The 42,608-nt window shown below is 58.5% G+C and carries 32 protein-coding genes and 4 pseudogenes (1 of these 36 only partly in view); 16 read left to right on the top strand and 20 right to left on the bottom strand.

Translation table 11 applies throughout. From position 1 onward, the window contains the following. Window positions 1-116: 116 nt before the first annotated feature. The 5 genes from F3H26_RS11510 to F3H26_RS11490 form a co-directional block, all read right to left on the bottom strand. Entirely contained in the window at window positions 117-1,217 is a 1,101-nt protein-coding gene (locus F3H26_RS11510; RefSeq protein ID WP_149776198.1) for an AAA family ATPase, read from the bottom strand. Between the two features lie 521 nt (window positions 1,218-1,738). Then, window positions 1,739-3,694 carry a TniQ family protein gene (locus F3H26_RS11505; RefSeq protein WP_149776197.1) on the bottom strand — a complete coding sequence of 652 codons (1,956 nt, stop codon included), beginning with the start codon at window positions 3,692-3,694 and terminating at the stop codon, window positions 1,739-1,741. Further along, window positions 3,582-4,586: a TniB family NTP-binding protein gene (locus tag F3H26_RS11500; protein ID WP_149776196.1), complete on the bottom strand. Its 1,005-nt coding sequence runs from the start codon at window positions 4,584-4,586 to the stop codon at window positions 3,582-3,584. Before F3H26_RS11500 ends, F3H26_RS11505 begins: the two co-directional genes overlap by 113 nt. Then, window positions 4,558-6,930: a DDE-type integrase/transposase/recombinase gene (locus F3H26_RS11495; RefSeq protein WP_149776195.1), complete on the bottom strand. Its 2,373-nt coding sequence runs from the start codon at window positions 6,928-6,930 to the stop codon at window positions 4,558-4,560. Before F3H26_RS11495 ends, F3H26_RS11500 begins: the two co-directional genes overlap by 29 nt. Further along, window positions 6,927-7,625, bottom strand: a complete 699-nt coding sequence (locus F3H26_RS11490) for a hypothetical protein (protein WP_149776194.1) — start codon at window positions 7,623-7,625, stop codon at window positions 6,927-6,929. Before F3H26_RS11490 ends, F3H26_RS11495 begins: the two co-directional genes overlap by 4 nt. Before the next feature lie 80 nt (window positions 7,626-7,705). Here F3H26_RS11490 and F3H26_RS11485 point away from each other — a divergent pair, with 80 nt between their 5' ends. Further along, complete coding sequence (locus F3H26_RS11485; protein ID WP_188127753.1) at window positions 7,706-8,038, top strand: hypothetical protein; 333 nt, start codon at window positions 7,706-7,708, stop codon at window positions 8,036-8,038. A 488-nt stretch (window positions 8,039-8,526) separates the two neighbouring features. Further along, complete coding sequence (locus tag F3H26_RS11480; RefSeq protein ID WP_149776192.1) at window positions 8,527-9,177, top strand: hypothetical protein; 651 nt, start codon at window positions 8,527-8,529, stop codon at window positions 9,175-9,177. Between the two features lie 228 nt (window positions 9,178-9,405). Here F3H26_RS11480 and F3H26_RS20005 read toward each other — a convergent pair whose 3' ends face one another. From F3H26_RS20005 to F3H26_RS11465, 4 genes and pseudogenes are all read right to left on the bottom strand, one after another. Beyond that, the gene (locus F3H26_RS20005) at window positions 9,406-9,600 is read right to left on the bottom strand and encodes an ankyrin repeat domain-containing protein (protein ID WP_188127752.1); all 195 of its coding nucleotides are present in this window, start codon (window positions 9,598-9,600) and stop codon (window positions 9,406-9,408) included. Between the two features lie 13 nt (window positions 9,601-9,613). Continuing rightward, window positions 9,614-9,772: pseudogene (locus tag F3H26_RS19460) on the bottom strand (IS3 family transposase); the annotation flags it as partial. A gap of 253 nt (window positions 9,773-10,025) precedes the next feature. Next, window positions 10,026-11,041, bottom strand: a pseudogene (locus tag F3H26_RS11470) (IS110 family transposase). A gap of 141 nt (window positions 11,042-11,182) precedes the next feature. Next, window positions 11,183-12,061: a hypothetical protein gene (locus F3H26_RS11465; RefSeq protein WP_149776190.1), complete on the bottom strand. Its 879-nt coding sequence runs from the start codon at window positions 12,059-12,061 to the stop codon at window positions 11,183-11,185. A gap of 135 nt (window positions 12,062-12,196) precedes the next feature. Between F3H26_RS11465 and F3H26_RS11460 the strand changes: the two genes are divergently transcribed. Then, complete coding sequence (locus F3H26_RS11460; RefSeq protein ID WP_149776189.1) at window positions 12,197-13,480, top strand: hypothetical protein; 1,284 nt, start codon at window positions 12,197-12,199, stop codon at window positions 13,478-13,480. Then, window positions 13,467-14,435: a DNA-processing protein DprA gene (locus tag F3H26_RS11455; protein ID WP_149776188.1), complete on the top strand. Its 969-nt coding sequence runs from the start codon at window positions 13,467-13,469 to the stop codon at window positions 14,433-14,435. Before F3H26_RS11460 ends, F3H26_RS11455 begins: the two co-directional genes overlap by 14 nt. A 271-nt stretch (window positions 14,436-14,706) precedes the next feature. Here the strand turns inward: F3H26_RS11455 and F3H26_RS11450 are convergent. From F3H26_RS11450 to F3H26_RS11440, 3 genes and pseudogenes are all read right to left on the bottom strand, one after another. After that, window positions 14,707-14,901, bottom strand: a pseudogene (locus F3H26_RS11450) (integrase core domain-containing protein); the annotation flags it as partial. Next, window positions 14,900-15,091 (bottom strand): annotated as a pseudogene (locus F3H26_RS20100) (transposase); the annotation flags it as partial. The pseudogenes F3H26_RS11450 and F3H26_RS20100, both read right to left, overlap by 2 nt. A 153-nt stretch (window positions 15,092-15,244) precedes the next feature. Beyond that, the gene (locus F3H26_RS11440) at window positions 15,245-17,797 is read right to left on the bottom strand and encodes an ankyrin repeat domain-containing protein (RefSeq protein ID WP_149776187.1); all 2,553 of its coding nucleotides are present in this window, start codon (window positions 17,795-17,797) and stop codon (window positions 15,245-15,247) included. A 69-nt stretch (window positions 17,798-17,866) separates the two neighbouring features. Between F3H26_RS11440 and F3H26_RS11435 the strand changes: the two genes are divergently transcribed. Continuing rightward, window positions 17,867-18,910, top strand: a complete 1,044-nt coding sequence (locus F3H26_RS11435) for a viperin family antiviral radical SAM protein (RefSeq protein ID WP_188127750.1) — start codon at window positions 17,867-17,869, stop codon at window positions 18,908-18,910. A gap of 655 nt (window positions 18,911-19,565) precedes the next feature. Here F3H26_RS11435 and F3H26_RS11425 read toward each other — a convergent pair. Continuing rightward, window positions 19,566-20,192: a hypothetical protein gene (locus F3H26_RS11425; protein ID WP_149776184.1), complete on the bottom strand. Its 627-nt coding sequence runs from the start codon at window positions 20,190-20,192 to the stop codon at window positions 19,566-19,568. 256 nt (window positions 20,193-20,448) lie between these two features. Between F3H26_RS11425 and F3H26_RS11420 the strand changes: the two genes are divergently transcribed. From F3H26_RS11420 to F3H26_RS11390, 7 genes are read left to right on the top strand one after another with little or no spacing between them, the layout of a single operon-like run. After that, window positions 20,449-21,039 carry a restriction endonuclease subunit S gene (locus F3H26_RS11420; protein ID WP_149776183.1) on the top strand — a complete coding sequence of 197 codons (591 nt, stop codon included), beginning with the start codon at window positions 20,449-20,451 and terminating at the stop codon, window positions 21,037-21,039. Next, window positions 21,000-22,553: a type I restriction-modification system subunit M gene (locus F3H26_RS11415; RefSeq protein ID WP_316635444.1), complete on the top strand. Its 1,554-nt coding sequence runs from the start codon at window positions 21,000-21,002 to the stop codon at window positions 22,551-22,553. Before F3H26_RS11420 ends, F3H26_RS11415 begins: the two co-directional genes overlap by 40 nt. Then, window positions 22,546-23,793, top strand: coding sequence for a restriction endonuclease subunit S (locus F3H26_RS11410; RefSeq protein WP_149776181.1), 1,248 nt, complete (start codon window positions 22,546-22,548; stop codon window positions 23,791-23,793). The genes F3H26_RS11415 and F3H26_RS11410 overlap by 8 nt, the downstream gene beginning before the upstream one ends. After that, window positions 23,783-24,013: a DUF2188 domain-containing protein gene (locus tag F3H26_RS11405; protein WP_149776180.1), complete on the top strand. Its 231-nt coding sequence runs from the start codon at window positions 23,783-23,785 to the stop codon at window positions 24,011-24,013. Before F3H26_RS11410 ends, F3H26_RS11405 begins: the two co-directional genes overlap by 11 nt. A gap of 52 nt (window positions 24,014-24,065) precedes the next feature. After that, entirely contained in the window at window positions 24,066-24,902 is an 837-nt protein-coding gene (locus F3H26_RS11400) for an HAD family hydrolase (RefSeq protein ID WP_149776179.1), read from the top strand. Continuing rightward, window positions 24,899-28,114, top strand: coding sequence for a type I restriction endonuclease subunit R (locus F3H26_RS11395; RefSeq protein ID WP_149776178.1), 3,216 nt, complete (start codon window positions 24,899-24,901; stop codon window positions 28,112-28,114). Before F3H26_RS11400 ends, F3H26_RS11395 begins: the two co-directional genes overlap by 4 nt. After that, window positions 28,111-28,827, top strand: coding sequence for a M48 family metallopeptidase (locus F3H26_RS11390; RefSeq protein ID WP_149776177.1), 717 nt, complete (start codon window positions 28,111-28,113; stop codon window positions 28,825-28,827). The genes F3H26_RS11395 and F3H26_RS11390 overlap by 4 nt, the downstream gene beginning before the upstream one ends. 87 nt (window positions 28,828-28,914) lie before the next feature. On the opposite strand, the gene F3H26_RS11385 is transcribed toward F3H26_RS11390, so the two are convergent. The 3 genes from F3H26_RS11385 to F3H26_RS11375 form a co-directional block, all read right to left on the bottom strand. Beyond that, window positions 28,915-29,346 carry a hypothetical protein gene (locus F3H26_RS11385; RefSeq protein ID WP_149776176.1) on the bottom strand — a complete coding sequence of 144 codons (432 nt, stop codon included), beginning with the start codon at window positions 29,344-29,346 and terminating at the stop codon, window positions 28,915-28,917. Next, complete coding sequence (locus tag F3H26_RS11380; RefSeq protein WP_149776175.1) at window positions 29,343-29,753, bottom strand: hypothetical protein; 411 nt, start codon at window positions 29,751-29,753, stop codon at window positions 29,343-29,345. Before F3H26_RS11380 ends, F3H26_RS11385 begins: the two co-directional genes overlap by 4 nt. A gap of 714 nt (window positions 29,754-30,467) precedes the next feature. Next, window positions 30,468-32,750: an adenosylcobalamin-dependent ribonucleoside-diphosphate reductase gene (locus tag F3H26_RS11375; RefSeq protein ID WP_149776174.1), complete on the bottom strand. Its 2,283-nt coding sequence runs from the start codon at window positions 32,748-32,750 to the stop codon at window positions 30,468-30,470. Window positions 32,751-33,206: 456 nt separating this feature from the next. Here F3H26_RS11375 and F3H26_RS11370 point away from each other — a divergent pair, with 456 nt between their 5' ends. Next, window positions 33,207-33,638 (top strand): DUF1489 family protein, encoded by a 432-nt coding sequence (locus tag F3H26_RS11370; protein ID WP_149776173.1) that lies wholly within the window; start codon window positions 33,207-33,209, stop codon window positions 33,636-33,638. 2 nt (window positions 33,639-33,640) lie between these two features. Here the strand turns inward: F3H26_RS11370 and hisG are convergent, their stop codons facing one another. Genes hisG through hisS form a run of 3 tightly spaced genes read right to left on the bottom strand, consistent with a single transcriptional unit; the run spans window position 33,641 to window position 36,906 of the window. Further along, complete coding sequence (gene hisG / locus F3H26_RS11365) at window positions 33,641-34,330, bottom strand: ATP phosphoribosyltransferase (protein ID WP_149776172.1); 690 nt, start codon at window positions 34,328-34,330, stop codon at window positions 33,641-33,643. Further along, window positions 34,327-35,415, bottom strand: coding sequence for an ATP phosphoribosyltransferase regulatory subunit (locus F3H26_RS11360; RefSeq protein WP_149776171.1), 1,089 nt, complete (start codon window positions 35,413-35,415; stop codon window positions 34,327-34,329). The genes hisG and F3H26_RS11360 overlap by 4 nt, the downstream gene beginning before the upstream one ends. 3 nt (window positions 35,416-35,418) lie before the next feature. Continuing rightward, complete coding sequence (hisS, locus tag F3H26_RS11355) at window positions 35,419-36,906, bottom strand: histidine--tRNA ligase (protein ID WP_149776170.1); 1,488 nt, start codon at window positions 36,904-36,906, stop codon at window positions 35,419-35,421. Between the two features lie 128 nt (window positions 36,907-37,034). Between hisS and F3H26_RS11350 the strand changes: the two genes are divergently transcribed. Beyond that, window positions 37,035-37,229, top strand: coding sequence for a SlyX family protein (locus F3H26_RS11350; protein ID WP_149776169.1), 195 nt, complete (start codon window positions 37,035-37,037; stop codon window positions 37,227-37,229). Window positions 37,230-37,236: 7 nt separating this feature from the next. On the opposite strand, the gene dnaE is transcribed toward F3H26_RS11350, so the two are convergent. After that, window positions 37,237-40,737: a DNA polymerase III subunit alpha gene (gene dnaE / locus F3H26_RS11345; protein ID WP_149776168.1), complete on the bottom strand. Its 3,501-nt coding sequence runs from the start codon at window positions 40,735-40,737 to the stop codon at window positions 37,237-37,239. 343 nt (window positions 40,738-41,080) lie between these two features. On the opposite strand from dnaE, the gene xdhA reads away from it, so the two are divergent. Next, a complete protein-coding gene (gene xdhA / locus F3H26_RS11340; protein ID WP_149776167.1) occupies window positions 41,081-42,442 on the top strand; it encodes a xanthine dehydrogenase small subunit in 1,362 nt (453 codons plus the stop codon). Then, window positions 42,439-42,608 carry the 5' portion of a xanthine dehydrogenase molybdopterin binding subunit gene (gene xdhB, locus F3H26_RS11335; RefSeq protein WP_149776166.1) on the top strand. 2,173 nt of this gene lie beyond the right edge of the window, so 170 of the gene's 2,343 nt are visible here — the first part of the coding sequence; it begins with the start codon at window positions 42,439-42,441; the stop codon falls past the right edge of the window. The genes xdhA and xdhB overlap by 4 nt, the downstream gene beginning before the upstream one ends.

Below are 42,608 nucleotides of genomic sequence, written 5' to 3'. Positions count from 1 at the left end.
GTTAATTGGAGACTACGCAGCGTCGGGCCTGCTAACCACCAAAGGGGGTCAAAATTGGATGCCGATACAGGGTCAGTTTTGAATGCCGATTGACAAGATGGGTCATGGCGGTCGCCTCAGTGCAGCACGGGGTGCTTCGCCAGCGCCTCGGCACGGTCGAGCATCCGGGCGACGGTGCGCAGGCTCAAGCGGCGGTTGGACAATGCATCGGTCTCGAAGATGGCGGCGAGGGCGTCGGTGGCAGGCTCGGGAAGTCCACGCCGGGCGGCTTCGTTCATGGCGAAGTCCCTTAGCTGCCCCGTGGTCAGATCCGGCAGATCAAGAACCACGCAGCGGCTCTGAAACGGTTCCGGCAAACCCTGCCTGCTGTTCGCCGTCATCACCCAGTTCACCCAGGACATGTCCATCTTGACCTGAAAGAACGGGCATTCCCAGGTCGCCGCCGTCATCCGCTCCAATAGCGGCAGGAGCGCATCCGTCAGCGTGTGCCGCGTGCCTTTGTTGGATTGGACCTCATCAGCCTTTTCGATCTCGTCGATGATGACCAGCGGCCCGCCATGCCGGCTGTTCAGGACCGTGTTGACCAGTTTGCCCGCATGGGCACTGCCCCAACCGCGTTGGGATCCGGTGAGCGCGAACGACGCCGGCTCCCCCGTTGCGTCAATCTTGGTCGCGGGCACCTCCAGATGATGGGCCAGTCGCCGCGCCCAGAAGCTCTTGCCGATGCCGGGCGGGCCGTTCAGGACGAGCGGGGTGAAACGGACACCGGGCAAGTCCTCCCGTGCCGAGGCCCGCAGCCCGTGCCAGACGGCTTCGGTGGCGGGCGCCATCCAGGGCATCTCGGCGTGCAGCGCAGCGGCGATTTCGTCCGCCTCGTGTTCGGAGGTGACGCGGGTGACCGGCAGCCCGCCGCGCAAGGGCGTCAGCTTCGCGCGGTTCTCCTCACTGAGATGAGACATCCCGGTCGAGGAACTGAGACGTTCGACATACCGCATGGCCCGGCGCTTGATCCGGGCGCGGTCGCTGTCCATGATCAGCTCATAGCTACTCACGAGGTCGTCCTCGCTGATCTTCCCAGCCGCGTGGCCTTCGTCCTGCTTCTGGCGTCGGATCGTCCGAAGAAACTTTTGCAGCCGGGCATCGACGTCCCGCAGCTTCGGGATGTCGTCGACGAAGGTCAGATCGTGGAACGGAATGGTCGTTGTCGAACGGGTCATGGTGGAGTCCTTTCATCACGCGGCACGCGGGCCGCACAGCAATCCAGTGCCTCGGGCAACTGGGCCAATGGGTGTGAAAGGTTCCGGAACCTTGAGAACGAATAAGGAACAGATTTGTCGGCGGATCAAGTCAACCCAACCAGGCCGGCCCGCAACGGAAATGGGCGGCCCCGTCGAGAACCGCCCAATTCGAAATCATTACATTTCAACAGCTTAGATTTTAGTGGCAAATATAGACCGTGTGGGTGGAAGGCAATTCGGGCCAAATGGCACTGAATTGCTTGTCATCTCACTCAACATGTAAGACAGGTGGAAGTTTTGCCAAATCTGGCAAATCTCTCCCCAGAAACCCCTAAGAAAAAGACCTCTTGAAAGCCATTGCTTTGGCCTGAGCGAGCGGATTTGCCAATCAACGGTACAAGTTTTGCCAAGTAATACGGGCCGCCACCACTTGAACACGGATGCCACCAAAGAAAAAGCCGCCCTGAAGAGCGGCTGTCAACGTAGTCACCTCGATGTTTCTACAGATCAGATCTGCGATAAATGGCGGCATTCAGATATTCCCTCCTCACTATCGGACTGATGCCGGCCTCACGAAGTCTGGCGGCCATGGCCTTCGATGTTACTCCATGTTCGGCAGCAAGCGTCGATAAAGCAGCATGTGCCGCTTCGAACCTGTCGACTTCTTCGACAGCAAACCGATACTTAACGGCCCCCGTTGCATTCACGATTTCCGTTGCGCTGATGAACGGCTTGCCATCCCGATCCGGCGTCTTGCGAAGGTGGGTCACGCCCGACGGAAAGATACCGAGACGCGATGCCACTTCTTCCGCAGTCAAACCGAGTTCGCCCTCCTTCGTTGCAACCACTTTTCTGATCTCATCAGGATCGACGAGGACCGACTTAAACCGGAGATCTTCGGCCAGCAGTTCAATGTGACTGAGTTCTCCGTCGAGGACGAGACGAACGATATCGACGACAGGCTGACGAGCGAGTTGCGACGCAGAAATGACGTCTGTCATGCCAGACCCTGGACATTGCGCCGGTACCCCGTTTGCACGGAACTCTCTTAGGAAGCGATCGAGCTCTGCGACCGGTACATTGCTAAGCACACCGCCGCTGCGACCAATTCCCGGAACAATCTGCCGGACGATCCCGGCCCTCGTAAGCATTTCAGCCTGACGCCTGTTGCAATTCAGGTAATCCGGGATCGACTTGATCGGTAGAGACTTGTTAATTCGCTCTGCAAGAGTTTCTCCGGCTTGTGCGTTGAAGGATACGGCTGAATTGATCCGATCCTCATCGCCCCCGTGAATGATCCCCTGCCGAACCAAAGCACGATTCAGCGTCTTCGGATGAATGCCGCTCTCCCGTGCAAGACTTGCGACCGAGTGACGCCGACGTTGCTCGACGACTGACCCAAAAAGCCTGGTTCCTGGTTCGACTTCCATCGTGTCGAGGATATGCTCACGCACGACTTCCCGAATGGGCCCAGGCTCGCGCCGCGTCTTGTTGAACTGCAGCCACTGATACAATCGACCATATGCGGCTTGAGGACCGCCACCTGACTTCACCTTGCGTGAAGCAATAGCGATCTCTTCGAGGGCGCTTCGAATTCTGTCAGGCCCCACGCTGGCCGCCTGAAAACCAACCCCACCCGCTTCGTCCCACTGCGCCATGGAAAGCTTGTCGAGATCGGTATGCGCACCGAAGACCAGACAGGCTCCAAGCATCTCGCATGCCTTGACGGCCTGATCTATCGCCTGCGCATGAAGCCAGCCTGAATCCTGCTGCCCCGAAAACCGCCTCTGCACATACTCCTGGAGCGGCGATATCGGTCGGGATGTTGCCGACGACACTTCTGCCTCGAGTTCCTTGTTCGATGGAGCTACCCGGCTCATGTCCTGAAACTGCTCAGTGAAGGATTTGTTCGGACGGCGCGTCAGAAGTATTCCGTGCACTGGGCAGGTGCGCACCGGGCTGAACATCCAGGAAATACGCCCCACGCGTCGGCCTATGCTTGAACTGCCTGGGTTCGTGTCTTCCAACAGGCACGCTGGGCAATAGGACGTCCAAGTGTGCAAGGCAAAACGGATCCCGAATGAAACACCTCTATGTTCGTATGCCCATTCACCCTTTCTAACGACACCGGTAGAGCGGATACGTTCAGGTGCAATTCCGGTAAGTTCCGCGAGGCGGTTGACGCAGACGTCACTCGTCTCGCGAACACTCCGCTGGGAGATCTGCAACATACGGAGCCAGTCAGGGCCTTCGATCCCTGCATGAAACGGGCCAAGGCGGCAGCACCACGATACGGTGCTTTCGCCTTCCAATGGCGGCAATACGGGGAGCAGAACCACGACTTCAGACCCTTTCGAGCTTCTTTTGGAAACGCCGCTTGCGAGCCTCTTCGTACTCCGCTGCACCGCGATCGAGCTGTATGGACAACCAATCGCGGGAGAGAAATACGTTGTCATCAGGACTACAGCCTTCTTGCATTGCCCAAGCTTCCGCAAAGTGGTCAGACGTCAACATCGTCGCACCGTCCCATAGCGCGCACTCGATAGCATTGATGATTGCCTCGACCGCACGACCGAAGCGGTGGCGGCTCGCGGTGATCAGGCGTGCGGGTAGGTCTTCAGCAAGCGACATGCTCATTTCTGCTTTCGAACAATAGTGTTGGATCAGCCCCTTCAGGCCCTCCTCATCGGCACCATGCTGAAGATCGGCCGGAACAATCTTCGTGAACCGGCGCGACACTTGCGGATCAAGCCCAAGCACTTCTGCCAGGCGCTGGGTTCCACTCAGGATCGGTATGATCGCATTTGGCCCTTGCATGAGAGACTTGATCATGCGCAGCGAGCTCTCAGTTTCTGAGATCGACTTCGCCATGAGCAAGTCATGGGCCTCATCGAGCCAAAGCACCGTGATGCCCGCCTGACCAAGTCGGTGCCGAACAGCATGCCAGATTTCGACCTCCGTACATTTCTGAGGCACAATTGGCATCCCAAGAGCTCCGAGTATGGTAGCGCCTACACCTTTCAGTGTGGCCGGGCTTGGAACCTCCAGCGCGAGAAACCTCGGTTGCCCGGTCGAAGGATTTCTTGAAAGCGCGGTGGATGCCTCAAGCACACGCCGGATCGCAGTGGTCTTGCCTCCTCCCGCCGGTTCGATGACGGCGATCCCGCGGGTTTCCTTTTCGCCAGTGAACCGGCAGGGAACCGCTGTGGGCTGCCCATGCTCGTCATGCTGAAGCAACCGGCGAAGCTGCCGCTCGATTTCGGTATCCCGCTGATTGGGAATGTGCAGCGCCCGGAGGCGCTGTGAAATGGTGACTGGATCAGGACGCATCATCATTGCTCCTTTCATTCAAATCTCCGGGCAGCCAGAATTTGGCAGGTGCCTCAGTTTGTTTTTTCCGAGGGTGATTGGGGACTGTCGGCAGCTGAGATTTGTTGGCAAAATCTGCATCTGCATCTGCATCTGCATCTGCGCTGTTGGTGACCTCGACCTTCATCGGAAGCTCAACACCAAGAGCCACGTCGATATCCGGCTCGCGCGGTTCGATCCTGATACCCAGGTCAGCGCAATCCGTGGTCGTGTCCTCGCGCCGAACGATATCGAAAGATGCGAAAAGGCTCCCCTCCAGGTGCTTAAGGTATTGCGTCGAAATCGCAGTATTCATGATCCCGTAGGCCGCCGACTGCTCGCCAATCAGCGTCTCAATGTCGTCGATTGCCTTGAACACTACTTCTTCTTCCCATGCCTTTCGCGATTGCGACTTGGCGCGCAGTGTCCTGCGGACCTTGACCCAGCGGTGCACATCCAGTCCCGAGAAGCGATCACTGACCGCGTGGATCTCGTACCAGGCATCACCCAGAAAAACCTCGATGGCACCAAGATCGCTTGGGTCCCACCGCACATCGACCTGACCGCCCCCGCAGGTACGCCTGAAGGCCAGCAGTTCGGGCCCCTGGTATCGGACCCCAAGGATTGTGACGCCGGTCTTGTCGACATGCCGCTTCAACTTCATGCCGAAGGCGAGACGCTTGCTGCGCTTGTCTGGCAGAGCCCGCACCGGGAAGTTTCCGTCCAGCATGTCGGCATCCCATTGCTCGAGTGGGGTACGTCCACCGAGTCCTTCATGTGGCGAGTTGTGGTAGATGTCCACGATCCAGCGCACCAGGGCGAAAGCGAGACCTTCTGCATCCAGCGCCGCCCGGTCTTCCGTTTGGTAGTCCCCTCGCTCCAAAGGATTCGAAAAAGTGCGCCCCATAAGACGAGGCAGCAAGTTCATCGCACAGGTGCGGAAGAAACGTTCGACGCGGCCGCGCATACCCGGAACACCTGCAATCGTACGAAGAACGGAGATTTTAAGGTCGAGACACGCCTCGGTAAAATCCGCCGACCGAAATGCGGGGCCATTGTCGGTAACCAGCGTTTCGGGAACAACTGCATGCGACCAAGGTGAAAGGGCACCGACTGCGTCTGCCCATTGCCCCTTGTCACTGACCACCATGCGGAGACATTCGATCGCAGCGCTCGAGGATGGGTTTCTCGCAAGTTTCATGCCAAGAATGACCCGGGTTCGGCAGTCAATTGCAACAACCAGCCACCAGCGATCCTTTGTTCTATCGAGGCCGATAGCCTCAATGAAGTCAGATCCGAGCACTGCGTGCAGTTTTGCCGAGTGAAGTATCGAAATCAGGTCAATGCACCACTCGTCGATTTCCACGCGCTCGCCTGGTCGCGAGACCTCGAGCCCTCTATTGACCGGGCGCATCTCCTTCATTGCGTACTCTGAACCATATCGGGCGACCATGACGGCGAACTGGTCAAGCTTCTTGATCGCACCCCGAACAGCGTCACGGCCGGGCACCTTTAGAAGTCTTAGACCGTTTTCCTGCCGGCGTTCATTCTCCTTGGCGAAAGCGCGTTTGACGTCCTCAACGGTGCGGGCGATAGGCCTCCGCTCAGGCGTCAGGTAGCTTTCTTTGATGGTCTGCATCATGAGCGCCTGCTCCTCGGGTCCAAACGGACTGGTTCGGTTGCCGGACTTGCACAAGCTGTCCGCGAGTACAGCCGGACCATGCCTTTCGTATCGAGAAGCAAGCTTTCGAAGGTAGTCGGCATTGTATGCGGAGACGGTCTTCCCAGAGCTACCTCCACGTCTGCGCTTTGTTTTCGCTTCGACGCTCCGCGGAAGACGACCCGTTTCCTTTTCGTGATCCAGAAGATCGCGTTCGCTCGCCTCCTCGACCATATAAACGCTTGCCCGTTTCTCGATCTCGCTCTTGTGCGCCTCTATGTCGTTCGTGTTGATGCGGATTTTCCCCTCGTCACGCAAATCAAGCGTCGCGCGCACAAGCGCATGTCGAATTTTGAAGCGGCGCCGGGCGCCGGGCGGCAGCTCCGACACCCGAAAATCTATGCTCTTCACCTCGGGTGAAGACTTGAGATCGTCCGGCAAATAGTAGCCAACCTCATGCTTGATCTGTCCCGTGGCGTTCAAACGGCCAAGCTGAGAAAGTGCAAATTGCTCAACCAGGCCACGTCCGTCTTCCGGCATGAGTTCTACATTCTCGCCGGTCCTCCGGAGCACGCGATACGGCTTCCCATCAACAATCAGGCGATCATGAGGCTCGAGCCGGAAGCAGTGCAATGCCCCGGAATTGTGCGCTGTCAAACCAAATTGCCCAACCATCGCGTTCATGCCCGCGCTCCCGTCCAAGCGACCAAGGTTTCGGGGTTAATCCGTTCGCGGGTCACCGGGGCCAACACGCCGCGGGCGACGAGCCGCAATAGCGCGCGATAACCGCGAGCGCCGAGGTCAACCTGCTCGGTGAGCGAGCGGAGCGTCGCCGCCCCGCGCAATTCTTCAGCTATCCTTGAGGACACTGCGTCAGCTTCTGCGTCGCAGTCATGGAGTGCTGCGTTCAGATTGGCGTTGTGAAGTTCGACGCGGTCGAAATGTGTATCCGAGAGCAACCGAAGCGCGTCCGCAAACCCCTTCTTCTGCACCCACCAGGCAATCGTTTGCATTTCCTCGACGAACCGCCCTGAAGCCAGTTTGGCAGCCGGCTTGACGGTGTATGCGATACGCGAACCGTCGGTCTTGGTCGCAAGTATATCGAAGAAATGGCAGCGCTCGTTCTTTCGACCGTATCGGAACAGCACCTGTTCCCGAACATCAGAAATATCCGGTCGCGCCGCCAAGATCTTCTTGAAGCCCTGCTCGAAGAAGGACTCTGACGAGACACGAACACCCGGTCCGCCGTCGAGGACCATGAAGCCGATGCAGTGGCCTTTCGATCCCTTGGACTCTCGCGTACCGTTAGAAATTTTCTGCACGTTCCTGTCTGCGCGGGAAGGCACAGGCAATACTCGTCCCTCCGAAAAAATCGGCATGTTCAAACCTCCTGGTATGAGGAGACCGCCCGCCGGAAACAGGTCCGGCGTTGCCCGAAGGCAGCGGCCATATTGTCTGGATGAAATCGAATGATCCGCAGTATTGGGCGGCGGTCATTCCAGTTGGTTGCTACCCGGTTTTAGCCGGGTTGGTCATTGTGATTGTTCAACGCTTCTTCACGTCTCCGCCTCAGTTCTCGTCGTTGCCCACGGATGGCTACCGGGCGCTTGGCCAAATGGGCAAAATAGATGTTGGCCATTTCCCGAATTTCCAAAGCAGATCGGTCTCTGGCTGGCCCCTGACCTGCCGTCCGAGCTGGCTTTCGAAGGCAAAATTATTCGTGTTCAAAAGTCGCGCAAGGAGCGATTTTCGGCCCAAAAAAATTTTGCGAAAACGTTTCCGCGACGAGTAAAACGAACCCACACAATTCCCCGCAACTCGGAGATATGGTCTTAAGCTATTGTTTTTGCTAATTTTTCCTCAATCCTCTTTGCCGCTGGAAAAACCGAACTCGAGGACCAGTTTTGATGCGTAAATTTTGATCTCCATGAAATCGCGTCTCTTTTCGACGTGCTGCAGTTGCATAATTGCAACGACTTGCGCAGATCTCACAATCAATGTCCCCCTTGGAGAAGCTTTTTGATTCCGCGTGTTGAGTCGCATGCGAACCGATTGTGCTTTTACCGCCCGCCGGCGCCGAAAACTTTCGTCCCGATGGACCAAAGGCTGGTAATTCACCAACGATCAAACAGGACAACTCAGGTGAGACCGATCACGCTGAGTAACGCGCCCCAAAATAGGTAGAGAAGCGCGGATCACAGAGGGCGTTGAAAAATGTTGCCTACCGATGTAGCCGAAAAATATTGTCACCTGACCGTTGCAGTTCCCCAGTGAGCACTGATGACAGACCTCGAGGACGCTTTAGACACTCTTAAAAATCGTCTTGGCAACGAAGGTAATGCCTTCGAAATCGTGATTGAGACTGCCGACGAGTATGGATTTCACCCGAATTTTCTGCGCAGAAAGTTCGTAGAGCGCTACCACACTTCACCAGAAGAGTATGCGCCTCCAACTGGTTTGATCACTCTAAATAGGCGTCGGGCGCGGAAAAATGCCCTGAGCTGGGCATGGCAATCGCATAGCGTTCTGGAAATTTATACAATGACCCCAGCGCCTCCAGACGCCCGCCAAAAACACGAACAACGAAAGAATACTTGGATAGCTGAGCAGGTGCGAAAGCATCATCTGGGTGCAATCTTTGCAGAGCATGGATATGAATATGCTTTCGCGGGCCTTTCATCGTCGGGTGCGATAATGGCCATCCCAGTTGGAGAAGGAGACCCCAAAGAAAGGAGCGCACACCTCCATAGAGTTATTTTTCAAGAAGACGCCGAGCCCTTTCCTTGGAACACCGTGCAAGAAGTTCGACCCTACATTTCAGATACGGTTTGGAGAATGGGAAACCCTGAGTTGACGTTTGCCACAAAGCAACAGGCTTACGAGTGGTTGCAGAAGCGCATCATTGTCGGAGCAAACGAGAACTTAAAGTAGCCAATCATGCCTCTCGGATCGACAAGACGTTGCGCACTGTACTGACAGGCTACCACCGAAACGCATGCTATGTGGTTTCTGAACTGGCCACTGTTTCGATCAGACACTTTGGCCAAGCGAAGAAGGCGTAAGTACGGTTTCAAGTGATCAGCCCCAACTGAGTGGTCCAGCTTGATTGTCTGTGCAGCAGGTTAGATTGTTTGTGCCCTACCGTTGAATCCGTCCTGTTTAGTTGCAGTATGACCTGTTACGCCGCTTGAGCAGCGTCCCTAAACATGTTCGCGCCATGACGTCCGCTCCAGACGACAGGATCAATTCGAAGCACCGCGTTGAGTGTCCGAGTGCTAAAAAATGGAGCGCAGTACGCCCAGGGGACCCATTATGCTCCACCCCCCAACCAGACAAGCTCTCAAGAGTCGCCATTCGAGGATGCATCGTCGCGGCGACACAGCGCTGCAATGCTTTCCTCACCGCGCAGGCCAGCCAGGACAATCCTGATCTTCTCTTCCGCTGAATACTGTTTGCGGGTCTTCCGCTTGATGCCTCTGACCAGCTTATCAACGGCATCTTTGCTTGTTCCGGATTTCTTGTTCATCTTCGCTCCTTGATGGCTTCAATGAACCAGAAATCCTTCTGTAATCGGGCCTTGTTTTGCAAGGATAAGGCGTCTGAAGGTGCATGCTTCTGTCCGTGATCTGCGTGGTGCACTCATATGATGCGGTCGGCTTTGGTTCAGGAAAGCCCATCTCCGTTGCGACTTTGAATTCAAGCCAGGATTTCTGTCGGCTTTTCCCTCACCACGTCCCTTCAGGAGCGCCTTCCTTGCGGAAGGGTTTTCTTCCGTTCCTTCAGGCTGCTTTGAACTCGGTGCCATCCATCCACATCCGGTGCAGGATCACAGCCAGCTTTCTGGCAAGTGCGATCTTGGCACGTTTTGCGCCGCGTCTGGCGGCCACGCGCATCGCCCAGGCCTTGAGCGGCGTCCAACGGGACGATCTCACCAACATCACATGCGCCGCTTCGTAGAGTGCGGTTCTTACACTGGCATCCCCAGCTTTGGTTATCGAGCTGACACGGTCGGTCTCGCCGGACTGATACCGGCGTGGTGTCAGGCCAAAACAGGCTCCCACCGACTTCGATGAACGAAAGCGTTTGGGATCATCGATGGCCGCGCGGAAGGTCATGGCGATCACAGCGCCGACACCGGGAACTGTCATCAGGAGGCGACATACGGGATCCTTGCGGGACTGATCCCGGACAAGCTTGTCCAGCCTGGCAAACTCGTCTGCCATTGCTTCGCGCGCCGCCAAGAGCAGGGTGATTGCTGCCTCCAGAGCCGGATTGCCGTCGATCAGGTCGCGAACCAGATCACAAAGCCGGCCGCGAGCTCCTTTGGGAACCTTCAGGCCAAAACCACGAAGAAGCCCGCGAACGGAATTGTCGAGTTCCCGGATCCGCCGTCCAAAAGTGTCTCGGGCTGACAAATCAATCGCAAATCACGGGCGGCAGGGGTCTTCAGATGCACCGGTTGAAACCATCCCATGCGTAGCAACTCTGCGATGCCACGCGCATCACGCCGATCCGTTTTGACCGGGATGGCAGACAACGCCGCATGAACGCGTCGCGTCTCCATTGGGACAGGAACAAGACCATGCCGTTTCAGACCAGCCGCAAGAAACGAAGACATGGGGCCAGCTTCCAGGCTAATCGAACCAATCGCTTCGGGAAAAAATGGATTGAGCGCTGCCGCAAGATCGTCAGGGCGGCTCGGCACGGAAAGTTGCTTCGCGACATGGCCCTTGTCGTCAATCACGCAAATTGCCGTACTTTCAACCGAAACATCAAGTCCAATGTAATACGTCATGGTCATCTCCTCCGAGCTGCAAATCACCACATCCATTGTGGCGACTCGGCCCGATGACCGCATCTCCGTTGCTCAAACCCCTAAATCTGTCCGATAGGTGCTGACGTCAGACACAAAGTTGGGTTACGGGGAATAGTATCCCTAAACCGTCCCGTTGGCGCTGACATCAGAAGATTTACTACACAGCTCTTGTTCTACGATCAATCTTCTACGCGGGTCCATTTCTTCGGCATTCCCTTTGAGCCATGCAAGAATGTGCCGCAAATCCTCTGCTGACACCATTGCGTCGCGGGAGATGCGAAAACCAGCCATACGCTCAAGTTCGCGAGATCCCAGCATCGACTTTTCCAGATATGTCCGGACCGAAAATACAGGCATCGGGTCGGGAAAGAATGACTTGGTCGCAGCATTTACGCGCAGCGTACGCAGTACCAGTGCTCCGTCTCCGTGCGGTACAAGCATGTCGTAGGTTGTGTTGTCCTTCAGGTTGGTCAGGTTGTGTTCAAGGCCCAAGGACAACAGGGTTCGCAGAGACCGCGCCTTCTGAAGTATCTCGAGAACGTCTGCCCTTATCGTTTCAGGGGTCGACGCCTCTCGCTCCATCAGTCTGGAAATCGCATGATGCGAGATATTAGCGGCGATGTTGATGTAAGAATTGCTCTCAGCGGCACGCGAAACAAACATTAGGTCTGCCAGAATGACCGATCGTTCCGAAAATACCTTCTCCTCGTCCCCTGACATTGCAAAGACATCGGTTTCACGAGCAGACGTCATCCGAACGGCAATAACCGCCTTCATGACCTTGTCCCATTGGGCCAAATGAACAGCACCGAACGCAGGGCGCACATTCTTGGAAACTCTCTGAATAACGCGCCCAGGCTTCTTTGATGCAACCGAGTTGTGAAAGGCGGATAGTGCGGCCTTGCGCTGCGATGAGTTCAACCAGTCTGTTATTACGCTCAGGTCTGGACGATCCTGAATGAACTTCGTAGCATGCCCATTAGCCAATCTTGTGTACAAGGTTTCTGCTCCTGATCGCCAAAAAAACTTTATAGAATCAACAACATGCACAACTAAGGATCATCGACAAGTATCGATGTGAAATGGGGCGCACGTTAGTGTTCACCGCCGATTGTTAAGACCTGAGATTAACCCTTGCATATTTTGCTGGATTTGGACGGAACGCTCGTTAAAACGACCGCAAGCAAGTACGACGACATCAAGTATGGCCGCAATCGCTGCTTTTCACTTGACGAGATTCCGATTGTCGAAGGCGCGCGAGAATTCGTTGAGGCAGCGAAGAAACGCGGACACTCTGTGACGATCGTATCTGATTCCCACGACGCCTATGTCGGCCCTGTGTCGGAGAAGATTTTTGATGCGCCTTGGCTTGCACTCGCCGACAAGCCCAATACTGCGAAATTGAGGAGCTATCTCGAAAGACGTTTCGGGTTTCCTTCCAGCGCCATTGCAGAAGAGTTCCTTGTGGTCGGCGATACAGGGCTCAATATTCAATTGGCGCGAGGCCTATCTATCCCGTCTGTGCTGTTGCTTCCTGGCCCGGGCGACATTCCGTATGATCCCTACTACGATGGGCTGGCCAGTTGGGCGCGCCTCTGTATGGAGGGGGCGACTTACAATTGTCGTTCCTTCCGTGAACTCCTCCGCGTGATCGAAACGCCTGCAAAGCACCGTTTGGTTCTTGAAGATAAGCAAGGTAATGCCGCCGTTCGCATGTTCACCGCACGAAACCTCAATGATGGCTATACGCTCATTCGTTGCATCGGTCGCCAGCAGCAAGGGCCGTGCGACGCCTACGGCGCAATCGAGCGATACTACAAGTTCGGAAGCGAGGATCGAACCGAGAACTTCCTTGGAGAGGTTGTGCGTGATGTGAGTCGGTACCTGAATGACGAGGTTATGGCGCATGATGCGATCCGATGGGACATCATTACCTGCGTTGCGGACAAGGCAACGACGAAGCCCCCGCGTAAGATGGCGAAACTGCTTCATGAGTTGAACGTCGACCTACAGAAGAACGAACTTTTCGTTTGGTCGCCGGAGGTCACTGGAAGCATCCGACAAGAGAAACACCGTGCAGGTCGAATGGGGTTCATCAAGCGCTTCGTGCGCTTAGAAAGTGAGATAGATCTGCGGGGAAAGAGCGTTATCGTCGTCGACGATCAGTTCACGACAGGAGCAACCGCGATGTCGCACGTGGACATGTTGCTTGAAGCAGGTGTGCGGAACGTTCTGTTCCTCGCTCTTTTCTACCTGACTAACGAAGTTCCGGTAGAGAAGAGTTGTCCTCGATGCGGAAAGATTGCGCGAATCAAGTACCGAAAACGCGATGGGTCGCCGTTCTACAACTGCGTCCCACCTGAGTACAATGGAAACGGCTGCGGCTGGATGGGGAACATAACCAATGTTAGAAACTGATCTCGCACGCTACCTCTTAGCGTTGCTGGAAATCAAAGGCGTCGGTCCCGGTGCGATCAAGAAGAACTTCGCTCGGATCCAAGCTTCGCAATCAGATACTGAAGTTTTCGACGCGATGCGGCCAGTCATCGGCGCAGCCGATGAAGCCGATTGGAAGGCCGCGCTTTCCAAAGCCGAGCAATACCTCTCAAGATGCGCTGAGGTCGGAATTATTGCCGTAACGCTCGGCGACCCGAGATACCCTTCCCAACTCATAGAATTGAGCACACCCCCCGCTGTGCTATTCTGCCGGGGCGACCTATCCTTGCTTGCGGCCCCCACGCTTGGAGTGATCGGGACACGTAATACTACCCCGTTTGGTGAAACCGTTGCTGGTCGGGTTGGACGTCATTTTTCAGAGAGAAGTGTAAATCTCTGCAATGGCTTGGCCGACGGTATCGATATCCGCTCGGTCACGCACGATGGCGCCTTCTTGCCAGGAGTCATTGGTGTGATGGCTTGTGGTCTCGATATTCTGGAGTGCAACCTAACTTCCAAGAAGACGGCAGAGCGAGCCGGAAAACTCTTGGGAGCAAGAGGGCTTCTGGTATCAGAATTCGCGCCGGGTGCAGCCGAGGACCAGAATTCCGTGATAGCTTCGTGCCGTCTTCAAGCAGGCATGTCGCATTTGTTGCTTCTGGTTCAAAGTAGAATTGATGGTGGTTCGCGGTTCACTGTCGGACATTTCGCCAAGTTGCCCCGCAAGCTCGCTTTCATCGTACCGCCAGAGGAACAGTCGTCGGAAGCGGTGTTTGGGGCCAACCTTTTGCTCCTCGAGGGCAAAGAAGGGTTGGCCAGATTTGTTGGCCTGAAGACATCCAAGACAATGAAGGCCGACCTTTTACCTTTGCGCTCAAGGGACAGCTACGATGATGTCATGCGTAGTTTGGTTGGCGAAAACGGTTTCTTGATCTAATGAAAACGAAATGCTCTCGTCGCGGTAAGGTGGGCCGTCGCCCAGATAGAATTTCATCTATTTTCGTACAATCAACCAGTAGCATCGACTAACCGATAGCGGCCATTCGACAAGCAAGGACTGAAAGGCCGGGTGCGTTTTCTGAAACGGATCAGCGTCCGCGAAATGCATACATGGCAGCAAGGGCAGAAATGCGCAGGTAGCTTTTCCTCACCACAAATCCGCAAAAGAACTCGAAGAACTCTTAGAGCAGCGATCCTCGTGATCAGCCTCATCTGACTGGTCCAAGTTGATTGTAGTGCATCATCGGCCTCTGATCCATCGGGATGATGGTTTCAGGTGCTGGCGGGCGACAGCCCAGTGCACTGTGGGGGCGTTTTGTGTTGTAGTGTCTCCTCCATTATTCGATCAGGATTTGTGCTTCGCGCAGGCTGTAGAAGATTTCACCGTTGAGCAGCTCATCCCTGAAGCCGTTTCAGTTCCTTCAATTGATCAACGCCCATTCTACCGTACTTCTTCCGCCAGCGGTAATAGGTTTGCTCAACAACTCCGATCTGTCTGATCGCGTCAAGACGGGACATGCCTTGCCCCATCAGAACTTCAACCTGCCGTAACTTCGAGACAATCTCTTCGGGCTTCGGTCGCTTGTTTGCCATTCTCAGTCCTCCGTTTCCTAACAATAGCGGTGGACCAATTCAGATGGGGAAGCTCCGGCAACCTGCGCACACCGACAAACATGGTCTCTCAGCGTTGCGCTCCTGTGTTTTAGGAAACTGCGCTCACACTGAGTGAACAAATGCGAACCTACATCAGCAAGAAGATGCCATTTCCCCAGACAACAAATCTGCGATCCGCCGATACCGGGCTTTAGGTGCGATTTTTTTGCCAGACTGCGCGAAGTCTTTGCGGTGGCGCTTGTAGTTTTCGTAACAATCAATTGCACAAGCCAGTACTTTTTCTCTTTCTGTTTTCGGAATATTTGATCCGGATTTTTCAAGGCAAAGACGCACCATCTCGTCCTCCCCAAGGTTGGCTGCCAGCGCAAAAGCACTTGTGCCTACACATGTCCGCGCCATGACGTCTGCTCCCGACGACAAGATCAATTCGAAGCACCGCGTTGAGTGTCCGAGTGCCGCAGAGTGGAGCGCAGTACGCCCAAGCGAATCTGCGGCAGTGACATCGACCTGTCTATCAAGGAGCGCCTTGACCAAATCGACGTCTGCGTTCACAGCGGCAAGCATCAACGGGGACTGAAGCTTGAAATCCGTATCCTCAAGGGCTTTGCGATCCATGATCTGCGCCAAGGTCAAAACACCGTGTCTCAACCGGGCTTTCATTTCTTCAAACGAAATGGGAATGGTACCCGCTGGTGGTTCCGGCAGATCGCATCCAGTCATGTCGATCGTCATCTTCAAGATCAGGCTGAAAAACGTATCTCCACGCACGTCGCACAACTTTTTTTTGAGGGCTGTGTTGTGTCGTTTTTTCCAAGCGGCGGCTTCCTGATCTACGCGCCCCTGAAAAACTATTTGGCAATACTCTTTGAACACATCGCCGTGTTCTTCGAAAAATGGCCGTTCCAAGCGAGCGGCTCCCGGATAAGGCCGCGAAAGTTTGTTCCAAAAAGATTCAGATGCTTCCGGTGCAGCACTCCTCATCGCATGTTCAAAGGGGGCCACGGTTCCATCGGGAAAAACAAAAAAACGCTTAACGTCTTCAGGCTGCATGTTGCGTGACCAGGTTCGGAAAAATCTCTCAGCCTTTTTGACACTAAAGGACTGAAAGGCGACCTCCAGTGAGAAGCCGAGCCAAGCCAACTCGGTCTTGAGCTCACCAAAACCCCTTGAGTTACACGCATCCAAGGCTTCCAGGACCTTTGCTTTAGCAGTATCTGGGTCGTTTTGAGCGATGCAGTGCAGCGCTTCGAGATATAGGATATCCGCCTCGAACTCCGCCTTTCTCGGATGGCTTTGCGCTATTTCGAGAAGTTCCGAAAGGGACGACTGGCGATTGGGTTGGTTGCTCCTCCATATCGACACCCCTTTTTCTAAAAGCTTCTCCAAGGCGTCCCGCTCTTCAACGGCCTTGGCATCAACGTCTTCGGCCAGCGCCGCCGCAGAAAAGGTTCTATCCAAGAAAATGTTGTCCAACTCCCGACCGCGTGTTTTTCGTTTAAATTCGGAACTGAATCTGTGAGCAATGGCTTCTGGTCGTCGAAGCCCTTGTTCGTGGGGCATGATTCCCCAAAATGCCCCATTTGCGAGCCACTCAGGCACAGCTTCCCTGAACCGCCTATCATGAACCCGAAAAGGGCCATTTCCAGCGTCCACGGTCCATTTGTATGAGAGTTTGAAAAGCTCAATCAACTGGAGTGCTTTGTTGCTGAAGGGGTCTGGGTCGTCTGCGGGGACGTCCGGCGTCAAGGTTGCAACCGCGCGTTTGAAAGCGGCCTCAAGCGCGCGCGCAACCAGAAAGAGGCGTCGAATTCCCCATCGAGTTTCTACAGCAGTTACAAAAAGCGTCTTTTCATGTTCGCCCAGCCGCCCCGCAAAGGCTTGCTCGGCAATTCCCCGTGGAATCCGGGGGCAGCATTCGATCAGCCAAGTGACTTTTTCAGCTATACCGTCATGATCGAAACTTCTGTTCAAAAAGGCAATTGCGGCCTCAAAACGTCTCTCGACATCCGCATCTTGCGGCGATGCGAAAGTGGTGACTGGGAGGAACGTTTCTTTATCTGGGAACATCCGATAAATGGCATCAATTGATGGGGTTGTTTTTCCGGACTTCCAGTTTTGAAAAGTGCGGAGACGATCGTCGGTTGAATGCGGCCAGATGCTTCCCTGTTTTGTTCCAAGCTCACCTAACCACCACGTTGCCAGTGTTTCGACTGGTAACACGAGCCTTTGGGGATTGACTTCGCACGTTCGAGGCAGAAACCAGAGATCGCCGTTGGGAAGCTGCGGCGTCAGCGATTGGTCGAGGCTCCAGAATCCGTAGGTACGCCCCATTGCCGGCGCTAAATCCTGTGCAATTTCCCACAGCACTTGCCTTTCGTCCGCATCATACGTCCGGGAATAATTCCCGAAAGTGTCAAGCGTATTGAGTAAGTTGAAGGCACTCCTAAGAAAGTCATTAAAAAGATCTGAATCCTTTGGAATCTCCACTGCTCGCCGAACATCCTCCAGTAGAGCCTTTAGCAACTCTTGGTGGCGTACATGGCCCATTTCTCCCTTTTGAAATCGCTGCTTGATTGCCGTCTGAAGCTCAACGGGTGCAAGCAGACCTGAAATCGTCAGAACGGCGGATTCGAAAGAAGGTATTGTCGTCATTGTTTTGTCTCTCAACGTCTTCGCGTTGGTCAATTTACTGCCACCTGCACATCGCGCGACGAAATCGGTCGTACATAGACGTTTTTCTGAATCGCCGCAGCAGTGAATGAGGGCAATGCTTTCTCAAGCGTGCGATTTTCCAAGTGTACGATTGGTTTCGTCGCATTCGCTCCAAAAGTGGCGAGATTTCGTTTTGTGGATCCTGCATTCAAGCTCACGGAGAACGAGATGATTTCGTCAAAAAGATGGAAAATCGATGAACTGGTTGTGAACTGGCACTTGACCGAGGCATGCAACTTCGGTTGCCAGTTCTGCTACGCGCAATGGAAGAAAGCCGATAAGCGGGAAGTCTGGCGCGACGAAGCAAAGACGCTTCGTTTGCTCTCTGAGATCTCCCGTTTCTTTGCCCCAGCAAACCCGCGAAACCCCCTTAGTGACTATCTTGAGTGGTCAAGAGTCCGCCTGAGCATTGCCGGCGGCGAACCTACACTCTTGGGAGACCCTCTGGTTAGAATTGCACAGCAGGCAAAGCGCTTGGGGCTTGACGTAAGCCTCATAACCAACGGCAGCCGTTTGGAGACAGTCGAAAAGGTCCTGCCATATTTGGCCCTGCTTGGACTAAGTTTGGATTCAGCAAAGCCTGATACGAATGCCACAATCGGACGTTTGGACCGCAGAGGCAATCAGGTCTGTTTGACCCAAATTCATGAACTGCTGAGCACTGCGCGCACGCAAGCAAACGGCCCCAAGATCAAGATCAATACCGTCGTCAATAGCGCAAACCATACCGAAGATTTCAGCCCTTTATTGTACGCTCTACAGCCGGATCGCTGGAAGGTCCTACGCATGCTTCCCGCTACAAACAGCGCGTTGGAAATCGGGTCCCACGAATTCGATGCGTTCGTACGAAGACACCACGTGTTCAAAGGTATCATGTCCGTTGAGGACAACCATGTGATGGAAAAATCATACCTAATGATTGATCCGAATGGGCGCTTTTTTCAAAATGGAACAGGCCAAAAGGAATACAAGTATAGCAATCCTATACTTGAGGAGGGTTTGAGGAATGCACTAAGCCAGATCGCTTTTTGTCCTGAACGCTTCGCACTCAGGTACCGCCCCGTTTTTCCAGGGGAGGTGGCATGAAGTACTCATCCGACAAAGACATCCATCGATTGATAAGAAACCTGGTTTCCCAAGGCTGGCAGTTCAAACGCCGCTCTAAACACGGTCGCCTTATTTCGCCCAGCGGCGCAATAATCACGGTGTCGACGAGTCCGGGTGACACGAAAACGTTGCAAATTCTTCGGTCTCGAATACGCCGAGCCAACGAAAATTAGAGCAGATTTTAGGTGGGGCCATTCTCTGCAACAAATGAGCTCTTGAACTCCGGCTGGCGCACGTCAACACCCCGACGGCGGCCTGCTGAACCAAGATCCATCTTTCGTCCAGCTACGTGGCCCCAACAAACCTAACTTTTCGTCGCTTCGGGCAGCCTTCATTCTGTCCGCACATATTTTCGCAGGCCAAAGCCGATCGGTTTTCTCGCATCAACAAGGGCGCCTACATGGATCCAGCCGTTCGTTAAACTCGTGCCTTCGGCGATACGCTGGAGGCACCATCTGGTTGAGGCATTGATACCCCCACAACATTTTGTAGTCGCTACGAAAATCGCCCGGTTCTATTAACGCACTACGCGGCGAACCACTATCCGCCGCGTAATTGTCCAATGCATTCCTCAAAGCTATGGCGGACTGAACAGTCGTTGCTCGCACCCCCAACGAAGGTCCGCTTTGGCCAATTAGCCGAGCCTCAGCATCCGAGACATGAAATCAGAAAAGGCAGCACAGATTCCGCCCTCGGTGCCATCTAATTCATGTCGCGACCAACGCAGTGGCCTGCCCGCGCCCTGCGGCGAGGACGACATACGATGATAGCTCTTTGGATAGAGATCAGGTCGCCAGGCGGGGAGACTGAAAGTTAGTAGCCAATTGTCGATCTTGAACTCATCTGCCGTCCAGAATGCGTCCAGACGAAACGGCAGGATGTTCTCAAGAAGTGGTTGGTAAGACGCAGGCGTGCGATCATTGATCGCCAACAGCACAACGACATCGTGACAGTATTCCAGATAGACTACTGGGATAGGCTCAATACGAAAAACCGAACCTTGGACCCGGTGCCTTTCACTCAGAGCTTGGAGATCCTTCTCGAAAAAAGAAATCGACCCCGGGTAATACCTTTTGATCCATGTGCCATGCCAAGCGTTCCGCCCGTAACCAAGATAAAGCATCTTTCCGAAATGAATGTCACGAGGAAGGCGACTTCGTTCTGCCAAAGATGACGGTGGTATTCTTGTAAGGTTGCAGTATTTCCTTCTTTGCGCTTCTCGCTCCTCGTATTCTCGAACAAGCTGTTGATAGTCTTCCATAGTTTGCTCCAACCACGACGGTCTGAAATTGCAATCAGCACCGCTCTTCAGCCAATTTCAAGCAGAAGATGAAAGTTTGACTGATGGTGCCTCTGATTGGCACGACACTCCGAGATAAACGTAAAATTCGTGATTTAGCGGTGGCTGCGAGGCCAACGAACGCCAGTCAAATTATTTGCTGTAATCTGAATACAGAAAAACATTGACACTGGACGCTAACCGTGAAATCTCTGTATCAACATTACAGAGAGACTCCATGATTCTGAGCGAAATTTGCAGCATAGCAACTGGGTACACAACCCGCGGCCGACTGGAGCCAGCTCAGTCGGGCGGCTCTCTCGCAATCCAGATGCGCGACGTTCAGGAAGGCAGAGGCTTGGATACGGATAATTTGCAGCGGTGTAAATTCGACACCCCGGTGGAGCGCTACTTGGTGCACGGCGGGGAAATCATCTTCAAATCGCGTGGCGAAAGCAACACTGCGATGGCAATCGAACAGTTAAGCGAACCTGCGGTCGCAATCCTTCCCCTGTTTATTTTACGCCCAAAGGACGATGTCGTACTTCCCGATTACCTCGCCTGGGCCATCAACCAGCGCGAAACCCAAAGACGCCTCGATGCAGAAGCTCAAGGAACCGGAGTCAGAATGATTTCCAAGTCAACTCTTGAGCGGATTGAACTCCCCTTGCCAGACATCGAAACTCAGCGCCTTATCGTGGCAATCGCAGATCTCGCATACCGGGAGGGCGCACTCCTACAAGAACTCGCCAATCGCCGGGAGCAATTGTCCAGCCTAATCTTGGCAAAGTGCGCAAGAAAATCGCGAAAGAAGGAAACTCGGCAGTGACCGATCAAATTACTCAGGACCAAGTCAACAGTGCCGCTTGGGCGGCTTGCGACACATTTCGAGGCGCAGTCGATCCCGCCCAATACAAGGACTACATTCTCGTAATGTTGTTCCTGAAGTACATTTCGGACCTTTGGAACGACCATCTCGAGGCCTACCGTAAGCAGTATGGCGACGATGAAACCCGCATTCGGCGGCGACTCGAGCGCGAGCGCTTTATCCTGCCCGAAGGCGCCAGCTTCTATGATCTCTACGCCCAGCGGAACGAGGCCAACATCGGCGAGCTGATCAACATCGCGCTGGAACGGATCGAAGACGGCAACCGGGCCAAGCTCGAGGGCGTCTTTCGCAACATCGACTTCAACTCCGAAGCCAATCTGGGTCGACCGAAGGACCGCAACCGCCGCCTGAAGAACCTGCTGGAGGACTTCGCCAAGCCCGCCCTCGATCTGCGCCCTTCGCGCATTTCCGAAGACGTTATTGGCGAGTGTTACATCTACCTCATTTCGAAATTCGCTTCGGACGCCGGCAAAAAGGCCGGTGAGTTCTACACTCCTGCTGCCGTTTCGCGCCTGCTTGCCAAGCTGGCCGCGCCGCAGCCCGGCAACACGATCTGCGATCCCGCCTGCGGGTCCGGCTCGTTGCTGATCCAGGCCTCGCAGGAAGTCGGGTCTGAGAACTTCGCCCTCTACGGGCAGGAGGTGAACGGGGCGACCTGGGCGCTGGCTCGGATGAACATGTTCCTGCATGCCCGCGACGCCGCGCGCATCGAATGGTGCGACACGCTCAACAGCCCCGCGCTGGTCGAGGGCGACCACCTGATGCGGTTCGACGTGGTGCTCGCCAACCCGCCTTTCTCGCTCGACAAGTGGGGGGCGGAAAATGCTCCCAGCGACCAGTACAACCGTTTCTGGCGCGGCGTGCCGCCCAAGTCCAAGGGCGACTACGCATTCATCACCCACATGATCGAGACCGCCAAGCGGCAGTCTGGTCGGGTTGCCGTGATCGTGCCGCATGGCGTGCTGTTCCGGGGCGGGGCCGAGGGGCGCATCCGCCAGCAGCTGATCGAGGAGAACCTGCTCGATGCCGTCGTCGGCCTGCCCGCCAACCTGTTCACCACCACGGGCATCCCGGTCGCCATTCTGATCTTCGACCGCTCGCGCGAGGACGGCGGCGCGAACGCGGACCGGCGCGACGTGCTGTTCATCGACGCCAGCAAGGAGTTCACGCCGGGCAAGACCCAGAACGTGATGGACGACGCACATGTGGCGAAGGTGCTGGAGACCTACGCCGCCCGCGCCGAGGTCGAGCGGTATTCGCACCGGGCGGCGCCTGAGGAGATCGCCGAGAACGGCTATAACCTCAACATCCCCCGCTATGTCGACACCTTCGAGCCCGAGGAAGAGATCGACGTCGCCGCCGTGCAGAAGGACATCCTGCGGATCGAGGCCGAGCTGGCCGAGGTGCGAGAGAAGATGGCCGGGTACCTGAAGGAGCTCGGTGTCGATGCGTGAGGGGTGGAGAGACGTCAGGCTCGGCGAGCTGGGTGTTCTTCTCAAGGGCAAGGGTATTTCCCGGGCAGATTTGGCATCTGATGGGGTGCCCTGTCTCCGGTATGGGGAAATCTACTCGACTTACGGTAGCGTGACCGAACACCTTGTTTCACGCGTTGAGAACAGCCGCTCGAATGACGCGCTGCAGCTGCTACCCGGTGACATCGTCCTCGCGGCATCTGGAGAAACTGCAGAAGAAATCGGAAAAGCAGTCGCATATATAGGTCGAAAGCCCGGACGGGTCGGTGGCGATACTATTGTTATTAGGGATCACGGACAGGACCCTATTTTTTTGGGAAACTTGCTTAACTCGCCTAATGTGGTTCGCCAGAAGGCGCGCTTAGGCAAGGGACAGTCCGTCGTTCATATACACGCACCTGATATTGCGGATATATTGGTTCACCTCCCCCCACTCCCCGAACAGCGCAAGATCGCCGAGATCCTGCGGACCTGGGACGAGGCGCTCGAAAAGCTCACCGCCCTCCGCGCGGCGAAGGTGCAGCGGCTCGAAGGCATCGCCCAGCAACTTCTGGCCCCCAGCCGGGCAATCGGGCGGGGTGTGCCGCAGTCGAACTGGGCGCCAAGCAGCTTTGGCGAAGTCTTCGAGGAGCGGCAGGACAAGAACGCTGGTCTTAGCTCGGACGACGTCGTCACAGTTGGAAAATACGCTATCCGCAAGCAGTCGGAGCACTTCACGCGGAGCGTCGCCAGCAAGGATTTGTCGAATTACTGGACCATTTCGCCCGGCGATTTTGTCTACGATCCAATGTCCGCATATTACGGAGCTATCGGACGGTATGCGGGCTCAGCCGACGGGATCGTGAGCCCTGCCTACAGGGTCATCAAGCTGAGCCCCGACGTAGATCCTGAATTCATGGTGGCGCTCCTTCGCACACATCACATTCGGTTCCTACTGGAAACGCGATCGAGCCAAGGGAACAAGGAAGGAAAGCGCCGCCTCCTGCAACGCAATGAGTTCGAAAGAATCGAGTTCAAGCTGCCCCCGAGGGAGGCGCAACGCGAGATCGCCACGAAGCTTGCGGTGTTTAGCCGCGACTTGAAACTGACTGAACTCGAAATCGACGCCCTGACCCGCCAGAAACGCGGCCTCATGCAGAAGCTGCTGACAGGAGAATGGCGGGTGCAACTTGACTCAACCGACGACCGCAGCCCGAAAAAGGAGGCTCAACATGCCAAATAGCAAGAATTACTGGACCCAGCAGCGCCCCGACGGAAAGTGGGAGTCCAAGGCCGAAGGCGCGAAACGCGCCAGCAAAGTCGCCGGTACGCAGGCCGAAGCCTGGGCGCACTCCCGCCAAATGGCCGCCGAGAAAAAGGGCGAAGCCTATCTCAGGGGTCGCGACGGCAAGATCCGCGAACGCAACACCTACGGCAACGATCCCTATCCGCCGAAAGGGTGACGGCTACTACCGGCGAATTGGCGCAACAAATTTCAGTAGGAGGACATTGGCTATGAACGAGCCGAAACGAACGGCGCTGATTTACGATTTCGATGGAACGCTGGCTCGCGGCAACCTGCAGGAAACGAGCTTTATCCCGAACATCGGAATGACCAAAGAGGACTTCTGGTCTGAGGTGAAGGAGCGAACACAGCATCACGACGCCGATGAAATTCTCGTCTACATGCATCTGATGCTCGACAAGGCGCGCGAGCGGGGCATTCAGGTGACAGTCGACGACCTGCGACGCCACGGCAAGGAAGCCCCCCTGTTTCCGGGGCTTGCGGACAAGTCATGGTTCGATCGCATCAACGCCCATGCTGCCGAGCGCGGACTCCTACTCGAGCACTATATTGTCTCGTCTGGCATCCACGAGATGATTGAGGGATGCGCAATCAGCGATGCTTTCCGTCAAATCTTTGCTTCGAAATTCATTTACACCGATGGTGTAGCGGCTTGGCCGGGGGTCGGCATCAATTACACGACCAAGACCCAGTACCTATTCCGAATTAATAAGGGCATCGACAACCACTGGGACAATGTCTCAATAAACAACTACATGCCCGAAAACGAACGTCCGATCCCGTTCGACCGGATGATCTTCCTTGGGGATGGCGATACGGACATTCCAACAATGAAAATGCTGACCCACAAAGGAGGGCATTCGGTCGCGGTGTACGACCCGGACAGAACGGATCGCGACCTTAAGAAAATCCACAAGCTGATTTCGGATGGACGCGTCGAGTTTGTCGCGCCGGCCGACTACGAAGAAAACTCCCAAATCGACATAATCGTAAAGGGAATTCTCGGTCGGATCGCACGCAAGAACGGATACAGGCCATCAGAATGACCTTCAACGCCGCGGAGAAACATCAGTCTCAGGTGCCGGCACTGCAGCTGCTCGTGGCGCTCGGGTTCACCCCGCTCTCGCAAGAGGAAGCGCTGCGCCTCCGCGGCGGGCGCCTCCGGAACGTTGTGCTGGATGATGTGCTCACTGAGCAGCTGATGCGCATCAACCGCTTCACGCATCGGGGTCGCGAGTACTCCTTCGACCTCGAGGACGCGCATGAGGCAATGCGGCGGCTTAAGCCCACGCCGGACCGGCTAAAGGGTCTCCGCGGAACGAACCAGGACATCTACGACACGCTCGTTCTCGGCACGACCATCACCAAGTCCATCGACGGCGACTCGAAGAGCTACTCGTTCCGCTACATCGATTGGGAGCGGCCGGAGAACAACGTCTTCCACGTCACCGCAGAGTTCTCGGTCGAAAGGACCGCATCGAGCCAGACCAAGCGCTGCGACATCGTCGCATTCGTGAACGGCATCCCGATCCTGGTGATCGAGAACAAGCGTCCGACCGAGAGCCTGAAGAAGGCGGACAGCCAGCTGATCGGCTACCAGAACGAGGACAACATACCGCAGCTCTTCCATTTCGCCCAGCTGCTGATCGGCATGAACCGCAACGAGGCGCGCTACGCGACCGTCGGGACGCCGCGGAAATTCTGGCAGACCTGGCGCGACGAGGAAGACACCGACGAGGCCATCGCGCCCTTTGCCAACCGCGTGCTCACCGCAGCGGAGAAGGACGCCATCTTCTCCGGTGATTTCGCCGGCGCTCGCACTTATTTCGACGCGCTGGCCGCTGAGGGAGAGCGCGCGGTCACGGTTCAGGACCGGACGGTGTACGCGCTGTGCCGCCCCGAGCGGCTGCTCGATCTTATCCGCCGCTTCACCGTGTTCGACGGCGGCGTCCGCAAGGTGGCACGCCATCAGCAGTTCTTCGGGATCCGTCGCGCGGTCGAGACGGTCAAGCAGCATGATATCAGCGGCGCCAGGAAGGGCGGCGTGATCTGGCACACGCAGGGCTCGGGCAAGTCGCTGACGATGGTGATGCTTGGGCGCTCGCTCGCTCTCGAGCGCAGCATCGAAAACCCGCGGATCATCATCGTCACGGACCGCGACGATCTCGACAAGCAGATCAAGGACACCTTCAAGTCCTGTGACCTCGAACCGGTTCGGGCGACGAGTGGGTCTCATCTTCTGGAGCTCGTCCACAACAAGGCTCCGCTGGTCACCGCGATCATCAACAAGTTCGACACGGCGCTGAGGAACAGCAAGCTGGCGGACGAGGATCCGAACATCTTCGTGCTGGTCGACGAGAGCCACAGGACGCAGACGGGGCGCTACGGCGGACACAGCCAGTTCGCCGCGAAGATGCGGCGCCTACTGCCGAAGGCCTGCTACCTCGGCTTCACCGGCACGCCCCTGCTGAAGAAGGAGAAGAACACGTTTTCGACCTTCGGGCGGCTGATCCACCGCTACGCCATCGACGAGGCGGTCGCCGACGGCGCCGTCGTGCCGCTGCTCTACGAGGGACGGCTTGTCGAGCAGCAGGTCTCGGGCACCGTGATCGACCGCTGGTTCGAGAAGATCAGCGAGGGGCTAACCGACAGCCAGAAGGCCGACCTCAAGCGCAAGTTCTCCCGGATGGACGCGCTGTCGAAGACCGACCAGGCCATCCGAGCCAAGGCGTTCGACATCTCCGAGCACTATCGCCAGCACTGGCAGGGCACTGGCTTCAAGGCGCAGCTCGTTGCCCCCTCGAAGGCCGCAGCCGTCCGCTTCAAGGAGGTCCTCGACGAGATCGGCCACGTCTCGAGCGCGATCGTCATTTCGCCGCCGGACGAGAACGAGGGCAACGAGGAGGTCGACCAGGAATCCAAGGACCTCGTGCGCCGCTTCTGGTCGCAGATGATGACGCGGTACAAGACCGAGGAGGAGTACAACCGCCAGATCATCGATGCCTTCAAGGGTTCCGGCGATCCCGAGATCCTGATCGTCGTCTCTAAGCTGCTCACCGGCTTCGACGCCCCCCGGAACACGGTGCTCTACGTATGCAAGTCCCTGAGGGAACACAACCTGCTGCAGGCGATTGCGCGCGTGAACCGCCTCTACGAGGACGGCGGTACGGAGAAGCAGTTCGGTATCATCGTCGATTACGAGGGGCTGCTGGGCGAGTTGGACAGCGCCCTGACAACCTATAGCGCCTTCGAAGGTTACGAGGCCGCGGACCTCGCAGGGACGGTGCACGATGTCCGGGAGGAAATCCGCAAGCTACCCCAGCTGCACGATCAGCTTTGGGACCTTTTTAAGCCGGTGAGGAACAAGAAGGATATGGAACAGTTCGAGCAGCACCTCGCTGACGAGGCGCTGCGCCATGAGTTCTACGCACGCCTCAAGGCGTTCAGCCGCTGCCTGCACATCTCGCTCTCGTCCGACAAGCTGTTCGATGTCTTCGACGAGACCAAGGTCGATGCCCTGAAACGCGATTGGAAACAGTTCTCCGAACTCAAGCGCTCGGTCCAGCTCCGCTATCAGGAGACGGTCGATGTCCGCGAGTTCGAGCCGAAGATCCAGAAGCTCCTTGATGACCACGTCGTAGCAATGCCGGCGGAGACCATCATCGAGGTGGTCAACATCAACGATCCCGACGCGCTGAAGGCCGTCGTCGAAGAGACGGGGGTCTCCGAGGCCTCGAGGGCCGATCGCATCGCCAGCGCGACCCGGCGGGCGATCACCGAGAAGATGGATGAGGACCCGACGTTCTACAAACAGTTCTCCGAGCTGCTCGAAGAGACCATCCGCGCCTACCGCGAGAAGCGGCTGTCTGAGCGCGAATACCTGAACAGCGTCGTGGACCTCGCGAGCAAAGTCGCACGCAAAGATCGCGGCCGAGATGTTCCGGAAAGCATTCGGGGCGACGAGAATGCACAAGCGTTCTTCGGGATCCTTGACGGTCAGCTCAAGACCGAGGGCGATGAGCTGGTAGCCGGCGACGATGTCGCAGCGATCGCTCAACAGATCATCGACATCATCAAGTCCCACCTGATCGTGGACATCTGGTCGAACGAGGTGGCCCAGAACAATCTGCGCAACGCCATCGATGACTTCTTCTTTGACGTCCTGCGCGACGAGAGGGGCGTCGACCTTCCTGTAGAGGTGCTCGACGATCTCGAACTGAGGATCATGGACCTCGCCCGGGCTCGGTTCGCTGCATGACGCGGGAGTTGCACTGCCTGCAGTACGGTAAGCAGGAGATCCAATACGAAATCGTCCGCCGCCCGAGGACGACACTGGAGATCGCCGTCGAGCCGGATGCGTCGGTGGTGATCGCGGCCCCGGAGGACGCGACACTGGACGCAATCGAAGCCAAGCTGCGGAAGCGCGCAGCATGGGTGACAAGGCAGCAACGGTACTTCTCCCAGTTCCTGCCGCGGACGCCGGAGCGCAGGTTCGTCGCCGGAGAGACGCATCTCTACCTCGGGCGCCAGTACCGGCTGAAGGTCGTGCCGCATGTGCAGGAAGGCGTGAAGCTGATCCGCGGCTTCATCGTCGTGCAGACTCACCGGCCGACCAGGCCGGAGGTGACACGCGAACTGGTCGAGGCATGGTACCGCGATCGGGCTCACATCAAGTTTCCTGAGCGAGTCGAGTTCTGTCTTGGACTATTCCCAGATCCAGAAGCCTTTCGGCCAAAAGGACTCATCGTACGTCAGATCCGGCAAAGGTGGGGATCAATGTCTCCGGCCGGTCGCCTGCTGCTCAACATCCGATTGGTGCAAGCCCCTATAGACACGATCGACTACGTCATAACGCATGAGCTCTGTCACTTGGCCGAGCCCCATCACGGCGCAGCGTTTTACAAGTTGCTCGAAGTCGTCATGCCAGATTGGGAAAAAAGGAAGCGCCATCTGGAAATTGTCATGTCTTAGGGAAACCGCTACTCTGAAACTGACAGTCAAATTTTTGCCGCCAAAAAAAAGACGAAGACGCCGGGCGATGCCCGGCGCCATTTCTACTTAGGCGGCACCCCGAAGTATGCCGGCAATTTTGTGCGCCTCAATCACGACCTGGACCTGCTCCATCGCTTCGCGACAAGCTTGCAGTCGGGCGCAATGACCGGCGAGCGCTTCGGCTTCAGGTGACCAAACGGTTTCGAACCAGCCACCAGATACGCAGTGCTCATCGCTGATCCATCCTCGGTATGTGCCAGCGTCAACCCACCTCTCAACCGTTCGCAGAATATCACCGAGTTCCTCGAGCTCGTCCGCATTCAGCAGTTGGCTGGCAGAAAGTGTGCGCTCGAGACGCCAAATTCGCCTACGAAGGCTGGTGTCACAGGCCGCGCCCGAGCCGAGCGCCCGGAGGCTATTCTTGGCGGCTGGGATATGTCCGGCCGCTTTGAGGAGCACAGCGAGGAACGGGTCGTTGCGGAATTTGTTCGCAGTCATGACAGGTCTCGTTGGGCAGCTGCGAAGCGACCTGCACATTCGAATGTGGAAAGCTGTGCTTCCATAGTCGTGATTCCGTCACGCTGAATTGCATCCTCCAGCCGGTCGGTAAGCAGGCAGATGTCCTCAACCTCCGGAGAAGCCGGGTCGAGCATTGCAAAGAAAGCGGATTCGGGCCGGCCTTCATCGTGCACATGTTGCAGTGTAAACAACTGATGAAGATGCATAATCTCCCGCCGGGTTCGGCTGGTGATTTGCGGGCTCCAGTTTAGGTCATCAACGATCCTCTGGACCCGCGCCAGTTCCGATTGCCCTCCGAGGAGCAGGGCTGCGTTCTGGATTTTTTCCACATGATCATGAAACAGTTTATGTAGCGCCGTGGCGCCAGTTGGGTTTACGTCGAACATTGCCGTTCTCCCTGTTTCGCCCGCCACACTGTGTGTCGAGCTTCAAGAGCCGCAGCGGTCCTTTCCGGCGGCCGTAGTTTTGTCTGTTTCGTTCTTATTGGGTTGATCAGGGCACCTTCCGATTCCAGCGACTTCATCGAGAGAGAAGCTGGTCGGAAGGTGACCACATCGACAGGTCTTGCGATTTTCTGGGCGTGGATTGCAGGGTACGTATTCCAGTCCACAGCATTTTCTGAGGGCGGAAGCTATTGTGTCTACAACAGCATTCCGCTGCGGGAAGTCAGACAATCATCTTTCCCGCAGCGATCACCAATAATCTTGGAAGAACTTGGGAAAGACTTCCCTCAGCTGTTCTTTTGCATTTTTTGAAGCGGTTTTGAGAGTGGAACCCTGCGGCTGTTTTGGAAGGTCGAACTCTCGTGCGGGAGCGCGACCGAACAAAATAGTCGGTCAGCGCCTTCTCTATCGAGAAGATCCGACCAGTCCGTGCGAAGCAAACAAGGCAAGCACGCAACGGGGGCTTAGAACATCACACGCAAGAATGCCGCTGGAATGCGACTTTCTGGTTCTCCAACCGCTTTCCCCTCGGAGAAAGTTGTTTGATAACAGCAACTTAAATCCGACGGCAAAACTTCCCACGGCCGATGGACGAAAAAACCCCCGGTTTCGGACAAACTACGCCAGTCGCTTCACAACAAGACCCCACCCCGCGCCTCAGCCGCATTTCGAATGCCCGCAGCTGCGACAGGTCATGCAGCCCTCGATCATCACCATGTCATATTGGCCGCAGGACGGGCACGCCTTGCCGCGGGGAGCGTCCATGTTGACCACCTGCGCCTGAGGGTCGGACTTCAGCCCCATGCCCTCGCCCTCGAGAAACCCGATCGCGATCATGTGCTGCTCGATCACGCCGCCGATCGCCGCCAGGATCGAAGGGATGTACTTGCCCTGCACCCAGGCCCCGCCGCGCGGATCGAACACGGCCTTGAGCTCCTCGACCACGAAAGACACGTCACCACCGCGCCGGAACACGGCCGAGATCATACGGGTCAGGGCCAGCGTCCAGGCGTAATGCTCCATGTTCTTCGAGTTGATGAACACCTCGAACGGACGCCGCCGTCCGCCGATGACGATGTCGTTGATGGTCAGATAGATCGCGTGTTCGCTGTCGGGCCATTTTAGCTTGTAGGTCGAACCCTCAAGCGATTGCGGCCGGTCCAGCGGTTCGGACATGTAGATGACATCGCCGCCATCCACCTCGTGCGGCGCATCCGTACTTTCACCCGGCACCTTGTCGTCGCTTTCCGAGACGGTCAGAACCGAGCCGGTTACGTCGTTCGGGCGATAGGTGGTGCAGCCTTTGCAGCCCTGATCCCAGGCCTGCATATACACGTCCTTGAAGGCGTCGAACGGGATGTCCTCGGGGCAGTTGATCGTCTTCGAGATCGAGCTGTCGATCCATTTCTGCGCAGCCGCCTGCATCTTGACATGCTCGGCCGGCGTCAGGGTCTGGGCGTTCACGAAATAGTCGGGCAGTTCCACATCGCCGAACTTGTCGCGCCACATCTGAACGGCATAGTCCACCACCTCTTCCTCGGTGCGCGAGCCGTCCTTCTGCAAGACCTTGCGGGTGTAAGCATAGGCAAAAACCGGCTCGATCCCCGACGATACGTTCCCTGCGTACAAAGAGATCGTCCCAGTGGGTGCAATCGAGGTCAGCAGAGCATTGCGGATGCCATGCTCGCGGATGGCCTCGCGCACATCGTCATCCATCTGCTGCATGGTGCCGCTGGCCAGGTATTTCTCGGCGTCGAACAGGGGAAAGGCCCCTTTTTCCTTGGCCAAATCCACCGACGCCAGATACGCGGCGCGGGCGATCGCGTGCAACCAGCGCTCGGTCTGACGCGCCGCCTCGTCCGAGCCATAGCGCAGGCCCAGCATCAACAGAGCATCTGCCAGCCCGGTCACGCCCAGACCGATACGACGCTTGGCCTGCGCCTCGGCGGCCTGCTGCGGCAGCGGGAATTTCGAGGCATCCACCACGTTGTCCATCATGCGCACGGCTGTGGCGACAAGCTCCTGCAATGCCGCCTCGTCCAGATGGGCCGCGTCTTCGAACGGCGCCGACACCAGCCGGGCCAGGTTGATCGAACCCAACAGGCAGGCGCCATAAGGCGGCAGGGGCTGTTCACCGCAGGGGTTGGTGGCGGCAATGGTCTCGGCATAGCTCAGGTTGTTGGCCTGGTTGATCCGGTCGATGAAGATCACGCCCGGCTCGGCATAGTCATAGGTGGCCTGCATGATCTTGTTCCACAGATCGCGGGCCTGCACCGTGTGATAGACCTTGCCGTCAAAGACCAGATCCCACGAAGCATCGGCCTTGACCGCCTCCATGAAAGCATCGGTCACCAGCACCGACATGTTGAACATGCGCAGCCGGGCCGGGTCAGATTTGGCGGTGATGAACTGTTCGATATCCGGATGGTCGCAGCGCATGGTCGCCATCATCGCGCCCCGGCGCGAGCCCGCCGACATGATCGTGCGGCACATGGCATCCCACACATCCATGAACGACAGCGGCCCCGAGGCATCGGCGGCCACCCCATGCACATCCGCGCCGCGCGGCCGGATGGTCGAGAAATCATAGCCGATCCCCCCGCCCTGCTGCATGGTCAGCGCGGCCTCTTTCAGCATGTCGAAGATGCCGCCCATGCTGTCGGGGATCGTGCCCATGACGAAGCAGTTGAACAGGGTCACCTGCCGCGCGGTGCCTGCTCCGGCCGTGATCCGCCCGGCGGGCAGGTATTTGAAATCCTCAAGCGCCTCGTAGAACTTCTGTTCCCAATGCGCGGGGTCCTTTTCCACCCGTGCCAGATCACGCGCGATCCGCCGCCACGTATCCTCGACCGACTTGTCGATCGGCGTGCCATCCGCCTGTTTGAAGCGGTATTTCATGTCCCAGATCTGCTCGGCGATGGGGGCGGCAAAGCGGCTCATAAGAGTTCCTATACGTTGTGCTGGGCTAGTGGAGCCTCACTATATATGACATTGAACATGCCGTTCCAGCAAAAATAGTTGGGGCTTTGCCGATTGACCATTTGCCATTTGATTGGCAGGATCCGGTAAGATTCTATCTTATACCCCTCTGGGTCAGGATAGGTGGTGGAGATGGAGGGACTCGAACCCTCGGGGCGTCGGCTGGGAAGACCTCACCCCGCACCATGCCATCCCCAACTGATTGGCGCCCCGATTGTTCGGGGTGCCAGCATCTTCAGCCTACGGGTCTGGTTTTGGTTCCCCCTGTTCGCTTGATTGCCGCATTGATTCTGATTCCCTGTATTGAAAGAGGCACCCAGAATAGACGCTGCCCCCCGCAAACCACAACTGCTTGATAGCGCGCAAAGGTAAGCTACAATATAAAGGTAGTCCTTGGGACGACTCTGTGGGAAAGCTGTGGATAAGTACATCAACCTCGTGAAACTCTCGGTCGGATCCGAGAGCGTGGACAGCCTGATCGCCTGGCAGGACAGCTATCGCCGGCGGTTCGCGGACGGCCTGCCCCGCCACATCACCCGCATGTGGCCCAAGCGCGAGGCCGAGATTCTGAACGGCGGGTCGATCTTCTGGGTCATCAAGGGTGTCATCCAGTGCCGCCAGCGCATTTTGCGGCTGGACGAGGTGACGGGTGAGGATGGCATCCGCCGCTGCGCCATCGTGCTGGACCCGCAGGTCCACCGCACCCAGGGCGCGCAGAAACGGCCGTTTCAGGGCTGGCGCTATCTGAAACCCGAGGACAGCCCCGCAGACCTGCCCGAAAGCCGCGCGCAGGACGACGCCCTGCCCGAGGATCTGAACCGCGCGCTGGCCGAGATCGGCGTGCTCTGACCTCAGCCCAGACGGCGCATCACTTCTGCCAGGGCGGCCTTTTCCGCGGCGCCGTACTCCGCAACCCGGCTGCGCCACAAAGTGGCCTGCGATTGCAGGATCAGCCCATCTGACAGGATCTTGAGGTGGTTGGCGCGCAGGGTCTCACCGGTCGAGGTGATGTCGGCGATCGCCTCGGCGGTTTCGTTCATCACCGTGCCCTCGGTCGCCCCCTGGCTGTCGACCAGCGTATAATCGGCAACCCCGGAATCGGTCAGGAACTCGCGCACCAGGCGGTGGTACTTGGTGGCGATCCGCAGGCGGTGCCCATGCGTAGCCCGAAAGGCGGCGGCGGCGGCGTCCAGGTCATCCAGCGTCTCGACATCGACCCAGCAGGCCGGAACCGCGATCACCAGATCGGCCTGGCCAAAGCCCAGCGGTGCGATTTCTTCGACCTGCTGTTCCCAGCGTGGCAGTTTCTCGTGCACCAGGTCGGTGCCGGTCACACCCAGGTGAATACGGCCGGCAGCCAGCTCGCGCGGGATCTCTCCGGCCGACAGCAGGATCAGCGAGACATCCTCGATCCCGTCCACCTTGCCTGCGTATTCCCGGTCGGACCCGGCCCGCGACAGCTCGATCCCGTGGCGGGCGAACCAGGCAAAGGTTTTCTCCATCAGCCGCCCCTTGGACGGCACGCCCAGCTTAAGGGTCATTGGCCCGCCTCCTCGATTTCCAGCATCAGGTCGGGGCGCAGCACGCCACCCACCGCCGGGATCTCGGCCCCGTTGCCCAGCCGCCGCGTCAGCGCGTCATAACGCCCGCCGGTGGCGATGGGCGGCAGATCGGGGCGGCGCTCGGCGTAGAAGCCGAAAACGAACCCGTCGTAATATTCCATCGAGGTGCGCCCATACGAGGCCTCGAAATCCAGCTTGCCGACGTCAACGCCACGCGCCTGCAGGGCGGCGATCCGCGCCTCGAGCCGGTCCAGCGCGGGGGTGATCTGGGGCAGATCGACGGCGATGTCGCGCAGATGCTCCAGCGCATAGGGCATGGTCTCGCGCACGCCCAGCAACGAATCCAGCCCGGCCATCTCCGTGTCGGAAATCGGCGGCGTGTCGCGGTCGGCGCGCAGGGCGTCGATGCGGGCGGCGATCTCGGCCGGTCGGCGCTTGCCGATCATCGGCGCGTCGCAGGCCATCGGGTCGGCCGCCGCGAGCAACGCGGCGCGGTGGTCCGGTTCGGGCTTGCGGCCCGCGAACCGGTCCAGCAGAGCCCGGAACCGGCGCGGACGCCACAGGTGGCGCATCAGCGCGGCCTTGCGTTGGTCGGATGTGCGCAGGCCCTGAACGGCTGCGGTCAGAATGCCGATGTCCCCGGTCGCCGCGCGCAACGGCAGACCCCGCAATTGCAGGGCAAATAGCGAGAATACCTCGGCATCGGCCCCTGCCGGATCGTCGCGGTCAAAGACCTCGTAGCCCACCTGGATGTATTCATTGGCGCGGTCGGGGTCATGTTCCTGACGCCGGAACACCTCGCCCGAATAGGTATAACGCGCCGGTTCGGCCCCGTCGCGCATGTGCATCTGCACCACCGGCAGAGTGAAATCCGGGCGCAGCATCTGTTCGCCGCGCAGCGCGTCCGAGGTGACATAGGCGCGCGCGCGGATATCCTCGCCGTAGAGGTCCAGCAGCGTCTCTGCCGATTGCAGCAGCGGCGGGTCAACGACCTGCGCCCCGGCGGCCTCGAAACGCACGCGCATCATCGCGGCCCGGGCCTGGATCTGGGATCGGTTGGGCATGGCTCAGTCCTGACTGTCCAGAATCTCGCGCACCTTGGCGACCAGATCGGCGCGCGGCACCTCGAACTGGCTGGGGCGTTCCTTCCATTCCTCGAGCGTGGCGCTCTCGGCGATCTTGGCGCCCAGGATCAGGTCCTTGATCTGAACCACGCCGCGGTCCTTCTCGTCCCCGCCCTCGATCACCGCGACGGGCGAGTTGCGCTTGTCCGCGTATTTCAGCTGATTGCCGAAATTCTTGGGGTTGCCCAGATAGACCTCGGCGCGGATGCCGGCATTGCGCAGCTCAGCCACCATCGCCTGATAGTCGGCCATGCGGTCCCGGTCCATCACGGTCACGACGACCGGCCCGGTGTCATGCGACTTGATCCGACCTTTCTCGCGCAGCGCGGCCAGCAACCGGTCGACGCCGATCGACACACCGGTCGCGGGCACTTCCTGTCCAGTGAAGCGCTTCACCAGATCATCATAGCGCCCGCCGCCCGAGACCGACCCGAACTGCCGCTTGCGGCCCTTTTCGTCGAAGATCTCGAAGGTCAGCTCGGCCTCGTAGACCGGCCCGGTGTAGTATCCCAGCCCTCGCACGACCGAGGGGTCGATCTGGATGCGATCGGCGCCATAGCCGCCCGCGGCCAGCAATTCGCCGATCTGTTCCAGCTCGGAGATACCTTCGGCGCCGATCTTGCTGTCACCTACGGCCGCGCGAAGATTGGCCAGCGTTCCGGCGGTGTCATCAGCCTTGGATGTCAGGAAGGCGATCACCGGCTCGGCCTGATCGTCGGACAGACCCACGCCCTCGATGAACGCGCCCGAGGCATCCAGCCGGCCCTTGGTCAGCAACGCGCGCACGCCCTGCTCGCCCACTTTGTCGAACTTGTCGATGGTGCGCAGAACGTCATCGCGCGCCGCCGCGTCCGTGCCCAGCCCCATGGCCTCGAGCACGCCGTTCAGAACCTTGCGGTTGTTGACCCGCACCAGATAGTCGCCGCGCGGGATGCCCACGGTTTCCAGCGTATCGGACAGCATGGCGCAGATCTCGGCATCGGCAGCCATGCTGGCCGTACCGACCGTATCCGCATCACACTGATAGAACTGGCGATACCGCCCCGGCCCCGGCTTTTCGTTGCGCCAGACCGGACCCATCGCATAGCGACGATAGGGCGTGGGCAGGTCGTTGCGGTGCTGGGCATAGACCCGGGCCAGTGGCGCGGTCAGGTCATAGCGCAGCGCCATCCAGTCGCCGTTGCCGCCCTCGTCGAACTCCTGCCAGGCAAACACGCCTTCGTTGGGGCGGTCGACATCGGGCAGAAACTTGCCCAGCGCCTCGACCGTTTCCACGGCGCTGCTTTCCAGCGCGTCAAATCCATAGCGATGATAGACGTCCGCAATCGTCCGCAGCATCTCGGTGCGCTGCGTGACTTCCTGGCCGAAATAGTCGCGGAACCCTTTCGGCGTGACGGCCTTGGGGCGGGGCTGTTTCTTGGGCTTGGCCATGTGGGGCGTCCTTGGGATTTCATCACTTGCGCGCGCGGTCTATCCCATGGTCTGGGTCGGGGCAAGCCAGCGCTGGCATTGCGCGCACCACAGCGGTATGACCGCACCAGATCACAGGAGCCCCAGCGATGCAGCATCTGGAAGAGAAAATCGCCCACCTGACCCGCACCGTGGATGACCTGAGCATGGTCGTCGCCAAGCAGCAGGACGAGATCGACCGCCTGACCCGCCACGTCGCGATGCTGATGCAGCGCGAGGCCGAACGTGCGCAGGAAGGGTCCGGCGGGATCATTCTGGGCGACGAACGCCCGCCGCATTACTGAAGGGGCGTCAGACCTCCTGCACGTCCATCACGCCATCGAGCGATTTGATCGCGCCCTTGATCTGCGGGTTGATGGGGAAATCCTGCCCCAGATCCATCTCGACTTCGCCCGGCAGGCCCGGGTCCATCAGGCACAGGTGAACCGGCCCCTTCGCGGCATTCCGGGCCGCCCCAGCCGCGTCCTGCAACACCCGCGCCACGGTGGACACCACCTGCGGCTGATCGACGAAGATGCGCAGGCCCGTTGCCCCCGCCTCGGCCACCACGGAATCCGCCGGCCCGACCGAGCGCGCCAGCAGCTTCAGCTGGTCGGCCTCCATCGTGGCTTCGGCCGTCAGCACCACCTGCGCGCCGGTTTCCAGGTATTCGCGTGATTTCTCGAGCGTTTCCGAGAACAGCGTCACCTCGTACGCCCCGGTCGGGTCGGACAGCTGTGCAAAGGCGAAGCGGTTGCCCTTGGCCGATTTCCGCTCCTGTCGCCCGGCGACCACACCGGCCATCTTGGCGATCAGCGGGCCGGAACGTGCCTTTTCGGTCACCTCGTCCAGCGTCATCACCTGCTTGCGCTTGAGCGCAGGCATGTAGTCGTCCAGCGGGTGGCCGGACAGGTAGAAGCCGATGGCCTTGAATTCCTCGCTCAGACGTTCGGCGGGCAGCCAGTCGGGCGATTTCGACAGGCGCGGTTCGGGCAGATCGTCGCCCGCCTCGCCGAACAGCGACACCTGGTTCGAGTTCTTCTGTTCGTGGATCGCCGCCGAATACTGCACCAGCTGTTCGAGGCTTTCGAACACCCGGCGGCGGTTCTTGTCGAGTTGGTCGAAGGCCCCCGCGCGCGCCAACATCTCGAGCGGGCGCTTGCCGACCTTTTTCAGGTCGACCCGGCGGGCGAAGTCAAAGAGGTTGACGAAAGGCTTGTCGCCCCTGCCCTGCACCACGAGGTTCATCGCCTCGACGCCCACGTTTTTCAGCGCGCCCAGCGCATAGACCAGTTGGCCATCCACCACGTCGAAGGTCGCCAGCGAGCGGTTCACGCAGGGCGGCACGTAAGGCAGGCCCAGCCCCTTGCGGACCTCTTCGAAATACACCGCCAGCTTGTCGGTCAGGTGGATATCGCAGTTCATGACGCCGGCCATGAACTCGACCGGGTGGTTCGCCTTGAGCCAGCCGGTCTGATAGCTGACCACCGCATAGGCCGCCGCGTGGGACTTGTTGAAGCCGTAATTGGCGAATTTTTCCAAGAGGTCGAACACCTCGGAGGCCTTCTTGGCGTCCACCCCGTTCTTGGCCGCGCCGGCTTCGAATTTCGGGCGTTCGGCGTCCATCGCCTCTTTGATCTTCTTGCCCATCGCGCGGCGCAGCAGGTCGGCGCCGCCAAGGCTGTAGCCCGCCATGACCTGCGCGATCTGCATCACCTGTTCCTGGTAGACGATGATGCCCTGCGTTTCTTCCAGGATGTGGTCGATCAGCGGGTGGACGGATTCGATTTGGCGCTGGCCGTTCTTGACCTCGCAATAGGTGGGGATGTTCTCCATCGGGCCGGGGCGGTAGAGCGCCACGAGGGCCACGATGTCCTCGATGCAGGTGGGCTTCATGCGCTTGAGCGCATCCATCATGCCCGAGCTTTCAACCTGGAACACCGCCACGGTCTTGGCCGCGGAATAGAGCTTGTAGGTGGCCGGATCGTCCAGCGGGATCGCGTTGATCTCGTTCACCGCGCCTTCGGGCGGGTCATACAGCTGCGTCCCGTCGGCGGCGATGTGCAGGTCGCGGCCGGATTTGCGGATCAGGTCCACCGCGTTCTGGATCACCGTCAGGGTTTTCAGGCCCAGAAAGTCGAATTTGACCAGACCGGCCTGTTCCACCCATTTCATGTTGAACTGGGTCGCGGGCATGTCCGAGCGCGGGTCCTGGTAGAGCGGCACCAGCTCGTCCAGCGGCCGGTCGCCGATCACCACGCCGGCGGCGTGGGTCGAGGCGTTGCGCAGCAGCCCCTCGACCTGCTGGCCGTAGGTGAGCAGGCGGTCCACCACCTCTTCGTTGCGGGCCTCTTCGCGCAGGCGGGGTTCGTCCCTAAGCGCCTTTTCGATCGAGACCGGCTTGACCCCTTCGACCGGGATCATCTTGGACAGGCGGTCCACCTGGCCATAGGGCATCTGCAGCACCCGCCCGATGTCGCGCACCGCCGCCTTGGACAGGAGCGCGCCGAAGGTGATGATCTGGCCCACCTTGTCGCGGCCGTATTTCTCTTGCACATAGCGGATCACCTCTTCGCGGCGATCCATGCAGAAGTCGATGTCGAAGTCGGGCATCGAGACCCGCTCGGGGTTCAGGAAGCGCTCGAACAGCAGACTGTAGCGCAGCGGGTCGAGGTCGGTGATGGTCAGCGCATAGGCCACCAGCGAGCCCGCGCCCGAGCCCCGCCCCGGCCCGACCGGGATGTTGTGTTCCTTGGCCCATTTGATGAAGTCGGCAACGATCAGGAAGTAGCCGGGGAACCCCATGCTTTCGATGATGCCCAGTTCGAAATCCAGACGTTTCTGGTATTCCTCGGGCGAAACCGCGTGGGGGATCACCGCCAGACGTTTCTGCAGGCCCTCGTTGGCCTGACGCCGCAGTTCCTCGACCTCGTCATCGGCGAATTTCGGCAGGATCGGGGCACGCTTGTAGGCCATGAAGGCGCAGCGCCTGGCAATCTCGACGGTGTTCTCGATCGCCTCGGGCAGGTCGGCAAAGAGCGTGGCCATTTCCTGCGGCGACTTGAAGTAATGCTGCGCGGTCAGGCGGCGGCGGCCCTCTTGTTGGTCGACATAGGCGCCCTCGGCGATGCAGATCAGGGCGTCATGGGCCTCGTACATGTCCGAGGTGGGGAAGTAGACGTCGTTGGTGGCCACCAGCGGCAGGTTCTTGGCATAGGCCATCTCCACGTGGCCGCGCTCGGTCAGGCGTTCGGCCTCGGGCTGGCCGTCCTCGCCGGGATGGCGCTGCAGTTCGACATAGAGGCGGTCGGGGAACATTGCGGCCAGCTGATCGACCAGCGCCTCGGCGGCCGGGTGCTGGCCCTGCTGCAGCAGGCGGCCCACGGGCCCATCCGGGCCGCCGGTCAGGCAGATCAGGCCCGCCGAATGGCGCTGAAGTTCATCCAGCGTGACCTGCGGCAGCTGCCCGCCCTTGTCCACATACAGGCACGAGCTGAGCTTCATCAGGTTCTCGTACCCGGTCTCGGACTGGGCCAGCAGGACCACGGGCGCAGGCAGCGTCGGCTTGTCGCCCGGCTGCGCGGTCACATAGCTGAGATCCACTTGGCAGCCGATGATCGGCTGGATGCCCGCGCCGCTGGCGGTGACGGAAAACTCCAGCGCGCAGAACATGTTGTTGGTGTCGGTAACCGCAACGGCGGGCATATCCATGCTGGCGCACAGATCCGGCAGCTTTTTCAGCCGTACGGCGCCTTCCAGCAGGGAATATTCGGTATGAACGCGGAGGTGGATGAATCGCGGAGAACTGCTCATGGGCGCAGGCTATCCCACTCGGCGCGCGTGCAAAAGACAGAAGGATACCGGCGGGTTGCCCAAACAATAATCAGCGATTATTCGGTTTTTTCAGAAGGTGCTTCAGCCGCAACTGGGCCATCGACGAGAAAAACCGTTTATCTTCAACAATATGAACAAATACCGCGATCCAACCGCCCAACGGGCCAAGGCGGAATGTTGCATTCCTGGGGCGGTTTTTCTTGCCAGCCGTCCGGCGCTGTTTCTAACATCTTTCGGCAAGCTACAAGCCCGCTTCTTTCTCTACGTCGCATCGAGAGAGGGCACCCATGGGCGCAACGGGGTAACGCGACGGGTTTCTGGAATGAACATCACGTTTCTTCTGAACGGAGAGACTGTGGAGCTGGCGGATATCGATCCGACGGCCACATTGCTGGATTGGCTGCGCGAGGATCGCGGCCTGACAGGCACCAAGGAAGGCTGCAACGAGGGCGACTGCGGCGCCTGCACCGTGATGGTGACGGATGAAAGCGGCGCCAAGGCGCTGAATGCCTGCATCCTGTTTCTGCCGCAGCTGCATGGCAAGGCAGTGCGCACCGTCGAGGGCGCGAGTGGCCCCGACGGCCAGATGCACCCGGTGCAGCAGGCGATGGTCGAGCATCACGGCTCGCAATGCGGGTTCTGCACGCCGGGTTTCGTGATGTCGATGGTGGCCAGCCACGCCAATGGCGCGACCGATCACGACACGCAGCTGGCCGGCAACCTGTGCCGCTGCACCGGCTACGCGCCGATCATCCGCGCGGCGAAGGCCGTCGAAGGCCAGCCCGTGCCGGTCTGGGTCAGGGACAAGCCGGTCGCGGTCGAGCCCGCCTCGCCGATGATGCCGCGTTCGTCCGACGAACTGGCCGAGGTCTATGCCGCCCATCCCGAGGCGACTCTGGTGGCGGGGGCCACGGATGTGGGCCTGTGGGTGACCAAGCAGTTGCGCGACCTGGACCCGGTGATCTTTCTGGGCGGATGCGACGATCTGAAGGACATTGTCATTACGGACGACGAGGTGCGCATCGGCGCGATGGTGGACATGAACCGCATGGGCGCGGCGATGGCCGATCTGCATCCCTCCTATGCCGAGATGATCCGGCGCTATGCCAGCGTGCAGGTGCGCCATGCGGCCACGGTGGGCGGCAATATCGCCAACGGCTCGCCCATCGGGGACAACCCGCCCGCGCTGATCGCGCTGGGGGCCACGCTGCATCTGCGCAAGGGGGACGCGCGGCGGTCGATCCCGCTGGAGGATTTCTTTGTCGATTACGGCAAGCAGGACCGCGCGCCCGGCGAGTTCGTCGAGGCGGTGAGTTTTCCGCGTCAGGCGGACCGGCTGAAATGCTACAAGCTGAGCAAGCGCTTCGATCAGGATATCTCGGCCGTATGCGGCTGCTTCAACGTCACCCTGTCGGATGGCGTCGTGGCGCAGGCGCGCATCGCCTTCGGCGGCATGGCGGGCATCCCGAAACGCGCCGCGGCGGTCGAGGCCGCCTTGGTCGGCAAGACGTGGACGCACGAGACCGTTCAGGCCGCGCTGCCGGCGTTTGACAGGGACTTCACGCCGCTGACCGACATGCGCGCCTCGGCCGAATACCGGCTGGAGACGGCCAGGGCGATGCTGGAACGCTATTTCGCCGAGGATCAGGGCGAGTTGACCAACGTGCTGGAGGTGTCGGCATGAGCGTGACCAGGCCCCTGCCCCATGACGCCGCCCCGCTGCATGTGTCGGGCACCGCGCGATACGTGGATGACATCCCGACGCCCAGGGGCACGCTGCACCTGGCCTTCGGCCTGAGCCCGATCGCCAAGGGCCGGATCACGGCGATGGACCTGTCGGCGGTGAAGGC

Origin of the sequence: Ruegeria intermedia (assembly GCF_900129345.1) — a bacterium.
GTDB lineage: Bacteria > Pseudomonadota > Alphaproteobacteria > Rhodobacterales > Rhodobacteraceae > Ruegeria > Ruegeria intermedia.
Note: the sequence above shows the minus strand (reverse complement) of the source record. Positions and strands in the feature narration are given on the sequence as shown.

Coding starts and splice junctions, on each gene's coding strand:
- F3H26_RS11510 (WP_149776198.1), bottom strand. CDS start 1,217: ATGACCCGTTCGACAACGACCATTCCGTTCCACGATCTGACCTTCGTC.
- F3H26_RS11505 (WP_149776197.1), bottom strand. CDS start 3,694: ATGACAACGTATTTCTCTCCCGCGATTGGTTGTCCATACAGCTCGATC.
- F3H26_RS11500 (WP_149776196.1), bottom strand. CDS start 4,586: ATGAAAGGAGCAATGATGATGCGTCCTGATCCAGTCACCATTTCACAG.
- F3H26_RS11495 (WP_149776195.1), bottom strand. CDS start 6,930: ATGAACGCGATGGTTGGGCAATTTGGTTTGACAGCGCACAATTCCGGG.
- F3H26_RS11490 (WP_149776194.1), bottom strand. CDS start 7,625: ATGCCGATTTTTTCGGAGGGACGAGTATTGCCTGTGCCTTCCCGCGCA.
- F3H26_RS11485 (WP_188127753.1), top strand. CDS start 7,706: ATGAAATCGAATGATCCGCAGTATTGGGCGGCGGTCATTCCAGTTGGT.
- F3H26_RS11480 (WP_149776192.1), top strand. CDS start 8,527: ATGACAGACCTCGAGGACGCTTTAGACACTCTTAAAAATCGTCTTGGC.
- F3H26_RS20005 (WP_188127752.1), bottom strand. CDS start 9,600: ATGGCGACTCTTGAGAGCTTGTCTGGTTGGGGGGTGGAGCATAATGGG.
- F3H26_RS11455 (WP_149776188.1), top strand. CDS start 13,467: ATGTTAGAAACTGATCTCGCACGCTACCTCTTAGCGTTGCTGGAAATC.
- F3H26_RS11425 (WP_149776184.1), bottom strand. CDS start 20,192: ATGGAAGACTATCAACAGCTTGTTCGAGAATACGAGGAGCGAGAAGCG.
- F3H26_RS11420 (WP_149776183.1), top strand. CDS start 20,449: ATGATTCTGAGCGAAATTTGCAGCATAGCAACTGGGTACACAACCCGC.
- F3H26_RS11410 (WP_149776181.1), top strand. CDS start 22,546: ATGCGTGAGGGGTGGAGAGACGTCAGGCTCGGCGAGCTGGGTGTTCTT.
- F3H26_RS11405 (WP_149776180.1), top strand. CDS start 23,783: ATGCCAAATAGCAAGAATTACTGGACCCAGCAGCGCCCCGACGGAAAG.
- F3H26_RS11400 (WP_149776179.1), top strand. CDS start 24,066: ATGAACGAGCCGAAACGAACGGCGCTGATTTACGATTTCGATGGAACG.
- F3H26_RS11395 (WP_149776178.1), top strand. CDS start 24,899: ATGACCTTCAACGCCGCGGAGAAACATCAGTCTCAGGTGCCGGCACTG.
- F3H26_RS11390 (WP_149776177.1), top strand. CDS start 28,111: ATGACGCGGGAGTTGCACTGCCTGCAGTACGGTAAGCAGGAGATCCAA.
- F3H26_RS11385 (WP_149776176.1), bottom strand. CDS start 29,346: ATGACTGCGAACAAATTCCGCAACGACCCGTTCCTCGCTGTGCTCCTC.
- F3H26_RS11380 (WP_149776175.1), bottom strand. CDS start 29,753: ATGTTCGACGTAAACCCAACTGGCGCCACGGCGCTACATAAACTGTTT.
- F3H26_RS11375 (WP_149776174.1), bottom strand. CDS start 32,750: ATGAGCCGCTTTGCCGCCCCCATCGCCGAGCAGATCTGGGACATGAAA.
- hisG (WP_149776172.1), bottom strand. CDS start 34,330: ATGACCCTTAAGCTGGGCGTGCCGTCCAAGGGGCGGCTGATGGAGAAA.
- F3H26_RS11360 (WP_149776171.1), bottom strand. CDS start 35,415: ATGCCCAACCGATCCCAGATCCAGGCCCGGGCCGCGATGATGCGCGTG.
- hisS (WP_149776170.1), bottom strand. CDS start 36,906: ATGGCCAAGCCCAAGAAACAGCCCCGCCCCAAGGCCGTCACGCCGAAA.
- F3H26_RS11350 (WP_149776169.1), top strand. CDS start 37,035: ATGCAGCATCTGGAAGAGAAAATCGCCCACCTGACCCGCACCGTGGAT.
- dnaE (WP_149776168.1), bottom strand. CDS start 40,737: ATGAGCAGTTCTCCGCGATTCATCCACCTCCGCGTTCATACCGAATAT.
- xdhA (WP_149776167.1), top strand. CDS start 41,081: ATGAACATCACGTTTCTTCTGAACGGAGAGACTGTGGAGCTGGCGGAT.